The following is a 56,779-nucleotide window of genomic DNA, read 5'->3' as shown; positions in this document are numbered from 1 at the left end:
TCCGTCTATCTTGACCCCGGCACGACCGATCTGAAACCCAGCTGGGGCGTCACGCTGAACTCCTGCGTGTTGCGTCCGGGTTCGCGCGGTTCGGTGAAACTGGCCTCGGGCAATCCGGCGGACGAGCCGCTGGTCAATCCGAACTACTTCGACGATCCGGAGGATCTACGGCTTTCTATCGGCGGTCTGCGCCAGGCACGCCGGATCCTCGCCTCGCGACCGCTGCGGGAACTGATCGACCGTGAGATCTTCCCCGGACCCGGCAAGGACAGCGACGAAGATCTCGCCGAGCACGCGCGCCGGTTCGTCAAGACGGTCTACCATCCGGTCGGAACCGCCCGCATGGGCAAGGAGGACGATCCGGACGCGGTGGTCGATCCGCAGCTGCGCGTGAAGGGCGTGCGCGGCCTGCGCGTCGCAGACGCGTCGGTCATGCCGACGATCATCAGCGGCAACACGAACTCGGCCACGCTCGTCATCGCAGATCGCGCCGCGTCGATGATCCTCGGCCGGTAAGGGTTGGCGGGATGGAGGGGTAGGAACTGTTCGCAGCCAGGCCAGACATTCTTGAAACCTATCCTCCCCGCTGGTTAACCAGCATCGGTCTGCTGCTGACACCGGCTTCTCCATCCGCCCTAGTTCAACACAGGGAAAGGAACGATCCATGTCTGAACTTCGCATCATGCACACGATGCTCCGGGTCAAGGACCTCGACGCATCCATCCGCTTCTACACGGAAGTGCTGGGAATGAACCTCCTCCGGAAGCTGGACTTCCCCGAGGGCAAGTTCACGCTCGCGTTCGTGGGTTACGGACCGGAAGAGGAAACGGCAGTCCTCGAGCTCACCTACAACTACGATCACGGCCCGTATGACCTGGGCTCCGGCTATGGCCATATCGCGCTTGAGACGAAGGACATTTATGCGACGGTCGAGAAGCTGCGCGCAGCTGGCGCCCAAATCGTGCGCGAGCCAGGCCCGATGAAGCACGGCAAGACGCACATCGCCTTCATCAAGGATCCGGACGGCTACATGATCGAGCTCGTGCAGCCGGAGTGGCTGGAGGGAACGGCGTCGTGATCCGCAGCGCGACCTTTCCAGGACGCTATGTTCAGGGCCCGGGCGCGCTCGCGCGCTTGGGGCAGGAAGGCGCGCGCCTCGGCAGCCATGTCATTGTGCTGGCGGATGCCAATCTGCCGGCCGATGTGGTCAATGCGATCGGCCGCGATGGAGTCGAGGTTACCGTGCGGCACGTTCCGCCGAGCTGCACTCCGGCGGCCGTCGAGGCGGCCCGGGCTGCGGCTGTCGAGAGCGGGGCGGATGTGGTCGCCGGCATGGGCGGCGGAAAGGTCATCGACCTAGCGCGGGCGGCCGCCGACGATCTCAATCTGCCCTTCATCTGCTTGCCAACCATCGCGGCGTCCGATGCGCCGTGTTCCGCCCTCTCCGTGATCTACGACGAGGACGGCCACGTTCTTCATGACCGTTTCGTGCGGTTCAATCCGCGCGCCGTCATCGTGGACAGCGCCGTGATCGCCAGGGCTCCCGCCAGGCTGTTTGCCGCCGGCATGGGCGATGCGCTGGCCACGTTCTACGAGGCGGATGCCTGCTTTCGCGCCGGGGCGAAGAACTTCTCAAGCGGGCGGCAGACGCGCTTGGCCATGGCCGTCGCGGCCACCTGCCGTGACACGATCCTGGAGCTGGGAGCCACTGCTCTTGAAGCATGCCGCAAGGGCGAGCCGAACGAGGCGTTCGAGGCGGTGCTGGAAGCTAACATTCTACTGTCGGGCATCGGTTTCGAGTCTGGTGGCGTGGCGGCGGCTCATGCCATTCACCACGGTCTGGCCGAGCTGCCGGAGACCCACCATTTCCTGCATGGCGAGAAGGTGGCTTTCGGTGTGCTCGTCGAGCTCGCCCTAAATGGGGCGAGCGACGAGGAGCTGAAGCAGATGGCCGACTTCAACAGGACGGTCGGCCTGCCGACGTGCCTAGCGGACCTGGGCGTCACGGACATGGAGGCTGCGCTGCCCGCCGTCATCACCCGGGCTACCCGCCCCGGAGAGATCATTTACAACGAACCAGTGCCCATCACCGCTGCGTTCGTGGAAACCGCGATCAGGCGCGCCGATGCAGTCGGACGCAAAGTGCGGGAGGATTTATCGACCCAACGCTGAGCAGAACTCATAACCCGGCCGGCAGGCGTCCATAGCAACCCGGACGGACGTACCAGCAATGGGCGAGAGGTGAGGACTGGGGCTCGAACCCGGGTCGCCGGAAATGGAGTCTTTTCTGCTTCGGCCACGGCCGAAGGCCGGAGCCTTTTGTCCTTTGTCGGGCACGCGCGGACCTCCGACGCCAGTCCGGCGGATTGATCCCTGTGAGGAGGAGACAACATGCGCGCTATTCTATGCACCGCTCCGCAAGACGACATGCGAACGACCTCGCTGACCGAGGTTCCCGTGCCGGAACCCGGCCCCGGCGAGGTTCTCGTCCGCGTGCACGCGGCTTCGCTCAATCCCGTCGACTGGAAACTCTGCACTGGCGCGGTGCCATGGTGGGACGGGCCGCACATCGTGGGGCTGGATGCCGCAGGGGTTGTGGAGCGGATCGGCCCCGGAGTGGAGAATGTTGCGCCCGGTGACCGCGTGATGTGGCACGGCAACCTAAACCGTGACGGCGTGTTCGCGGAATACGCGGTGTCGGTGGCGCACGTTCTGACGCCCATTCCCGACAACGTCTCTTTTGAAGCCGCTGCCGCCGTTCCTTGTGCAGGCATGACGGCCTATCAAGCCATCGTGCGGAAGATGCGTGTCGAGGCGGGACAGACAATCGTAGTCCAGGGCGCCAACGGCGGCGTCGGCGGGTTCGGCGTGCAGATTGCCAGGAACCTGGGCCTCCGGGTGATCGGGCTTGCCCGGCCCGAGGCCGCCGAGCAGGTGAAAAGGCTAGGCGCGGACGTTGTGCTCGACTACCGGGATCCCGAACTGCCGAAGCGCGTCATGGAACTCACGGAAGGTCGTGGCGCCGACGCCATGCTGGAGGTCGCCAACCCGGGCGACGCCCGCAAGTCGCTGGATCTGATCTGCTACAACGGCCAGCTCGCAACGTCGGATCCGCTGCCCGACCTTTCACATACCCCCGCCTACACCTATGCCGCGTCGATCCATGAAGTCGCGCTTGGAGGCGCCTATGCGGCGGGCGATCTGCGCACTCAGAGGGATTTCGCCGTCATGGGGGCGGACCTCCTGCGGTGGATGTCCGAAGGCAGGCTCGATCCGATGATTGCGCTGCGGATCATGCTCGAGGAAGTGCCCGAAACACTTGGTCGGCTTCGCCGGCGGGAGTTCGACGGCAAGGCGGTCGTGACAATTCGAGGACAATAGATGGACAAAGCTATCATCATACTGCCGGCCTATGCCGACCATTCACTTGAACGCCAGGCCATGGCCGAACTTGGCCTACGGGTCGAGGAAATCGATCTGAGGAAGGGGCGGGCCGAAGCGAGGGCGGCTCTGGGGGAGGCGCGGATCGTGTTCGTCCGCGACACGGTGCTGGACGCTGATCTTATCAACGCCATGACCCGCTGCGTGGGTATCGTGCGCTATGGCATCGGCATCGACAACATCGACGTCGCTGCCGCGAATGCGCGCGGCATCACGGTCGCACGGGTACCCGACTACGGGGCCGAGATCGAGGTGGCGGACCATGCGGTCGCGCTGTTCCTGGCCGTGCGGCGGCGGATCGTCAGCCGCGACGCGCAGGTGCGCAAGGGCGCCTGGCAGGTCGGTCAGACGGAGCCCATTTACCGCATCGCGGGCAGCACGGCCGGGTTCATCGGGTTCGGCCGCATCGCGCGGGCGGTCGCAGATCGGTTGCGGGCATTCGGCGTCACACAGGCGGTGGTCTACGATCCCTATCTCGATCCCGCCACCCTGCCGGAGTGGGCTCGGCGCGCGGATGATCTCAATGAGCTCGCCGAGCAGTCCGACATCGTCAGTCTGCATGCGCCCGCGACACCGGAAAACAGGCACCTCATCAATGCCGACTTCCTGTCGCGTATGCGTCCGACGGCGGTTCTTATCAATACCGCCCGCGGCCAGCTGGTGGACGAGCAGGCACTTGCCAATGCGCTGGAGAAGGGAACGATCTTCGGCGCGGGTATCGACGTGTTCAGTGTCGAGCCGCCGGTCGGTTCTCCACTGCTCAGGGCGCCTAATGTGGTGCTCTCCGACCATAACGGCTGGTACTCGGAAACCACGGTCCGCAACATCCAGTCAGGTGCAGTGGAGCAGGCGCGAAAGATCCTGCTGAACGCTTAACCGCGTGCTTCCATTCGATTGCGTCCCGGGTGGCCCCTGCTTGCCTTCCGGGCGCATTGTCGTGCTGCGACGCGACGGATCCAGGCGTACATGCGGATAGAATTGCGGGCGTCGAACCTCTCGCAGGAACTCGGTGGTTGCGCTTGCGCGGCCGAGTCCGTAAGAGCACTATCTGCGGCTGTGCAGACCTGACAGGAGCGTGCCCGTGAATGCGCTGACCCGATTTCTTGGCGACAGTCCCCTGCGAGTGCTCATCAAACTTGTGCTGATCTCGCTGGTGGTTGGCTACATCATGCACGTGTTCGGGTGGACGCCAGCCGACATCTATTACGGCATCCGCAACGCGATCCTCGATCTCTGGCATGCCGGGTTCGACGCGCTCGGCCGGTTCGCCGGCTACATCCTGATCGGTGGGGCCGTGGTGGTGCCTGTCTTCCTTATCGCGCGCCTGCTCGCCTATCGTCGAGACTAGCCGCGATCAGATGAGGGGCGAGGAAGACACTGTCGTGGTGGCGGGGACAGACTCTCCGGCGCAGGATGACCCGGAACGCCCGTTCAGGGTGACGAACCGCGAGGTGCTCGGCATCGCGGTGCCGATGACGCTCGCCTACCTCACGACGCCGCTCATCGGCATTACCGACACGGCGGTGGTCGGGCGGCTCAATGATCCGGCGCTCATCGGTGGTCTCGCGGTTGGGGCCGTCACCTTCGACGTGGTGTTTGGAACGTTCAATTCGCTGCGATCCGGCACAACCGGCCTCGTTGCCCAGGCTTTCGGCAGGGGAAACGGCCGGGAGGAAATGGCCGTGCTGGCGCGGGCGCTCGTGCTTGCGCTGGTGTGCGGCCTTGTTCTCGTGCTGCTCACGCCCGCGATCATCGCCGTGGCGAACGCGCTGATTTCTCCAGAACCTGCAGTCGCGGTCGCGATGGCGGTCTATGTCGGCATCCGCATGGCGGCCGCGCCGATCACGCTCGGCAACTACGCGATACTGGGCTATGTGCTCGGACGCGGCGAGGGGAACCTGGCGCTCGCGCTGCAGATCGTCATCAACGGCATGAACGTGGCGCTGTCCATCCTGCTCGGCCTCGTGCTCGGGTGGGGGCTCGCCGGCGTGGCATGGGCCACGGTGATCGGCGAAGCCTGCGGCGCGGCGTTGGGCGGCTGGGTGATCCTGCGGCGGCTGCGATCCAGCGGACGGATCAGCTGGGGAGCCATTCTGGATCTCACCGCCATGCGGGCGATGGCGGCGCTCAACCGCGACATCATGATCCGCTCGTTCGCGCTGCTCGGGGCGTTCGCACTGTTCACGCGGCAGGGCGCGCAGCTCGGCACGGTGACACTGGCGGCCAACGCCATCCTGATGAACGTGTTCCTGGTGGCGGGCTTCTTCCTCGACGGGTTTGCAACGGCTGCCGAACAGCTTGCGGGACGGGCGATCGGAGCGCGAACGAAAGCGCTTTTCAGGCGGGCGGTCGTACTGTCATCGGTCTGGGGGTTTGCGCTGGCCTTCGTGCTGGCGGGCGTGTTCCTGTTCGGGGGCGAGTGGTTCATCCGCATGCTGACCACGGCAGAGGACGTGAGGGCCGTGGCGATCGAGTTCCTGCCCTGGGCTGCCTTCACAGGCATCTCGGGTGTGCTCGCCTTCCAGATGGACGGCGTGTACATCGGGGCGACGTGGTCGCGAGACATGCGCAACATGATGCTGCTGTCGCTCGCGGTCTATGCGGCGTGCCTGTTCCTTTTCGAGGGCATGATGGGCAACACGGCGTTGTGGCTATCGCTGCACATCTTCCTCATCGTGCGCGGGCTGTCGCTGGTATCACTGCTGCCGTCGCGCACGGACAGGACATTCGCGGGCGCCTAAGTCTGCGCCCGAAAGAGGTCATTTTCCTCGCGGAACCGCCCAGATCAGGGCAGGGGTCGGTTCGCCCAGTCGTCAAGGCGCGTGTCACGCAGTTCCGTGACGGACGAGACGCCGAGGGCGGCAAGCTGGCCGTCCATGTCACGCAGGATTTTTCCGGGAAGCTGCGGGCCGCCATAGATCAGGCCGGTGTAGAGCTGTACGAGGTCGGCGCCGGCGCGGATCTTTTCCAGCGCCGTGGCGGCCGAATCCACGCCGCCCACGCCGATGACGGGAAGCTCCCGGCCCACCAGGCGGCGGATCTTCGCCAGCACGATGGTCGATCGCTCGAAGAGCGGCGCGCCGGAGAGGCCGCCGGTCTCGTTCTTCGCGGCGCTCTTCAGGCCATCGCGCGAGAGCGTGGTGTTGGACACGATGAGGCCGTCAATCTTGTTCTCCAGTGCCTCCCCGGTAATGTCGGAAAGCGACTGCTCGTCGAGGTCCGGTGCAATCTTGAGGAAGATCGGGGTTTCACGGCCCTGGCCTGCCGGCAGGCTGCCGCGCGCCTCGACCACCCGGGAAAGCAGTTCGGCGAGGCTCTGGCGCTCCTGCAGGGCGCGCAGGCCCACGGTATTGGGCGAGGAAATGTTGACCGTGAGGTAGGAGGCGAGGGCCGCGAAGCGGCGGACGCCCAGCTCGTAGTCGGCCATGCGGTCGTCGCTGTCCTTGTTGGCGCCGACGTTGATGCCGACAATGCCGCGCCGGGGGCGGGCGTTCACGCGCGCATGGGCGGCGTCATGGCCCTCGTTGTTGAAGCCCAGCCGGTTGATGACGGCGCGGTCCTCGATCAGGCGGAAGATGCGCGGCTTCGGATTGCCGGGCTGCGGGCGTGGCGTGATGGTCCCGCATTCAACGAAGCCGAATCCGAGCTTCAGCAGCGCATCCGGTACTTCTGCATTCTTGTCGTAGCCCGCGGCCATGCCGAGCGGGTTCGGGAAGTCGAGGCCGGCGACCCTGACCCGAAGGCGCTCAGAGGCGGGCGGGGGCGGGCAGAAGGGAAGCCCCAGCTTCAGCGCGGCGATGGAAAGGCCGTGGGCTGTTTCCGCATCGAAGGAGAACAGAAGCGGGCGGGCGAAGGTGTCGTAAAGGCTCATTCTGGGAGATCCGGAAACTGGTGCTGGCCGTCGGGGCAGAGGGGAAGCGGCTCGACCCACGCCACTGCGTCGCAGGGCAGGGGCGCGTAGAGATGCGGGAAAAGCTGGCCGCCGCGCGAGACTTCATACTTCAATTCGGGGCCGAGGCGGCCTTCATCGACGGCGATCAGCACCAGGCCGCTCTGTCCGGCGAAATGCTTCGCCGCGGTCTCACGCACCTGGGACGCCGTCGAGAAATGGATGAAGCCGTCGGCAAGGTCCACGGGCGCCCCGCGGAACACGCCTTCTTCTGCTGCTGCCTGCCACATGGTGGCGGGGCAGATCTTGTAGATCAATTTCGCCATGATGGCGCTATAGTCCGATTATTGAATGGGCGAAAGTGGCGGCGGTTCAACAATTGGCGCTTGTGCAACGGATCGAGCCGCCGTTCACTGCGTTTCGAGTTCTCGCCGGGCTGAGGAGATGAAGATGCCGGGAAAGAAATGGATGCTGGTGGGACTGATTGTGGCAGCGGGGGCGGGCGGCGCAGCCTACGCCCAGAACAATCCGCGATTCCAGATGGAGCGCGCCGAGGGCGGGTTCATGATCATGGATACGCTGACCGGCAACACGTCATTCTGCCGGGAAAGCGGTGACGGGTTCGTGTGCAGCCCCGCGCCCGGCCAGCGGGCGGAGGACAGGACGATCGAGGAACTGCGCCGGAAGATCACGGAGCTTGAGGCGCGCGTGGCCGCGCTCGAGTCGGAAAGATCCGGGGCGGCCGACCTGCCGTCGGATGAGGAGTTCGACCGGACGCTCAATTTCATGGAGCGGTTCTTCCGCCGTTTCGTGGACATCGTGAAGGGACTGGAGACAGAGGACGAAAAGCCGGCCGAAAAACCGGCAGCCCCTTCCGGAAGCCGGACCTGATGGCTCAAACGATCGGCCCCAGACTGTTTCATATCAATCAGGGTTGCGCTTGTTCGTAGGGTTGCCGATTGTTAATATGTTCCCGCAAAGAGTTGTGCTGCACGCGGGTTGCCGTCCGGCGCCCGCCGTTCAAGTCTGCGAGGGGACAGTCTCATGCCATCCATCCTGGATGAATTCAAAGAGTTTATTGCCCGAGGCAATGTGATTGATCTGGCTGTCGGTGTGATCATCGGTGGCGCATTCGGAGGGATCGTCAGCTCACTCACCGACGACATCATCATGCCGATCGTGGGTGCCATCTTCGGCGGTTTCGATTTTTCCAACTACTTCATCCCGCTGTCATCGAACGTGACTGCCTCCACGCTTGCGGCGGCGCGCGAGCAGGGTGCGGTGCTGGCCTACGGCAGTTTCATCACCGTAATTCTGAACTTCCTGATCCTTGCCTGGATCATCTTCCTGATGGTGAAGGCGGTGAACACGCTCCGTCGCAGCATCATCAAGAAGCAGGAGGAAGCTGCTCCGCCCGCGCCGCCGGCGGACGTCCAGCTGCTTACCGAAATCCGCGACCTGCTGGCGAAGCAGAGGTAGGATTCCGAATCGGCTGCGATCGCAGCAGGGATCGTGAAAAGAACGAGGGCTGCTCCCAGGGGCAGCCCTTCGTGTTTGCACATGGTGCGGAGGATAGAAGCAAGTGGCATGGGCGGCCGTCAGAGCGGGCCGCCGTCATTGGTTGCCGGCGAAGCGAATGCCTACTCCGCGGCGACCATCTCGAAACGGCAGGCCGGGGTGGCGTTGCGGCCCCCGTTCATCAGGTAGATGAGGCAGCTCGTCCGTAGAAGCGAGGCGAAGTTCGAGACCGAGCCGTTGATCTGCAACGCCTCGTCGTGGAGCGTCGAGAGAAACTTGGCCGTCGACATGCCCTGGCGTGCGGCGATCTCGTCCAGAAGATCCCAGAAGGCAGCCTCCAGCTGGATGCTCGTCGAGTGGCCGCCGATCCTCACGGAGCGGTTGATGGGACGATATCTATCGGGATCCTGGCCCGCGTAGATTTCACACATCGCTTCCTCCTGCCGGTCGTTTTTCCTTTCAATATGCCCCTCCCGCCAGGGGGCGTCAAATCATTGCAAAGCGCAAGCTTCCGCCGTTGGTGCCGCCGGGAAAGCGGAATGCGGTAGCCGATTACTACCCGCGGCCGCGAAGTCCGATCTACTCTGACCGACAGAAAGGAGAATCTGCCGTGGCGAAGATGATTCACAGCATGATCCGCGTTCTCGATGAGGCGCGGTCCGTGGAGTTCTACAACAAGGCTTTCGGGCTGAAGGTGGCCGACCGGTTCGAGTTCGACAGCTTCGTTCTGGTCTATCTCAGCAACGAGGAGAGCGACTTCGAGCTCGAGCTCACCATCAACAAGGGGCGGGAGGAGCCCTACGAGCTGGGTCAGGGCTACGGGCACCTCGCGGTATCGGTAGATGACCTGGAGGCTGAGCACAAGCGGCTGACGGAAGCCGGGCTGAACCCGAACCCGCTCTCGGGCCTCACGCACGCAAGCGGCTGGGCTGCGCGCTACTTCTTCATCACCGACCCCGACGGTTACAAGATCGAGGTCATCCAGCGCGGAGGCCGCTTCAAGTAATGAGGCAGGCGGAGCGTTTCAGCCTTTCACGGGAACCCTGAAATGCTCCAACCGCCTGTTTATCGCGGTTCCGGCCGGAAAGCCGGTTCCCCTTTCCCAGGAACCGCTCTATGGCACGGCCGCCCAGCAGGGGGCGGCCCATGCAGAGGGAGGAGACAGCATGGCAACCGTATACAGACATCCCGGCCTTTCCCGCCGGGAGCTTCTGAAAGGGGGCGCAATCGGCGCCGCCCTAATCATCACCGGAACGGCAGTTATCTGCCCGGAAGGCGCGTGGGGTCTCGAAACCCAGGGCCTTCAGCCGGATACCGTCGCAACGCTGATCAAGATGGCTCGCGACATCTATCCGCACGACAGGCTGCCGGACCGCTATTACGCGATCGCGATCAAGGGGCATGACGCCAAGGCTGCGGAGGATGCCGCCTACAAGACCCTGATCGAGGAGGGCGTCGCGGATCTCAACCGCCGCGCCGGGGCCGACGGATATCGTGGCCTGGGCTGGGAGGAGGACCGCGTCGCCGTGCTGCAGCAGATCGAGGACACCGACTTCTTCCAGGCCATCCGGAGCGATCTCGTCGTCAGCCTCTACAACCAGAAGGAAGTGTGGCCGTACTTCGGATACGAGGGCGAGTCCTATTCCAAGGGCGGCTACATCAACCGCGGTTTCGACGACATCGACTGGCTCTGATGCCCGCGCCGCGGCGTCTTTCGGGCGCCGGAGGGGCTGTGGAACTGATTTCCTGGGAGGAAACAAATGGCAACCAATTATGAGCTCGACGACGACGGCGTTGTCGTCATCATCGGATCGGGTGCGGGCGGCGGAACGCTCGGCAACGAACTCGCCCAGAAAGGCATCGACGTCGTCATTCTGGAGGCCGGTAGCCGCATCGAATTCGACGAATTCATCAACGATGAGTGGGACAGCTTCGCGCAGCTTTCGTGGGGCGATCTGCGCACGGCGAGCGGCGGCTGGCGCCTGGCGAAGGATTTCCCCAACCTGCCGGCCTGGATCGTGAAGGCGGTGGGCGGCACGACCACCCATTGGGCGGGCGCATCGCTGCGGTTCCGCGACTTTGAGTTCAAGACACTCACCCACTACGGCAAGATCGACGGGGCGAACCTGCTCGACTGGCCGATCTCGCTGGCCGACCTCGAGCCCTATTACGAGAAGGCCGAGGACAAGATGGGCGTGACCCGCACCAACGGCATCGAGGGGCTGCCGGGCAACAACAACTTCAAGGTGTTCGCCGCTGGCGCCGCGAAGCTCGGCTACAAGGATTACCACACGGGCCGCATGGCGATTAACTCGGCCGAACGCGACGGACGCATGGCCTGCCAGCAGACCGGCTTCTGTTTCCAGGGCTGCAAGTGGGGCGCCAAGTGGTCGACCCTCTACACCGAGATCCCGAAGGGCGAGGCCACCGGCAAGCTTGAGGTGAGGCCCAACTCGCACGTCATCCAGATCGAGCACGACGCAGCGGGCAAGGTGACCGGCGTCGTCTATGCCGACAAGGACGGCAACCTGCAGCGGCAGAAGGCGCGCATCGTCTGCGTGGCTGGCAACTCGATCGAAAGCCCGCGGCTGCTGCTGAACTCGGCCTCGTCGATGTTCCCTGACGGCCTTGCCAATTCGTCCGGCCAGGTCGGCAAGAACTACATGCGGCACACCACCGGCTCGGTCTACGCCATCTTCGAGAAGCCGGTGCACATGTATCGCGGCACGACCATGGCTGGCATCATCCAGGACGAGTCGCGCAACGATCCGTCGCGCGGCTTCGTGGGCGGCTACGAGCTCGAAACCCTGTCGCTCGGCCTGCCGTTCATGGCGGCGTTCCTCAATCCGGGCGCGTGGGGCCGTTCGTTCGCCTCGGCGCTTGACGCCTACGAAAACATGGCGGGCCTCTGGATCGTCGGCGAGGACATGCCGCAGGAGCAGAACGCAGTGAAGCTGCATCCGGAGCTCAAGGACCAGTACGGCATGCCGGTCGCGGACGTGTGGTTCACAGACCATCCGAACGACATCGCCATGCGCAACCATGCCTACAGGCAGGGTCAGGCGTTGTACGAGGCCGTGGGCGCGGTCCGCACCTTCCCGACGCCGCCCTATCCCTCGACCCACAACCTGGGTACCAACCGGATGAGCGAGAAGCCCTCCGACGGCGTGGTGAACAAGTGGGGCCAGACCCACGACATCAACAACCTGTTCGTTTCCGACGGCAGCCAGTTCACAACGGGCGCGGCGGTGAACCCGACGCTCACGATCGTGGCGCTCGCCATCCGGCAAGCCGACTACATCGCGCAGGAAATGGCGGCAGGAAACATCTGACAGGGTTTGGCCGTCCCAGCCTCGGGGCGGCCAGAGGCTCCCGGCGGACAGGTCGCCCGCAGACGCCGCCGGGACCATTGCATCCGTATCCGTGCAGCATCCCCCTTATGTCCCGCACGGATCCGGAAAGGCAGCGCTGCTCGCCCGGCAAATTCCTCCCCCAAGCCAACCCGGGTACGAGTGGCATAAAAAAAGCCGCAGCGCCCCGCGCTGCGGCTTTTTTTCTTGAAAGATTTTTTCCGGATTCCCTTATCAGCCGCCGGATTTGGAGACAACCAGCGGGATCACGTCGGCGGAAGCCGCCGTTACCGGCTCCTCCTCGCCCTTGAAGCGCAGGCCCAGCGCTTCCCAAGTCTCGAGCAGGGCATCGCGCAGATTCTCGATCAATGCGTCGTCGTGGTACGGCGTCGGCGTGATGCGAAGACGTTCGGTGCCGCGCGGAACCGTCGGGTAGTTGATCGGCTGGATATAAATGTCGTGCTTCTCCAGCAGGCGGTCGCTCGCCATCTTGCAGAGCTCCGGATCGCCGACGAGGACCGGCACAATGTGCGTCTCGGACGGCATGACCGGCAGGCCGGCGGCGGACAGCACCTCCTTGGTGCGTTGGGCCTGGCGCTGGTGCGCCTCGCGCTCGGCGCTGGATTTCTTCAGGTGTCGGATCGAAGCCGTCGCCGCCGCGGCGATTGCCGGAGGCAGGGCCGTGGTGAAGATGAAGCCCGGCGCGTAGGAGCGCACCGCGTCGATCACGTCGGCGCTGCCCGTGATGTAGCCGCCGATGACGCCGAAGCCCTTGGCCAGGGTGCCCTCGATCACGTCGATGCGGTGGGCGAGACCCTCACGCTCGGTGATGCCGCCGCCGCGGGCGCCATACATGCCGACCGCGTGCACCTCGTCGATGTAGGTCATCGCGTTGTACTTTTCGGCAAGGTCGGCGATGCCGGCGATGGGAGCGATGTCGCCATCCATCGAGTAGACGGACTCGAAGACGATCAGCTTCGCGCGCTCGGGGCCGGCCGCCTGGAGAAGGCTCTCCAGATGCGCCAGGTCGTTGTGGCGGAAGATCTTCTTCTCGGCACCGGAACGGCGGACACCCTCGATCATCGAGGCGTGGTTGAGCTCATCCGAGAGGATGAGGCAGTTGGGCAGAAGGCGGGCAATCGTGGAGATCGCCGCCTCGTTGGACACGAAGCCCGAGGTAAACACGAGACCCGCTTCCTTGCCATGAAGGTCAGCGAGCTCGGCTTCAAGCTCCACGATGGGATGATGGGTTCCAGAGATATTGCGCGTGCCGCCAGCACCAGCACCCATTCCGCCAGCAGCACGCTGCATGGCCTCGATGACGACCGGATGCTGACCCATGCCAAGATAGTCGTTGGAACACCAGACGGTTATCTCGCGGGCGCCATGGGGGCCTCGCCAGATAGCGCGGGGAAACCTGCCGACGATCCGCTCCAGGTCGGCGAACACACGATACCGCTTCTCCGCATGCAATTGATCGATAGCCTCGGAGAAAAAGCGCCGATAATTCATTGATATCTTCCCGATTGCTGCGCAATCATAGTTGCCAATAACCTTCGCGTCCACCGCCCGAGGCCGGGCAAAATGACACGCTTCCACCGAACTGCTTTGAGGCCGATCAAAGTTTTGGTCTCAATCCGGCAAAGCTTAGAATAGTTTTAAGCAGTCCCGTCAACACCTGCGAGCAGTGCTGCGCCAATTATTCCCGGTTCGTGCCGGCATTGTCCGCGGACAACCACAGGTTCGGAAAACCGGCACAGGGTAAAGGCCCTGACCGCCTCGTCGATCGCTTGCAGGAGCGAGGGCGCGTTGGACAGTCCGCCGCCCACCGGCACGATGGTGGCGCCCGTCACGTTCACCACCATCGCGAGGGGAGCACTCACAATTTCCACGAACCAGCCAACCGTCCGGCGGGAGAGGGGGTCGCCAGCCTCGGCGGCGGCGATGATGTCTTCGGCGGCCAACGTGCGCGCGTGAAAGTGGGCGTCGAGGCGCTCGATGCCGCGGGCGCTGCCCAGCGTCTCCAGGCAGCCTTCAAGACCGCAGCCGCAGCGCAGGCGCGGCATTTCCACGGGCGGATTGCCAGCCATGCGCGCGGCGATCGGTGCATGTCCCCATTCGCCCGCGAAACCGCCCGTGGCGTTGATCAGCCGGCCATCGACGACGAGGCCGCCGCCGATGCCGGTTCCCAGGATGGCGCCGAAGACGATGCGGTGGCCTCGGCCGGCGCCGGCGCGCGCTTCCGCGACGGTGAAACAGTCGGCATCGTTGGCGACGACGACCGGCAGCCCCAGCGCCGACGCAAGGTCCTCTTCGACCCGCCGGCCGTTCAGGCAGGGGATGTTGGCGCACAGGGCCTCGCGGGTTGCGGGATTCATGACGCCGGGAAGGGAGATCGCGATGGCTTCGGGACGCGCGGAGGCCGCCGCGATCATGTCGCGGAGGGTGCTCACGAAGGCGTCGAAGTCGCGCGCGGGGGTGGGGGCGCGGCGGACCGGGCCGAGATCCAGCCCCGGCAGGACCTCGGCTCCCCGGATTGTCGTGCCGCCGATGTCAAAGCCGAAAATCATGGTCTCCGTCGTTCCGTGTGGTTCTGGTCCCCCTGGGTGCGCGGTGGCGCCGGGCTCGTCAAGGGAGATGGTTGTGCGGGTCATGTTTCAGGGGGATGTCCTCGCGGGTCGGAACGGTCTGGCGCTCGATCATCCGATGCACACGCGGCTTTTCGGGGCCCTTGTGCAGCGACCGCAACCGTTCGCTGATGGCCTGGTCGGCCGTCGTCCGCCGCTGGTTGTGACGGATGTAATCGACCCAGGTGGGGAAGTGGTAGCTCTCTGTCCACAATTCCGGGTTTTCAAGGTCGCGCAGCAGCGCCCACTGGCGTGCGCCGTCGCGGATGCGCGAGCGGCGGCGCTCGGACATGACGGCAAGGAACTCATCCACGTCCTTCTGGTCGACCACGTAGTCAACCATGATCATGATCGGACCGCTGCGCGGCTTCAGATCGAGCAGCAGCTCCGGCTCGCGGAAGGTCAGCGGATCGAGATCGAGGGCGACGAGACCGGGCAGGGCATAGCGCAGACCGATGGCCGCACCAAGCAGCAACGTTACGGCGGAGGTCACCAGAGCGGCGGAGACGCCCCATTCCTCCGCGATCATGCCCCAGGTCCAGCTGCCAAAGGTCATGCCGCCGAAGGTAGACATCTGGTAGAGCGCCAGGGCGCGGCCCACGACCCAGCGGGGCGTGGAGAGCTGGACGGTCACGTTGAACAGCGAGAGGGCCAGCACCCAGCAGGCGCCAGCCACGATGAGGAACAGGCACGTCACCACCGTGAAGGTGCTGAAAGCCATGATCACGACGCTTGCGGCAAAGCCGATGCAGGCACCGCGCACGATGGTCTCGCTGGTGAAGCGCGCCCGCAGCCGGGTGTTGAGCACGGCGGCGCCGATGGCGCCGACGCCGAAGCTGCCGAGCAGAAGACCGTAGGTCAGCGCTCCTCCCAGCAACACGTCGCGGGCGATGATGGGCATCATCGCCGATACGGAAATCGCGCCGAAACCGAAAATGAAGCCCCGGCAGAGCACCTTGATCAGGTTCGGCGACATCATCATGTAGCGCAGACCCGCCGACATGGCGCTGCCGAACTGCTCGCGCGGAAGCGTCGATGGCGGACGGCGGTACTTCCAGCGGAAGAGCGCGTAGATCAGCGGTATGTAGCTCACCGCATTGATGAGGAACGAAAAGGCCGCTCCTGCCGTGGCCACGATCGCTCCACCCAGCGCCGGACCGATGCTGCGCATGATGTTGAACGACATGGCGTTGAGAGACACGGCGTGGGGAATGTCCTCACGCGGAACGATGTCGCCCATCGAGGCCTGCCAGGATGGATTGAACAGCGCGGTGCCGGTGCCGACAAGGAAGGTGAAGGCCAGCAGCAACCAGGGAGTCAGCATGCCGAAATAGGCCAGGTAGGCCAGCATCGCGGAGACGACCATGACGAAGACCTGCGCCACGATCATGATGCGCCTGCGATCGAGATTGTCGGCAAGGGCGCCGGCGGCCAGGGAGAAGAGCATGATGGGCAGGGTGTTCGCCGCCTGAACGAAAGCAACCAGATCCTTCGAGTCGGAAATCACGGTCATCAGCCAGCCCGCGCCAACGGTCTGGATGAGGCCGCCCAGATTGGAAATCAGGCTCGCCATCCATAGGGCTCTGAAATTTCCGTTGCGGAGGGGAGCAATGAAAGACGGGGAGGAGCGCAAGCCTGTTCCTTCCTCAGTGGCTTCCGGAAAAAAGAATCTGACAATTATCGTTATACGCGTTTGGCAGGATATTGGCAGACCAATTTCCGGGGAAGGGCAGAGGGGTCGTCAGGGCACGAACACGGACACGGCTCCCGGATGGGTTCTGAAACGCGCCGGCGTGGTCGTAACGATCTCGCCGTCCGCGTTGACCGGGAGCGGGCGGCGGGTTTCGATCACGAACGCGTCGCTGCGGGCCGTGCGGACTTCCTTCCAAGCCCCATGACGGCCCGCCCGGAAGGCTGGAAACATAAGGACCAGCTTCCACAAGCTGCGCATCTCGAGGCTGTAGAGGTCCAGGCGACCGTCGTCGATGGCGGCGGCCTGCGAGATGACATTTCCGCCGCCGTAGTGGACGCCGTTGCCGACCGCGATCTGGTAGGTCTTCACCGTGCGTGAGTGGCCGTTGGCGGCGATGCGCGCGCGAAAACGCCGTGCCGACAACAGTACCTGGATCGCGGTCAACGCGTAGCTCAGGCGGCCGAAGCGTCGTTTCATTCGGGCGTCCAGCCGGCGGGCAAGTTCCGTGCTCAAGCCGATACTTGCTATGTTAAAGAATGTATGGCCGTTGACGGTGCCGACGTCGATCGGGCGCAGCCTGCCGGCAAGGATCACGCCGGCAGCCTCTTCGAGTTCGAGTGGAATCTGCAGGGTGCGCGCCAGATCGTTGGCGGTGCCCATTGGCAGGATGCCCATGGGCAGGCCGCTCTCCATCACGGCCCCGGCGGCGGAGGATATGGAGCCATCTCCGCCACAAATGACCAGCTGGTCGTGGGTGGAACGAAGGCGGTCGATGTCTTGCCGAAGCGCCGGCAGTGCCTCGAAGCTCTCCAGCGTGACCTGCAGGCCCGAGCGACGAAAACGGTCGATGACGGGAGCAAGTGTTTCCTCACCGCGCCCGGCCCCAGGATTGACGAGAAGCAGCGTCCGTTTGCGGCTGTGCATGATGTCCCTGCCAAAGTGATGCTGCAGGGTAGATAGAGGGCAGGTTCAGACTGTCGAGAGAGAGCGGCATCCGGACGGATCAAGAGCGGCGGTGGCACTCATCGGAACGGTCCGTGCAAGGCAAAGAAATGCTGCGAGGCAGGGGGAGGTTGCGGCGGATCCGCAAAATTAGGCGGACAGCATTCTCATGCTGTCCGCCAATAGGCGCAGAAGGCGGGAGGATGGGGGGGGATTTGCCCTCTGCACCTTTACTCAAGCACCCATGGGCGCATTCATTCAGAACCGCGGACGTCGCTGGCCAGATCCCTTGAGGATCAACTGCTTCAACGTGCGCATGCTCTCATGCGGTAAACGTGTAATGTTTATTGCTTTGAGGTCAAGCGGGTTTGAGGGGTTGTGCCTCTAATTCTTCGCTATCATTGCTGATAAGTTGGCTGATGCGGGAGCGCGGACGCCGGAAAAGGCCCGTACAGCCCGGAGAAGGCACGTCCGCAGGCCGAGAAATGGGTATAGGTCATCGCTGTCATCAAATGGTGTGAAGAGAATGTAGAAGTTCTGCACATAGTGGCTGGACAGCCGAAATTCTCATGCTATAAGGCAGCCCAATTCAGCGCTTCGCCGCTTCGGCAGCTCGCTGAATGCCCAGATAGCTCAGTTGGTAGAGCAGCGGACTGAAAATCCGCGTGTCGCTGGTTCGATTCCGGCTCTGGGCACCATTCCTCTTCGCTTTTCTTGGCAAGAACTCCTGGTTTCTCGGGGCTTCCAAGCTCCAGCCGGATGTTGCGGCTCCTTTCGTGGCAGTTTGCTCAATCGTCGCAGCTCGCTGCAAACTCCGCTGCCCTCGGCCGTCTGCTGCCGGTCTGCCCGACGATTCGTGTCGGTTACCCGGCGAATGATTCGATGTCTGCACCTCCCCCGTAACCCAACCGTGGAGCTCTTGCTACGCCCGGGATATGGCTAATATGTTATGTGTATCTGCGCGCGGACAGCGCCGGCGCTGCCAGGGCAGGGGGCGTATGGATTGCTGCGGCGACTTCGCGGATACGGTTCGACCCGGCTAGGAATCCTTCAGCCCGGCCACGAACCTTCAGCGCCGGTGGGTGAACTGGCCGAGTGATACCCGCGTACCCGGCCGGACCCGTTTGCCCGGGGCTGCGTTAATCCAGGGCCAGCTCGAACACGCGGAACGGCGTGGTTATGATGATGCCCGCCGCGTTGCCGACGGTCCGGCCGATGTTCCGGCTGATCGAGCTCAGCTCTTCGGTGATCGTGTCATCGTCGTCCAGCTGTTCGAGGTCGTCGGAGGTAAGAGCGACGCCAAGCAGCTTCACGAGCGCGGGATTGTCGGCAAATTTGGTGTGATTGAGCGGATCGCCGGCCTGCATGCCGGTGACGTCGACGACCGTCACGCCGAGCTTGGCAAATTCTTCCGCATTGAGCACGGCACCCAGGCGCTCGCGGCGGCCGGCGATCAGGCCGGACAGGTCGAGCGCGCGGTCATTGCGCGAGGAGAGGATCACCATGTTCATCTTCGGCTTGCCCATGCGCTGGATCTGGGACTTGAATACGTCCGCGTCGATATCCGGCGAGGCCAGAATGACGTCGGCCAGCTTGCCGCCGAGGTTCGGATCGTTTGTGATGGCGAGCTGGCGCAGGGCTTCCATCGTGGCAAGGCTGCCCATTGAATGGGCCACCAGATCGATATGCGTCGCGCCGGCATCCGCTACCAGCCGCAACAGGTTTTCCAGCGCATCACGGCTGACCATGACGCTGTTCTGGTCGTAAAGATAATCGACCACGCTGGCGGCGGACGGCCAGGTGAACAGGATGACAGCGCCGGGGAACCCGGAGTCGTGGGCGACCTGGGTAATTCGGTAAACCGCGTCGTCAAAGGCCGTGTTGTAGCCGTGCACGAAGACCAGCGCGCGGCCGCCCCGTTCGCGGATCACCTTGGCGAGGTGCTGGCGGTAGTCTTGCTCGCTGCGAAAGATGCCCAGCCTACGTGCCGTGAAATAGCGCGCGGGATCGGCGACGCTCGGGTTTGGCGCGCGCTCGATCTCGCCCACCTTGTGGACAGCCGGTACAGAGACGTCGACGAAGGCGTAGGTGGTGTCCGGGTTGCGGTCGCCGGAGAATATGTAGCCAGGATCCCTGGCGGGTTCCCGGTTGGTGGCCAGATAAATGCGGTGCTCCGCCGCGATCTGTTTCTGGGTGGCTGGCGCGATCGTGCGCGCCATCAGCCGGTGCTTTTCCGGGCTGGAGCATCCGGACAGGGCAAGTGTTACGGCAATGCAGGGAAAAAGGACCGCGGAGAGAATTTTCTGACGCATTTACTGATCCAGCAACACGAAATCAGGCCATGCTGTGTATCACCCGTGGCCACCAGGTCAGGAAGGACCATGTCAAAGCTCTCGCGAGATGAAAAGGGATAATCCGTGGTGATCAATGGTTTTTTCTCTGGAAAGTGTGCCGGAAAGGTATGGAACGCGGAGCCAGATCGAACGTTACCAGCTATGATTGTCATAGGAGACTAAAATGCTGAAGGGTGTCGTTCTCTGGGCGCTGGGCGTGCCGATCTTCGTGATCATTCTGCTTTACATGTTCGTATTCTGACGGGTGCTGCGGCGAGGGCCTGCCGCTGCGGCAGGTCGCTTCCTTACAGATTCCTAACGAAATTGTTCATGCCGGATTCATGCTTCGGGGTCTATGCAAGGGCCCATAGTAATCAGCGAGTCACGACATGAATACAGTTTCAAAGATTTTCGCCGCCGCCCTTGCCTTCACGATTGCCGCGTTGCCGGCCGCCGGGGCCAATGCCCAGGGTTATCCGTCCCGGCACGAGGTGCAGCGCCCGCATGCTCCGCAGCCGCCGCGTGCGCCTCAGCCGCCGAAGCTTGCGCCCCAGCCTCACAAGCCGGGCCCGCAGTTTAAACCCGCTCCGCAGCCGCATGCGCACAAGCCCATGCCGGCGAGGCGCAAGTTTTCGCGGGGCGACCGTTTCCAGGACTGGCGGCGTTATGCCGAGGTGCGTGACTACAAGCGTCACGGCCTGCGTCCGCCGGCTCCCGGCCAGCGGTGGATCAAGGTTGACAACGATTACGTGCTGATCGGCATCGCAACCGGCGTGATTGCCAGCATCATTGCCGGCCGCTGAGCCGTCGTCACAGGATCATGACGGGAAGGGCGCCCATCGGGTGCCCTTTTCGTTTTCAGGGCCGCAAGCGTCTCCGCCCATCCCGGCAGTGCCCACTCCGACGGTGAAAGAATCGGATGCTGCGGCAGTCTTCTTGTTGACAAGCGGGGCACTCGGGGCTCTATCTCCCGCGAGTTTCAAGCCGGACAAGAACAATGACCAACGTCGCACCTACTGGTTTAGCCCGTGACCTTCTCAAGCGCGCAGAGGAAGGACGGCCCGTGCGGGTCGGTATCATTGGGTGCGGCGAGATGGGTACCGACCTCGTCACGCAGATCGCGCGGATGAAGGGCATCGAGGTCGCGGTCGTGGCCGACCGGCGTTTCGTGAATGCGGAAGCCGCGATCAGGATCGCAGGCCGCGACCCGGACAGCGCGGGCCGGGCGACGACCATCGGAGAGATGGAGGACCTCATCCGTTCCGGACGCACGGCCATTGTGGGTGACGCCTACCAGCTCATCGCCAGCGAGCATGTGGATGTGGTCGTGGACGCGACGGGCAAGCCGATGGCCGGCGCGGAATACGGGCTGGCTACCATCAATGCCGGCAAGCATCTGGTTATGATGAATGTCGAGGCGGACGTTACCATCGGGGCCTATCTGAAGAGCCTGGCTGACAAGCAGGGCGTGGTCTACACGGTCGGCGCGGGCGACGAGCCGTCCTCCTGCATGGAGCTGGTCGAGTTCGTGAGCGCGCTCGGGTACGACATCGTCGCGGCCGGCAAGGGCAAGAACAATCCGCTCAACCACGACGCGACGCCTGACGACTACCGCGAGGAAGCGATCCGCCGGAACATGAACCCGCGCATGCTGGTGGAGTTCGTGGACGGGTCCAAGACCATGGTGGAGATGGCGGCGCTGGCGAATGCCACCGGCCTGGTGCCTGACAAGCCGGGCATGCACGGGCCCGCGGCGACACTCGAGGAACTGCCGCGCGTACTCTGCCCGAAGGAGGACGGCGGCATCCTCTCGCGCCGCGGTGTGGTGGATTATTCGATCGGCAGGGGCGTTGCGCCGGGCGTGTTCGTCATCGCCGACATGTCGCATCCGCGGCTCACCGAGCGCATGAGCGACCTGAAGCTCGGCGAGGGCCCCTATTTCACCTTCTACCGGCCGTTCCATCTCACCAGCCTAGAGGTGCCGCTCTCCTGCGCCCGCGCCGTGCTCTACCGCAAGGCTGACATGGTGCCGCTGCCGCGCCCCGTGGCGGAAGTCTGCGCGGTCGCCAAGCGCGACCTGCAGGCGGGCGAGAAACTGGACGCGATCGGCGAATATACCTACCGCTCGTGGACCATGAGCGTCGAGGATGCGCGTGCGTCGGACGCCGTGCCGTGCGGCCTGCTCGAGGGCGGAACGGTTCTCAAGCCGGTGAAGAAGGGCGAGCTGCTCACCTACGCCAATGTGGCGCCGGTACCGGGCACCAAGCTCATGGAGCTGCGGCGGCTGCAGGATGAAATGGTGTTCGGGGGCGCTGTATAGGTATTTGGCCCGGATGCTCGCTGCGTCAGCCTGCGGGAGCGTTTGAAGCAACAAACTGAAAAATCTCCTCTCTCTCTCGTGGTTCGACAGGCTCACCAGAAGGGGAGATAAGGAGGCGGTATTTCCGAAACTGGCTACTTGCCCAGTTCGATCGAACGGCGGCGGGCGGCGTCGACGGCCTCGTCGATCAGGTTTGCTAGCCGGTTGTCGCCCATCAGGACGGCAAGAGCGGCGGCGGTGGTGCCGTTGGGGCTCGTCACCTGCTCGCGCAGGCGACCAGGCTCCTCGCCGCTTTCCTTCGCCAGATTGGCCGCACCGTAGACCGTCTGCATGGCGAGCAGCTTCGCGGTCGGTTCCGAGAGCCCCGCCTTGATGGCGGCCGCGGTCAGGCATTCGATGAAATGGAAGACGTAAGCGGGACCGGAGCCCGAGACTGCAGTCACGGCGTCCATCTGGCTCTCGTCCTCCAGCACCGCGACCTCGCCGCTCGCGGAAAGCAGCGTGTTCACGAAGGCCATCATCTCCGGAGAGACAAGGGCGTTGGGATAGACAGCCATCATGCCCTTGCCGATGGCGGCCGGGGTGTTCGGCATGCAGCGGATGACCGGCGTGCTTTCGCCCAGGATGTCGGTGATGGTGCGGATGGCGATGCCGGCGGCAACGCTCAGGAAGGCCGCCTTCGGGGCGAGCGGGCGATATGCCGGAAGCACGTCGCGGATAACCTGCGGCTTGACCGCGATCACCACGAGATCGGCGGTCTCGCCTGCTATGGCATCGGGAGTGGCAGCGATACGGACGCCTGCCTCGGCGGCTCGGGCGCGCAGCGCCTCTTTGGGCTCGATAACCAGCACGTCGGCGGGCTGCACCGCGCCGGAGGCGAGCCAGCCCTTCAGCATGGCGAAACCCATGTTGCCGCAGCCGACGAGGATGACTGTTCCGGCCATTGGTGATCCTTTCCGCGTTCTGTCTGATCCGGTGCGCAGCGCGCCGCACGTGTCGACTATTGATTATGCCCAATCGCGGTCGAGCGAAAGTCCGTAGCCGGGCCGGTCAGAACTTCGGCTGTTCGAGGCCGGCGGCGCGGCAGGCCGCAGTCAGCGTGTTCGCCATCAGCATGGCGATGGTCATGGGGCCAACGCCGCCCGGAACGGGCGTGATGGCGCCGGCAACCTTGCTGGCCGAGTTGAAGTCAACGTCGCCGACGAGGCGGGTCTTTCCCTCACCCTTCTCGGGGGCGGGAATGCGGTTGATGCCGACATCGATCACGGTCGCGCCGGGCTTGATCCAGTCGCCCTTGATCATCTGCGGACGGCCCACCGCGGCAACCACGATATCCGCCTGGCGGACCACCTCCGGCAGGTTGGCCGTGCGGCTGTGGGCGATGGTGACGGTGGCGTTGGCGGCCAGCAGCAGGTTCGCCATCGGTTTGCCGACGATGTTGGATCGGCCCACCACGACGGCAGAGAGGCCGGAGAGATCCCGACCGCGCACGCGGTCGATCAGCAGCATGCAGCCCGCAGGGGTACAGGGCACGAACGCCGAGTCGATCTCGCCAGTGCCGAGCTTGCCGACGTTGATGAAGTGGAAGCCGTCGACGTCCTTGTCCGGCGAGATGGCCTGGATGACCGCGCCAGAGTCGATGTGATCCGGGAGCGGCAACTGAACAAGGATGCCGTGGATGGCGGGATCGTTGTTGAGCCGATCAACCAGCGCCAGCAGCTCAGCCTGGGTGATCTCCCTCGGCAGGGTGTGTTGCACGGAGTGGAAGCCGCATTCCTTCGCCATCCGGGACTTGGATGCGACATAGACCTGGCTTGCGGGATCCTCACCGACGAGAATGGTTGCCAGACCCGGCACCACGGTACCCGCGATGGACGCCGCATGCGCCGTCACTTTCGCCACGATTTCAGCCGCCACGGCCTTGCCGTCGATGATTTCCGCCACGGTCATCTCCCTCGAGTATGGGTGAGTGAAGGTGGTGGTTGAATATTCACCGGCGGGGGTCAGCGCAAGCCATGTTTCGCTAGACCCGCTCGAATATCGACGCACCCTCGTCGGCGCGGCCCGCGATCCGGCGGAAGGCGGCGAAGAGTTCGCGTCCCATGCCGTGCTGGCGGAAGGAGAGATCGACGGGCTCCACCTCGCGGCGGGCGAACTCCTGCTCATCCACGAGCACCTCGAGGCGGCCGGTCCCGGCATCGACGCGGACAATGTCGCCGTCGCGGATCTTCGCGATCGGGCCACCGTCGAGCGCCTCGGGGGTCACATGGATGGCGGCCGGCACCTTGCCGGAAGCGCCGGACATGCGGCCATCCGTCACCAGGGCCACGCGGTAGCCGCGGTCCTGCAGGACGCCGAGGGCCGGGGTGAGCTTGTGCAGTTCCGGCATGCCGTTCGCCTTGGGGCCCTGGTAGCGGACCACCGCCACCACGTCGCGGTTCATGCGGCCCTCCTTGAAGGCCTGCTGGAGTTCCTCCTGCGTATGGAAAACCATGGCGGGAGCCTCGATGATGCGGTGCTGCGGCTTGACCGCAGAGACCTTGATGATCGCGTTGCCAAGGTTTCCGGTGAGAAGGCGCAGGCCGCCCGTTGGCTGGAATGCCCTCGAGACGGGAACGAGAACCTTCTCGTTGCCGCTCTGCTCGGGGGCGGGGATGCGGATAACATTGCCATCCTCGCTGAGCCTGGCCTCGACGGCGTAGTTGCGCAGGCCGGGACCCCAGACCGTTGAGACATCTTCATGCAGCAGACCGGCGTCCAGCAGCTCGCGGATCAGGAAACCGAGACCGCCTGCGGCGTGGAAGTGGTTCACATCGGCAAGGCCGTTCGGGTAGACGCGGGCGAGCAGCGGCACGAGGTCGGAAATCTCCTCGATGTCCTGCCAGGTCAGGCTGATGCCGGCGGCAGCGGCAATGGCAATCAGATGAATCGTGTGGTTGGTGGAGCCGCCGGTGGCGTTGAGACCGACCACGGCGTTGACGATGGAGCGCTCGTCGATCATGCGGCCGATGGGCGTGAACTCGTTGCCCTGGGTGGTGATGGCGATCGCCCGCTTTGCCGCTTCCCTCGTCAGCGCGGTACGCAGCGGGGTGTTCGGGTTGATGAAGGACGAGCCGGGGATATGGAGACCCATCATTTCCATCATCATCTGGTTGGAATTGGCTGTGCCGTAGAAAGTGCAGGTGCCGGGGCCGTGGTAGGACTTCGACTCGGCTTCGAGCAGCGCATCGCGGCCCACCTTGCCCTCGGCGTAGAGCTGGCGGACCTTCGCCTTCTCGTCGTTTGGCAGGCCGGAGGTCATGGGGCCCGCGGGGATGAAGACGGCGGGCAGATGGCCGAAGGTAAGGGCGGCGATCATCAGACCCGGCACGATCTTGTCGCAGATGCCCAGGAAGACCGCGGCGTCGAACATGTTGTGCGAGAGGCCAACGGCGGCGGAGAGCGCGATCACGTCGCGCGAGAACAGCGACAGCTCCATGCCGGGCTGGCCCTGGGTGACACCATCGCACATGGCGGGAACGCCGGCGGCGACCTGCGCCACCGCGCCCACCTCGCGGGCGGCCTCGCGGATCAGTTCGGGATAGTGCTCATAGGGTTGATGGGCCGAGAGCATGTCGTTGTAGGCGGTGATGATGGCGAGGTTCGGCGCCGTCGAGCCCGCCAGTGCCGCCTTGTCGCCCGGCGCACAGGCGGCAAAGCCGTGGGCGAGATTGCCGCAGGAGAGTACGGCGCGGTGCGGTCCCTTCGAAATCGCCTCCTCGACGCGGGCAAGATAGGCTTCGCGGGTGGGGCGGGAACGCTCGCGGATTCGGTCGGTGATTGCCTGAAGCTCAGCTCTGACGGTCATGGTTCTCAACCTTTCGGGGCCCAGTAAACGCGGACGGGCACCGCTGTCCTTTCGATGACGGCCCGGATGGGGAGCGGCGGTTCTTCGGCCAGCGCCCGCTCGAGGACGGCTTTCTTGTCGTCGCCCTCGATATGCAGGAACACTGAGCGCGCACCGCTGATGACGGGCATGGAAAGAGTCAGCCGCGGCTCCTGCGCCGTCCCCGAGATGACGGGAAGGACGGCAGGGCCGTCCTCCGCCGCGAGTATATCGCCAATGTTGGCCGCATCGGGGAAGAAGGATGCCGTGTGCCCGTCGGTGCCCATACCGAGGACAACGACATCGAGCGGCAGGGGCAGGGCGGAAATGCGGCTGGCAGCCAACCGGGCAGCTTCGCCGACATCCCCCGCATCGGAGTAGAGAGGGACAAAGATGGCTGCGGCCGCCCGGTTTTTGAGCAGATGTTCCCGCGCCAGCTTCGCGTTGGACCGGTCGGAGGAGGGCGGCACGAAGCGCTCGTCGGCGAGCGTGACGGTAACCTTCTCCCAGTCCAGCGGGGCTTCGGACAGGCGCTCCATGAAGAGGCGCGGCGTGGTGCCGCCGGAGACGGCGAGAAGGGCCCCAGCCCGCGCGTCAACGGCAGCGGAAAGCTCGCCCGCCACGGCGGCGGCGAGCGCGTCGGCCAGCGCGGACGGTGTCTCGAACGTGTGCCATTCGATGTTCATCGTCAGATGCTCTCGTGCCAGGTGCGGCCTTCCCGCTCGATCAGGGCGATGGAGGCCGAGGGGCCCCAGGTGCCTGCCGTGTAGAGCTGGACCGGCTGCTTGTTGTCCTCCCAGGCGGCGATGATCGGGTCGATCCAGTGCCAGGCCGCCTCCACCTCGTCGCGGCGCATGAACAGGGTCTGGTTGCCGCGGATCACGTCCATGATGAGACGCTCATAGGCGTCCGGGTTCCGGTCCTTGAAGGATTCGGCGAAGCTCATGTCGAGCGGCACGTGGCGCAGGCGCATGCCACCGGGGCCAGGGTCCTTGATCATAATCCATTGCTTCACGCCCTCGTCCGGCTGGAGACGGATTACCAGCTGGTTGGCGAATACGGGCCCCGCACCCTCGCCGAAGATGGAATGCGGGATGGGCTTGAACTCGATGACGATTTCGGAAACCCGCGCGGCGAGGCGCTTGCCTGTGCGCAGGTAGAAGGGCACACCCGCCCAGCGCCAGTTGCCGATCTCGGCCTTGAGGGCGACGAAGGTCTCGGTGTTGCTGGGAACGCCGCCGAGATCGTCGATGTAGGACTTGACCGGCCCCTCGGCGGACGCGCCGGCGCGGTACTGGCCGCGCACGGTGCAACGTTCGGCGTTGGAGCCGTTGATCGGCTTCAGCGCACGCAGAACCTTCAGCTTCTCATCGCGGACAGCATCCGCGTCGAGGGATGAGGGCGGCTCCATGGCGACGAGGCAAAGGAGCTGCAGCATGTGGTTCTGCACCATGTCGCGCAGGGCGCCGGCCTTGTCGTAGTAGTCGGCGCGCCCCTCGATGCCGACCGATTCGGCTACGGTGATCTGCACGTGGTCGATGTGGGCATTGTTCCAGAGCGGCTCGTACATGGCGTTGGCAAAGCGCAGCGCCATCAGGTTCTGCACCGTCTCCTTGCCCAGGTAATGATCGATGCGGAAGATGTGGCGCTCGTCGAAAACGCTGCCGACGATCTCGTTCACGTGGCGGGCGGTCACGAGGCTGCGGCCGATGGGCTTCTCCACGATGATACGGGCCGTGGGCGTGTTGAGCCTATGCTCTTCGATCTGCCGGACGAAGTCGCCGAAGATGGCGGGCGCCACGGCGAGATAGAAGGCGCGGATGGTCTCGTCATTGCCAAGCTGTTCCTTGAGGGCGGGGAAACCGCCCCCCGTGCGGGCATCCACCGGGACGTAGGTGAGCCGCTTCAGGAACCGGTCCAGCTCCGCAGCGTCGATTTCCGACGGGGGCACGTGTTCGACGATGGCCTTCTTCGCCAGCTCCCGGAACTGGTCGTCATTCATCTCCGTGCGCGCCGCGCCAATGATGCGGGTCGGCTCGCTGAACTGACCTGCGCGCTGGCGCTGGTAGAGCGCCGGCAGCAGCTTGCGCTGGGAAAGGTCTCCGGTCGCTCCGAAGACAACAAGATCAAAGGGTTCAACCGGAATTATCTGGCTCGTCATGCGCGCACTGCCCTTGAGGTTACGGCCGGTTTGTATGCTAATCGATTTAAAAACGCCAGATGTTATTGAAGCATTCAAACATGGCAGGGGGAAGGAGGACCGGGTCGGGAGAAGGGGGTAATGAACTGCTGGGGGCTCGGAAGGAAGTTGGAGATTCTGTCAGTTCCCGCTCTGGCTCTTGCCAAGGACTTGGGGACGAGCCCCAAGTCCTGATCTTCCGTCGCTCGCTTCTTCCGAAGGAAGCTTCCGCGTTCAGATCCGGTCGCGCAGGGCGAACCAGTTGAGGGCAACGAGCTGGAGCACCGACTGGAAGCGATGCCCGCCGGGGAAGGGCGGGATCTTCAGGTCTTCGAAGAGCTTCAGCCGCTCGCGATTGCCGGCGATGGTTTCCGCATAGAGCCTGCCCATGAAGTTCGACAGCATGACGCCGTGGCCGGAGTAGCCGCCGATGGAAATTACATGCGGCATGACCTCGCGCACGAAGGGCAGGCGCGGCATGGTGATGCCGACGTAGCCGCCCCAGGCGTGGGTGATCTCGGTGTTGCGCAGCGTCGGGTAGATTTCCGCGATCTGGCGTCGAATCTGGTGGCTAATGTCGCCGGGATTGGCCTTGGAATAGACCTCGCGGCCGCCGAACAGAAGGCGGTTGTCGCGGGACTTGCGGAAATAGCGGACCACGAAGCGGGAATCGTCGACGCTCTCGCCGCCCGGTAGAACGCTCGTGTCCGGCGGGAGAGGCGGTGTCGCGCCGATGAAGGAGCCGATCGGCATCACATGGCGCGCCGTCTGCTTCTCGAGGCCGCCGATATGGGCATTGGCGGCAAGCAGGCAGTGGTCGGCAGTGATGGTTCCGCGCTGCGTTGTCACCGTGACCTTCCCACCCTCGGAACGAATGCCCGTGGCCGGTGTATGCTCGAAGATCTTCGCGCCGGCGGCAGCCGCCACGCGGGCAGTGCCCACCACCAGCTTCAGCGGATTGATGTGGCCGGTGCCCGTGTCGCGGATGCCTCCGAAGTAGTGGGTGGACCCGAGGCGGGAGACCGTCTCCTCGCGGTCCATGAAGGCGATGTGCTGGTAGCCGACCCGCTCGCGCATGTAGTCCGCGTGCCTGCGGTAGGCAGGCAGGAGACGCTGCTTGTGGGTCACGGAGAGCTGGCCGGGCATGTACTCGATGTCGATCTTGTGCCCGGCCGCGAAGGACAGGAGATGGGCCTTGGCCTCCTCCGCGAGATCGAAGAGCGCCTTGGCGCGCGTGAAGCCGATTTCCGCCTCCAGGTCTTCCACCCAGGAGCGCTGGCCGGTTCCGAGCTGGCCGCCGTTGCGACCCGACGCGCCATCGCCGAGGCGGTGGGCCTCGATCAGGACGACGTCGGAGCCAGCCTGGGCGAGCGCGACCGCCGCCGACAGGCCGGTGAAGCCGCCGCCGATGATCACCACATCGGCGCTACGGCTGCCATCGAGTGCGGGAAATTCGGGTCTTTCCTCAAGGGTCGCCTCGTACCACGAAATGCCGGGCGAAATCGGAGACTGGTAGCCCATAACAGGCTGATTCCTATACGTTTAAACGTTCAGGAGGAGATACTCTCGCTCCCATGGGCTGATTACACGCATGAACGTCTCGAACTCCATGCGCTTGATTGCCGCAAAGGTCGTGACAAAGCTTTCGCCCAGAATTTCATGCAGCTGCTTGTCCTGCTCGAAAAGCGCGACGGCTTCAAGCAGGCCGCGCGGCAGCTCGATCAAATCTTCGTTGACCGTTTTCGTAGCCGGGGCATCCGGCTCGATCCGGTTCAGGATGCCGAGCAGGCCGCAGGCCAGCGACGCGGCCAGCGCGAGATAGGGGTTGGCGTCAGACGAGGGGATGCGGTTCTCGACGCGGCGCGCGGACGGATCCGAGATCGGCACGCGGAAGGCCGCGGTGCGGTTGTCATAGCCCCAGCGGGTGTTGACCGGCGCAGCCGCGCTCTGCGTCAGGCGGCGGTACGAATTCACGTAAGGAGCCAGCATGACCAGGGCATTCGGGATGTGCTTCTGCAGACCGCCGATGAAGTGACGGAAGGTCTCGCTCTCGCTGCCGTCCGGGTTGGAGAAGACGTTCTGGCCTGTCTTCGCGTCCACGATGGACTGATGAATGTGCATGGCCGAGCCGGGCTGGTCCTGAATCGGCTTGGCCATGAAGGTGGCGTAGATGTCATGTTTCAGCGCCGCCTCGCGGATCGTGCGCTTGAACATGAAGACCTGGTCGGCAAGCTCGATCGGGTCGCCGTGACGCAGATTGATTTCGAGCTGCCCGGCGCCTTCCTCGTGGATCAGCGTGTCGATCTCCAGGCCCTGGGCCTCGGAGAAATGGTAGATGTCGTCGATCAGCTCGTCGAACTCGTTGACACCGGCGATCGAGTAGCCCTGGCCGCCGCCGATCGGACGGCCCGAACGGCCGACCGGAGGCGTCAGCGGATAGTCCGGGTCCGGGTTCTTGTGCACCAGATAGAATTCGATCTCCGGCGCCACGATCGGCTTCATGCCGAGCTCGGCATATTTCCTCATCACCCGGCGGAGCACGTTGCGGGGGCTGTATTCGACGGCACGGCCATCCTGGCGGGCCAGGTCACAAATCACCTGCGCCGTGGGGTCGCTCTCCCACGGCACGACCGCCAGCGTGTTGAGGTCCGGCACCAGTTTCAGGTCGCCGTCATCCTCGGGATACACGAAGCCGTGGCCATCCTCCGGATACTCACCGGAGATGGTGGTGAGAAACACCGCCGACGGCAGGGCGAGCGATGTGTTGGAGATGAACTTCTTCGCGGGCATCATCTTGCCACGCGCAATGCCTGCCTGGTCGGGCGTGATGCACTCGATGTCCTCGATCCCGCGCCAGGCCAGCCACTCCGTGGCCTGTTTCCAATCCTTCACGCCGCGAGGACTGAGCAGATAGGGGGCAGGGCCCTTCTGTTGGCTCTTCCCGTTGGAGTTCTTTTTCTTTTTCAACATCAATCACCCAAATGGTTCAATGCTAATTAATATATGAGCGGATCAAGTTGCAATGAAGGCACGTTCTCGCCGAGCAATTCGTTCAATTTAGGTCACGGAACCCGCCCGTCACCCGTCTTGCCGACTTCAGTGCGTCGAAAAGTCTTGCAGCAGGTCAGTTACCGTACACTGGATCTTTTCCGGCGTAAGCGGAAGCGTAATGATGGCATCCGCAGCCATGGCCAACTTGACGGTGCCGTCAAAGGGCTTCTGCCGGGCGATGATAATGATGCGGGGCAGCCCGTCGCCGCGGCTGTCGCGTAGCCTGATCAGGGCATCGACAAGCTGGTCGCTGGCGCTTTCCCCGCCCGTCTCGTCCAGAACCGCGACGGACACGTCGGCGCCATCTAGGTCGCCAGCCGGTCCGGAAGGATCCATGAACTGAGGGCGGCACTTCACCAGCTTCAGGCTGTTGCTCAGGATGATCCTGTTCGCCGGCGATGATGAAACAATCAGCGCAGCGCCAGTCGTGCGCTGTCTGGCAGCCTCTGTCCTCCTCGTCGAGGACCTCGCCATTCCCCCCGCCATCGCGTCCCCACGCGCAATCAGTGGTTGTAAGCCTACAGCCGCCCCAATACAGACAAGACAGGGGCGAGTCAATCACCAACGGGCATGACGATCAAATTCTCGAAAGCCTGGGGGAAATCTTCTGCAACTACCTAGATTCCTGCTTGTTAATAACAGTGTTCGACAATAGTTTCGTGCGGTTTTCTGGCGCTGCAGGGTGCGCCTTGTGGAGGGAGTGGGTCCGTCATGCGTAAGCTTGTGCTTCTTTCAGTTCTTTCCGTTTCTACAGCTCTCTCCGTCAACGGGACGTCGGCTCAGGAACGCGTCGTCAACGTCTACAACTGGTCGGACTATATCGACGAAAGCATCCTGGAAGATTTCACCAAGGAGACGGGCATCAAGGTCGTCTACGACGTCTATGACTCGAACGAGGTTCTTGAAACCAAGCTCCTCGCTGGCGGGTCTGGCTATGACGTCGTCAGTCCCACCGGCGAGTTCCTGGCGCGCCAGATCCAGGCGGGCGTTTTCCAGAAGCTCGACAAGTCGAAGCTTCCCAACCTCAAGAACATGTGGGACGTGATCGAGAAGAACACGGCGATGTACGATCCGGACAACGCCTACTCGATCAACTACATGTGGGGCACGACCGGGCTTGGCTACAACGTGGCCAAGGTGAAGGAGGCGCTCGGCATCGACAGGATTGAGTCCTGGGATGTTCTCTTCGATCCGGAAAAGGCCGCCAAACTCGCCGACTGCGGCATCTACGTGCTCGACACGCCGACCGACGTGCTGCGCGCGGCGCTCAACTACCTGGGGCTTGATCCGAACACGACCGATCAGGACGAGCTGCAGAAGGCCGGCGACGTGCTGCTGGCGGTTCGCCCGTACATCCGCAAGTTCCATTCGTCGGAATACATCAACGCGCTGGCCAACGGCGACATCTGCCTGGCGATCGGCTACTCGGGCGACGTCTTCCAGGCCCGCGACCGCGCGGCCGAGGCGAACAACGGCGTCGAAGTCGCCTACGCCATTCCCCAGGAAGGCGCTCAGATGTGGTTCGACCAGATGGCAATCCCGGCAGACGCCAAGAATGTCGAGGAGGCGCACGAGTTCCTCAACTTCATCATGCGCCCGGACGTGATCGCCAAGGCCTCGAACTTCACGGTCTACGCGAACGGCAACCTCGCCTCGCAGGAGTTCATCGACGAGGAAATCATCAACGATCCCGCCGTCTATCCGGACCAGGCGATCATGTCCAAGCTGTTCACGGTGCTGCCGTTTGATCCGAAGACCCAGCGGTTCGTGACCCGTCTCTGGACCAAGATCGTAACCGGACAGTAATACGCACAGCGTGTCCCGGCCGGCTGCATCGCAGCAGCCGGCCGATTCCTATCGTTGGGACGGGAGGCAGAATTCATGGCGTCTCTTGGCAGCATCCGGCGTGACTTTGCGCCCTGGACCAACCCCGAGGCGAAGCCGCTGATCCGTTTTGAAAACGTGACCAAGCACTTTGGCTCACATACGGCGGTCGATAACCTTTCCCTTTCCATCTACGAGCGGGAGTTCTTCGTCCTGCTAGGACCTTCGGGTTGCGGCAAGACCACGCTGTTGCGGATGCTGGGGGGATTCGAGCAGCCGACGTCGGGGCGCGTGCTGCTGGACGGGCAGGATCTTTCCGGCGTGCCGCCCTACCGGCGGCCGGTGAACATGATGTTCCAGTCCTACGCGCTCTTCCCGCACATGACGGTGGAGAAGAACATTGCCTTCGGCCTCAAGCAGGAAGGCATGCCTAAGGACAAGATCGCCGAGCGCGTCGCGAGCATGCTGAAGCTCGTGAAGCTGGAGAAGTATGCCGCACGCAAGCCGCACCAGCTTTCGGGCGGCCAGCGGCAGCGCGTAGCGCTGGCCCGCGCACTTGCCAAGCGGCCGCGGGTGCTGCTGCTGGACGAGCCGCTGGGAGCGCTCGACAAGAAGCTGCGCGAGGAAACGCAGTTCGAGCTGATGGACCTGCAGCAGGAGCTGGGGCTCACCTTCGTCATCGTCACGCATGACCAGGACGAGGCCATGACCATGGCCGACCGCATCGCGGTGATGGACGCGGGCAAGGTGCTGCAGGTGGCGACGCCGGCGGAGATCTATGAGGCACCCAATTCGCGCTTCGTGGCAGAGTTCATCGGCAGCATCAATATCTTCGACGGGGAAATCGTCGAGAAGAAGGGCGGAACGGCGCGGTTCCGGGACAAGAGCGGTTCGGAGTTCCTCGTCAGCCTGGGGGCCAATCCGCAGGTCAACGGTTCCGGATCGCTCGCGGTCCGGCCCGAGAAGATGACGATCACCCGCCAGCGGCCCGCCGATGCCGTCAATGCCATCGAGGGCGAGGTGTGGGACATCGCCTATCTCGGTGACCTTACGCTCTACAATCTGAAACTGGATGACGGGCGCATCATCAAGATCAGCATGATGAACAGCCGCCGGACGGTTGAGGACGTCCTGACCTGGTACGACCGCGCGTGGGTATCCTTCGCCCCCGACGCGGGCGTCATTCTGACCCGTTAGGAGGACAGGGAGATGCCCCGGCGGTTTTCCTTCTCGCTTCGCTGGCTGGTCATCGGAGCCCCGTATCTGTGGCTGCTGGTGCTGTTCCTGGCGCCATTCCTGATCGTCTTCAAGATTTCGTTGTCGCAGACGGCGAATGCGATGCCGCCCTATTTCCCGACGGTCGACCTGGCGGAGGGATGGAGCGGCCTCGTCGAGGCGTTCCGGGAGTTTTCTTTCGACAATTACTTCTGGGTCTTCGACGACCCCCTCTACATCAAGTCGTACCTGTCGAGCCTGAAGTTCGCCGCCATCTCGACCTTGCTGACGCTGCTTATCGGCTACCCGATCGCATACGGCATGGCGCGGGCGCCGGAGAACATGCGCTCTTACCTGGTGATGCTGGTCATCCTGCCGTTCTGGACGAGTTTCCTCATCCGCATCTATGCGTGGATCGCGATCCTGAAGCCGGAGGGCCTCCTGAACCAGTTCCTGATGTGGCTTGGGGTGATCAACCAGCCGCTTATCATCCTCAACACGGACTGGGCGATCTACATCGGCATCGTCTATTCGTATCTGCCATTCATGGTGCTGCCGCTCTATGCGGCGCTGGAGAAGATGGATCATTCGCTGATCGAGGCGGCGCAGGACCTCGGCTGCACACCGACCAAGGCCTTCTGGACCGTGACCTTCCCGCTCTCACTTCCGGGTGTGGTGGCCGGGTCGATGCTGGTATTCATCCCGGCGGTCGGCGAGTTCGTGGTCCCGGACCTGCTCGGCGGTTCCGACACGCTGATGATCGGCAAGACCCTGTGGACCGAGTTTTTCGCCAACCGCGACTGGCCCGTGGCCTCCGCCGTGGCCATTCTGCTGTTGCTGATCCTTGTCCTGCCGATCGTCTACTTCCAGCGGGTGCAGGCGCGCACACGCGAAAGCGAGGTGTGAGATGTCGAGAAGCATGAGCCGATTCAACCTCGTCTCGCTGACGCTGGGCTTCGCCTTCCTCTACCTGCCCATCCTCCTGCTCGTGATCTACTCGTTCAACGAGTCCAAACTGGTGACAGTCTGGGGCGGCTTTTCGACCAAGTGGTACGGGGAGATGCTGAAGAACAGCGGACTGATGGACGCCGCATGGGTGACGGCACGGGTGGCGGTGTTCTCCGCGACGATTGCGACCGTTCTCGGCACGATGGCGGCGGTGGCGCTTACGCGCTACGGCCAGTTCCGCGGGCGGCTGCTGTTCTCCGGCATGGCGGTGGCGCCGCTGGTCATGCCCGAGGTGATCACGGGCCTGTCGCTATTGCTGCTGTTCGTTGCCATCGGGCTCGACCGCGGGTTCCTCACGGTGACACTGGCGCACACGACCTTCTCGATGTGCTACGTGGCGGTGGTGGTGCAGTCGCGGCTCGCCACTTTCGACCGCTCGCTTGAGGAGGCGGCAATGGACCTGGGAGCAACGCCCGTGCGGGCCTTCTTCCAGGTGACGCTGCCGGTTATCGCTCCGGCGGTGATCGCTGGCTGGATGCTGGCTTTCACGCTGTCGCTCGACGACCTGGTGATCGCAAGCTTCACGTCCGGCCCGGGCGCCACGACGCTGCCGATGAAGATCTACAGCCAGGTGCGGCTCGGCGTGACGCCGGAGATCAACGCCATCAGCACAGTGCTGATCGGCATCGTGACCCTCGGGGTGCTGGCAGCCTCCATCTTCAACAAGCACCGCAACTGGAAAATGGCGCAGACCGTCGCGTGATGGCGCGAGCCCGGGGACTTTTCCGGGCCGGGCGCTGCCGCGCTGGAGCAATGCAGCCATTCACGGAAACTCTAATTGCTCCAAGTAACTCTAATTGCTCCAAGTAATTGCCTTGTCGCCGTTCCGGACGGAAAGCCGGTTCCCAGTTTTCCTGGAGCTGCTCTATTGCAGGTGGAGGGGGCGCGTGATGAACGGCGCTTCCCAGGAGCCGCCGATGAAGAAATTGGCCCTTTCCCGCCCGTCTGTCGCCGTCGCGGAGAGGGCGAGCGCACGCCCCGCCAGCGGAACCAGACCCTGCATGGTCACCCGGTAATCGCCAGCGCTTATCTCCGCCGCCGTTATCTCGGCCACGCCGTTCTTTACGGTGGCTTTCAGGCTGGCGCCGTCGAGCGAGACGCTGCCTTCGGTGTCCGCGGTGAGGGCACTGAAGCCGGACGGCCCGGAGTCCGACAGAAGGTCTTTCAGGTTGACCCCCTGAAGAGCGCCAGCGCCGAAGGTGGCCGATGCCTCCCCCTGGGCGGTTGCGGCGAGATTTCGGAGGCTCGTGCCGGTTCCCTTGAGGTAGACGGAGAAATCGGCCTTGCCCTGAGGGACCAGATGCCGACGCCCGAAGATCTCGGCAAGTTCGCCAAGCGCGACGCCGCTTCCGTTCAGACGGAGGACGAGGACCGGCCGTTCCCCGCTCGTGTCCGCGCGAAGGCCGATCTGAAATGTTCCGCCGAAGCCGGAGGCATCGGTGATGTCGAAGGTGGAGAGCTGCTCGGAAGCCTTGGCGGACAGGGCCACCTTGGACAGGGAAATGGGCCCGTAGGTCGCGGAGGCGGCGGAAAAGCGCAGGTCGAAATCGACATTGCGCAACGGCAATGGTCCGGTGCTGTCGGATCTGACCCGGTTCAACGGATTGAGCGTCTGCACCAGCGATTGCAGGTTCAGCGTGTCAAAGGCCAGAGTCCCGATAAGAGTCGGCCGGTTTTGTTCGAGCCCCAGTTCGAGGGTTCCCCGGCCGGAACTCGCATATACGCCCAGGGTGGAAGCCCCAAGCTTGATGCGGCGGCCGTTGCCGGCAATGCGGCCGGACAGCGTGAAAGGGCCAATCCTCCCGCCTGAGAAGCGTAGCCCGAGAAGCCATTCGACCATGCGGTTGACGGATGGGGCCGAGACGCTGATTTCGCCATCGATCAACCCATCGCCGGCAAGACTGGCGGTGCCGCGGAACGATGCGTTGGCGGGGGCCGCATCCACCGAAAGCGCAAGCGGGGCTGTCCCGCCGGCGACGAGAAGAAGCGGTTGCGCCGAGTTCGCGCGGACCGAAACGGATTCGCCCTGCCAGATGCCCTGGGCCGTCAGATTGGCCGGCCGGTTCAGCGCAGGCCAGTCGAGTTCGCCGGAGAGGCTGGTGACGAAATCCACCCAGGAATCACCCGTCTGGTACAGGATCCGCCCGTCGACCAGCTCGATCTCCCCGAGCGTGTCGGAGGGCAGGGCGCTCAGATCCGGATCCTTGGGAGATTCAGCGAGTGCGGCACGGGCCGCCTGTACGGAGCGGGCAAGCCTGCCCCAACGCTGGGGAGATGACGACGGAGGTAGGGGGGCATTATGAATGCGCAGGACCGGGCGGACCAGGCGCAGGCGGGTGAAGACGACATTGCCCTGAAGCGCCGCCAGCGCAGAAAGGTCGATCTCTATGTCTTCCGCTTCAAGGATCGGCTCGCGCTCGCCGTTCCAGTCCTGGAAACGCACATCCCGCAGAACGGCGCGAAAGGTAGGCCAGACATGGATGTCGGGCGCCTCGTCGATGGTGACGCGGTAGCCGCTCCAGGCCGTCAGCTGCTGGGCGATGCGGTCCCGGACCAGTTGTGTCGAGGCAAGGAATGGAAGCCCGACAAAAACGGCCAATACGATCAAGACCGCGGCAAGGGCGGCAGCCCAGATGGTTTTCCTTGCAAGCTCCTGCGACATTCAACTCCGATCTGAGACGGACGATGACGTTCATGCCATTGATCTCTCCGGCAATCCCGGGATCCGTTGCCACGATGCACGCAGATCACAAAGATTACACGGCGTTATTTCGGTGTTTATACATGGGAGAGGCGAAATAGAGAAGGTGTTTGTGCGGGACGGTTGTTTGAATAACGATAAAAACTAATACTTATATGGTCGTCAATGATACTTGTAGCGTCTTGATTTTGCCAATCAAGTAGGGTCGTTATCATAAGCAATGGAGGTAGACGCAAGCAATTCGCAGGACATTGCGGCGTGGGGAAATCGTCAAAATGTGTAGCCGTGCAAGTATATCCGGCAACGGCGAAGGGGCGCCGCCCACCCCGCTCACGTCAGGCGGAGGTAATGGCCGCATTCTCTCCCGCCGATCCCTGCCGCTACATTCCCTGTCTTGCCGTTCCAGCCGGAAAAGGTGTGGCGCCCACTTCTCTCGGAACCGCATATGGCGGAGAACCGGTTCCCACTTTTTCTGGAACCGGCGATTTCTCCGCGGTTCCGGACGGAAAACCGGTTCCCACTTTTCCCGGAACCGCTAGACGTAGACCACGAGAAGGTCCTTCGCGTCGATCTGTTCGCCTGCCTTGACCAGCACCTCCGCGATCTCGCCGTCGCGCTCGGCGTGCAGCACGGTTTCCATCTTCATGGCCTCGATGGAGAGCAGCACGTCACCAGCCTTCACGGTTTGCCCGGCGGCCACCGCCACGGTCGAGACGACGCCCGGCATCGGGGCGCCAACGTGCGCGGGGTTGCCGGGCTCGGCCTTGCGGCGGACGCGAGCCGCTCCACCGCCGTTGAGACGGCTCGGTACCTTCACGTGGCGGGGCTGGCCATTCAGCTCGAAGAAGACCGTGACCATGCCCTGGTCGTCCGTCTCGCCAATCGTCAGGCAACGGATGACCAGCGTCTTTCCCTGCTCGAGATCGACATAGATCTCCTCCTCCGGCGCCATGCCGTAGAAGTAGGCGGGGGTGGGCAGCACGCTCACCGGGCCATATTCCGCCTGGGCCGCGGCGAAGTCACTGAAGACCTTCGGATACATCAGATAGGAGGCGAACTCGGCGTCGCTGAGCTTGCGCTCGAGCTTCGCCTCAACGGCCTTGCGCTCGGCCTCCAGGTCAGCCGCCGGCAGGAGCGAGCCGGGGCGCACGGTGATGGGTTCAGCGCCCTTCAGCGCCTTTTTCTGTAGTGCTTCCGGCCAGCCGCCGGGGGGCTGGCCCAGGTCGCCGCGCAGCATGGAGACGACCGAGTCGGGGAAGGCGATATCGCGGTCCGGGTTGAGCACGTCCTCGACGGTCAGGTCCTGCGATACCATCATCAAGGCCATATCGCCCACCACCTTGGAGGAGGGGGTGACCTTGATGATGTCGCCAAACATCAGGTTGGCGTCGTGATAGGCGCGGGCGACTTCGTGCCAGCGGGTCTCGAGCCCGAGCGCGCGGGCCTGTTCCTTGAGGTTGGTGAACTGGCCGCCGGGCATTTCGTGCAGGTAGACCTCCGAGGCCGGACCCTTGAGGTCGCTCTCGAAGGCGGCGTACTGGTTGCGCACCGCCTCCCAGTAGAAGGAGATGCGGCGGATCCACTCGGTATCGAGTCCGGTGTCGCGCTCGTCGCCCTTGAGCGCTTCCACGATGGAGCCAAGGCAGGGCTGCGAGGTGCCCCCCGAAAGCGCATCCATGGCCGCGTCGATGGCGTCAACGCCCGCCTCGACGGCGGCAAGCACGGTGGCCGCCGAAATGCCCGACGTGTCATGCGTGTGGAAGTGGATCGGCAGATCCGTCGCCTCGCGCAGCGCCTTGAAGAGCACCTTCGCGGCGGCGGGCTTCAGCAGGCCCGCCATGTCCTTGACGGCGATGATGTGGGCGCCGGCGGCGTCCAGCTCTTTCGCCAGATCGACGTAGTACTTGAGGTCGTACTTGGCGCGGTTGGGGTCGAGGATGTCGCCGGTATAGCAGATTGCGGCCTCGCAGAGCTTGCCTTCCTCGATCACCGCATCCATGGCGACGCGCATGTTCTCGACCCAGTTCAGGCAGTCGAAGACGCGGAAGAGGTCGATACCGCCGGCGGCCGCCTGACGAATGAAGTAGCGGACGACGTTGTCCGGATAGTTGGTGTAGCCGACGCCATTTGCGCCGCGCAGCAGCATCTGGAGCAGGATGTTCGGCGCGGCCTCCCGAATGAGTGACAGGCGCTCCCACGGGTCTTCCGTCAGGAAGCGCATGGCGACGTCAAAGGTCGCGCCGCCCCAGCATTCGAGCGAGAAAAGCTGCGGCAGGGCCTTTGCATAGACGCCGGCGACCGCCGCAATGTCATAGGTGCGCATGCGCGTGGCGAGCAGCGACTGGTGGCCGTCGCGCATGGTGGTGTCGGTGACGAGCAAGCGCTTCTCGTTTCGCATCCATTCGGCAAACTTCTGCGGGCCAAGGCGATCCAGAAGCTGCTTTGTGCCTTCCCGCACGGGAGCGTCGATATAGGGCACGCGCGGGCGAGCGGCGTCGTTCTTGGGCTTCGGGCGGCCACGCGTCTCCGGATGGCCGTTGACCGTTACATCGGCGAGGTAGGTCAGCAGCTTGGTTGCACGGTCCTGGCGCTTCACCTGGGCGAAAAGTTCCGGCGTCTCGTCAATGAAACGGGTGGTGTAGGAGGCGTTGCGGAACTTCGGGTGACTGATGATCGCCTCGAGAAACGTGAGGTTGGTTGCCACGCCGCGAATGCGGAACTCGCGCAGCGCCCGGTCCATGCGGGCAATGGCCTCGTCGGTTGTGCGTCCCGAGGTGGTGACCTTGACCAGCAGCGGATCGTAGTAGCGCGTAATGATGGCGCCCGTATAAGCCGTGCCGCCGTCCAGCCGGACGCCGAAGCCAGCCGCCGAGCGGTAGCCGGTAATGCGGCCGTAGTCGGGAATGAAGTTCTGCTCCGGGTCTTCCGTGGTGATACGGCACTGGAGGGCATGGCCTTGCAGGCGGATCTCCTCCTGCGGCGGCACACCGGATTCCGGCGCACCGATGGCCGCACCTTCGGCAATGCGGATCTGCGCCTTGACGATGTCGATGCCGGTCACTTCCTCCGTGACCGTGTGCTCGACCTGGATGCGCGGGTTGACCTCGATGAAGTAGAACTGCCCCGTGTCTGCATCCATCAGGAATTCGACCGTGCCGGCGCCGGAATAGCTGGTGGCGCGGGCGATCTTGAGGGCGTGGCCGCAGAGCTCCTGCCGCTGCCCGTCGTTCAGATAGGGGGCCGGGGCGCGCTCGATGACCTTCTGGTTGCGGCGCTGGATGGAGCAGTCGCGCTCGAAGAGGTGTACGACATTGCCATGGGTGTCGCCCAAGACCTGGACCTCGACGTGACGGGCACGCTCGACAAGCTTTTCGAGATAGACCTCATCCTTGCCGAAGGCGGCCTTGGCCTCCCGCCGCGCTTCCATCACCTCGCGGGCGAGGTCGGCTTCCGAGCGGATGACGCGCATGCCGCGCCCGCCGCCGCCCCACGAGGCCTTCAGCATCAGCGGGTAGCCGATTTCGCCGGCAAGGCGGGCGACCTCGGTCATGTCATCCGGCAGCGGGTCGGTCGCCGGGACTACCGGCACGCCCACCTCGACGGCAAGATTGCGGGCGGCGACCTTGTTGCCGAGCCGGCGCATGGTTTCAGGGCTGGGGCCAATGAAAATTATGCCGTTGGCGGCGCAGGCTTCGGCAAACTCGGGGCTTTCGGAGAGAAGCCCGTAACCGGGGTGGATGGCATCGGCACCGGAGAGTTTCGCCACGCGAATGATCTCGTCGATCGAGAGATAGCTCTCGATCGGTCCGAGATCGCGCTCCAGATGCGGGCCGCGGCCGATCAGGTAGCTCTCGTCGGCCTTGAAGCGGTGAAGCGCATATTTGTCTTCCTCAGCCCAGACCGCGACGGTCCGGATCCCCAACTCGTTGGCCGCGCGAAACACGCGGATGGCAATCTCGGATCGATTGGCGACAAGCAGCTTGCGGATGGTCAACTTGCGTGTGGACATGGACGGAGATCCGGCTCTGGCGTGATCGGTGCGCAAGATGTCAGGGCTGGAAGTATGACTGAAATGATCGAAAGGGCCAGTCCCTTGCGGTCGCATCCCCGGAGAATTCCACGCCCGGGCAGTGCTCATGCAATGGGGATAACGAATGTAAGGAGAATTGATCACTCTTTCATAGAGAAAATATTAAACATATGAAGTGCATGATGCTTCGTCTGGCGAGAGAGGTTTCCCCGCCAGACCCCTGCAAGCTTCTGCATTAACAGTACCTCCCCACCTTTGAACGCCTTCCCCCCACCCAAGGCGTTCTTTTTTTGTCCGCTCGACTGCGACCCGCTGCGGCGCGGGCGCCGCCGGCCTCAGTCAGCCAGAACCCGGGTCGGCGGGAAGGTGATCTCGACCAGCGTGCCTTCGCCCGGGGTGGAGTTGATCGAGAAAAAGGCGCGGTTGGCTTCGACGAGCGCGCGCGTCAAAGGCAGGCCAAGGCCGGTGCCGTCGCCACGGCGGCGTTCAAGGGCATTGATCTGCCGGAACGGCTTCAGCGCCTCTTCGAGTTCCGCAGGCGTCATGCCGATGCCCGTGTCGCGGATGCGCAGGACCACCGAGCCGTCGGGCTGGTAGGCGGTGGAGACGATGATCTGGCCGCCCGCTGGCGTGTAGCGCACCGCGTTCGACAGCAGGTTCAGCGCAATCTGGCGGATGCTGCGGAGGTCCGCGATGACGTTGGGGATGCGCGTGCCGAAGCTCGAGCGGATGATGACGCGCTCGCTGTTGGCCTGCGGCTGCATCATGGCGACGGCCTGCTCCAGGGCCTCGTTGAGCGAGATCGGCTCGAACTGCATGTCCTGCTGGCCAGCCTCGATCTTGGAAATGTCGAGCAGGTCGTTCACCAGCTCGAGCACATGGCTGGCGGAGCGGCGGATGTCGCGGAGATAGTCGCGGTACCGGTCGTTCTCGACCGGACCGAACTTCTCGTCGATCATCAGCTCGGCGAAGCCAATGATGGCGTTGAGCGGCGTGCGGATCTCGTGGCTCACGCGGGCAAGGAAATCGCTCTTCTGGGAGGAAGCCCGCTCGGCCTGCGAACGGGCCTGGGTGAGTTCCTCCTCGATACGCTTCCAGTAGGAAATGTCGCGCAGGACCGCGCAGTAGCCCTTGTCGTCCGGCAGGCGGGCAAGGGTGATGAAGAGCGGGATAAAACGGCCGTGGGTCTCGCGGCCGATCACGTGGCGGCCGTCGTTGAGCATGCTGCTCGCGCCCCCCTCATTCATCGCCGCGATGTAGTCGCGAACGGTGCGCTTGCTCTCGATGGCAAAGAGCACGTCGAAGGATTTGCCGATGACGTTCTCGGCATCATAGCCGAAGAGCGCCTCGGCAGGTGCGTTCATGGAACGGATCTCGCCATCACTGCCGATGAGGATGACGCCATCGGCCGCCGTGTCGACGATGGCCTGCATCTCCCGGATGGTGAGACCGAAGGGCGACTGCTCCCAGCCGTAGCTCTCGGCGAGCAGACTGCGGGCCATGGGGCGGAGCGACAGCATGAGAGCCTTGCCGCCGTTCCACGGGATGGACTGCAGCCGTGTCTGGACCGGCACCATCCTGCCGGTGGCCGTCCGCAGGGACAGGGTGGAATCGTGCTGGCCCTTCAGATCGGTGCCCGCGTCGAACAGGGCGCCAATGCCACCTGCCGCCTCGAGCTGTTGAAGGTCAGCATAGCCCGTCAGGTGGAAGAACTCGCGATTGGCATAGTGTAGCACGTCGCCGGAATGGATGAGTACGGGCGCGGGCAGGTGCGCGAGAAGGTTGCGGACATCGTCGGCGGGCGAGGGTGCAGCCTGTGATTCCACGCGGTCGGCAGCGGACGGAGCATTTTCGCCACGGGCCGCTGCGTCTGGCGCGGTGTCGCCGCGTGCCGCGTCGGCAGGCTTTTCCGAGGGAACAAGGCTCAGCAGGGAACGTGCCTGACGGGGCCGCTCCGAGGGCGCTCTTTCCTGAGAAGGCTGTTCTGCGCCAGGGGAGGCCGGAAGCTCGGTAGCGGGCGGGATCGCTTCAGCCTGCTTCGCGGCGGGAGCTTCATCCTGGCTGGAGATGGGTTCGGATACGGATGAGGTAAGCGCCTCGCTGGTGGGCTGCTCTTCGGTCTGCGCGCGTAAGATCTCCGCATCCTGTTCGGGATGTTCCTGCGGTACAGAACCCGCATCCGTCCCGACGGATGCCGGAGCGCCGGCGTCAGCGGTAGGCGCCGGCTCCCGGGTGGGGCCGGTCGCCGGAACGGGTTCGGCCTCTTCCTCGACCGAGGGTTGGGGGGCCTCTTCTTCCTCCCGGCTTGCGAGTTCGGCATTCGCGCGGCGCAGGCGTTCACCGATTTCCCGGAAAGCAAGCCGTTCGGCGGGGGTCAGCCCGTAGGACTTGCCACCTTCGGAGGGCGCGGCGGACTTGTCCGCAGCGCGGCGCGAATGCTCCTTCGGGATGGCGATAGCGGGCCGCTCGCCTTCGAACGGGTCGGACAGAAGCTCGTCAAGAATGGGCAGCTTCCTGTAGTGTTCGGTCTGCTCGCCGTCCTCGCCGGGCGCCTGCTCCAGGGAGGTGGTTTCTACAGGGGTGGGCGCGGTCTTCAAGACGAGGCCGATACCTTCCGGATCATCGGCCGCGTCGCTGAGGCGGACGACGCCAAAGCCGCGGAAGCCCTCGAAGACCCTGCCGCGTCCGTAAACGGGCAAGCCCGCCAGATCAACGGGAACCTTGAGCGGCTGGCCCGCCAGCGGCCACATGACCGAGCAGCCGGACCAGGTGTCGCGCCGCTCCATGTGGCGCTGAATGGTTCCGTCCACATCAAGGCCGAAGGCGTTGGACACCTCGCGGAAGGTGCGTCCGATGATGTCGGCCGCAGGTTCCCCGACCGCTTCGACAAACTCCGGGGAAATGCTGGTGAAGCGTCCGTCGGCGTCGGTGCGCCAGGAGAAGCGGACGATGCGTTCCTTCGAGTCCGCCAGGCTGGCGGGTACGGGGACAGACGGATTGGCGGCCGGAATGCGGCTGCGGGCCGGATGCAGTTCAGGTACGGCTGCCGCCTGAGCTGCGGTCGGAGCCGCCATCCGGACAGGTTCGGGCGTCACCGCCTGCTCCTCACCGTCATCGACAACCAGGAGCAGAAATAGAGGGTCTTCGTCCCGCAGGCGGGCCATCCCAATGGGAAGTGAGCGAATGGCCGAGACGCGGCGCTTCAAGAGTCGCGCGGGACTTGCACGAAGGTCGTCGAGCAGCGGGCCGATGACGGCATTGTCCAGCTTCAGCGTGTTGAAGCCGGGCGTGGCCGCCCGGACGGAACCGCTTTCGTCCACGAGAGCGGCGAACTGGCCGGGACCAACAATGCCCGCGACGGCGCGCCGGGCGCGCTCGGCGTCGGAAGCCTCTTCAGCCGCAGGCTGGGCCAGGAGAATAGCGTGCTCGCCACCCGGCAGGGTGATGGCGCTCGCCTGAAAGAAGAACAGTCCACTATGCAGGCGTACGGCCACCGGTCTGTTCTCACCGATGGCAGGGAACCCTGGCAGGGCGGAGATCTGCCGGCGCGCGACGGCGGTAAGGCCGGGGTCCTGGTCCAACGCGTCCTCTATGCCGGAGAAGCCGAGCAGCTGTGCGCCGGAGCCATTTGCCCATATGATCCGGACAAGGTCTTCCGACAGAACGACAAGCGCATCCCCCGCGGCAAAACGCTCCCGCACGCCGTCCAGCACGGTAATGTCGAGGAATGGATAAACTCGCGCCATATCGGTTCACCAATCGGTCAGGACCAAATTTGCCTGCCTTAACGAGTTGTTAATAGAGCGCCAAAGCCCAAACGTCCAGAAAACTCATGGGTTTGCGTCTCATGATCAATCGCATTGGTTAACGCCGGCCTTGTGATTGTGCGATGCGGAAATCATATTGCAGCGCACAATGGCCGGCACTATATTGAGGCCACTGCGGGCGAAGGGGCATACCGAGAGAAAGGTTCATGCCATGAACAAGACCGGACGCAAGCCAGGCAATTCCGATAAGGAGAATGCGACAGGTGCGGACGGCGCATTCGGCGCCGGCGAGATGCGCCAAGCATTCGACAAGACAGTGGAAAACGCCCAGGTGCTCGGGGCCGACGTTGCCATGACCTCGTTCAACGTCCTGCGCGAGAGCGCGGAGGCCGGGCTGGACCAGTTCAAGGCGCTGGTGGCAGCAAGGTCGATGGATGAAGTGGTCGAGCTGCAGGGCTCGTTCCTGCGCAATCAGATGGATGTCGCGGTGCGCCGGGCAAGGGACTTCCAGGCCCTGTCCGAGCGGGCGATCAACGAGCTCGTGCGGCCGCTCCAGGACATGTTCACCGCTGGCCTGAAGCACGGCTGAACACGTTCCCATTTCCCTGAAGTTGCTCCAGACAGGCTCTCCAATCACGGCAGGTGACTCCGTCCGATGCGGGCGAATCCCTGCCGTCTTCTTGTCCGCGAATGATTCCCGTCTGGAATGGTGGGCTATGCTCGAGCGGGCGGTTCGCCCGCAAATTTTCCAGAGCGGCGGAAACCGCGCAGTTCCGGATATTTTCCCATAATTTATCGCGACAATTGCGCGTTCGTGATTTCAGGGTCTTGCAAATCGAAACGATTGCTCGTAAGGACGCGGGCAAGAAGCCGGGCGGTTGTAGCTCAGTTGGTTAGAGCGCAGGATTGTGGCTCCTGAGGTCGGTGGTTCGAATCCACCCAACCGTACCATCAATTTCCCGCAGAGCTTTTCTCTCCTTACAATCACCGGTGGGTATCTGGCCGCAATCTGCTCACCGGTTCGCAGATGGCGGACATGTGTACAGGCGCGATCACGCGATCGTATAGAAGAGAGCGAACCGACGCCGATCGATGGCGGCAGATGCAGGCACCAAGAATTCAGGATGTCTGGGAGTTCGGATAAGACGTTGCGCCCCGCTGCCTTATCCCGGCGATTGCCAGGCACGCGCACCATCCGGTGACAGTTCGGATCAGCACGGCGACTTTCCAATCATAGAGTATGAAGCGTTGCATGAAATGCAACAGCACATCGAGGTTCGCTGGCCTCTGTACCAGGGCTGAATTGTCTTGGCCCCCTCAAAACAACCTCCCCTGTCCTCCGTCATCCTTCGACGGGGAAGGTTTGCGCCCAGGGGTGGGTTTGGGTGCGGCGGGGCGGGTGCCGGCGATGGCGGTTGCCGGGCCGTCGGCAAACTGGATGTTGAGGACCTGGCCGGAGGAAATGTCGGCCGCGCGCTTTATTGGCGCTTCGGAGGCATCGCGGACCAGCGCAAAGCCGCGATCGAGGATCGCCTGGTAGGAGACCGACTTCATCAGCCGCTCGTGCTGGTCGAGCACGGTGTGGAAAGAACGCAGCCGCTGTTCGGCGGCGCGGTCCATCCGGCGGGAGAGGTTTCCAAGACGCTCGTCCGCCGAGCGGATGCGGTCGAGCAGTCCGCGCGCGGTGACGCGGGCCGCATCGCGGTCGAGGCGGATGCGGCGCTGGTGCAGCTGGTTCTGAAATACGACCGGCAGGCGGGTGCCGCACTGGGAAAGGCTGCGCCGCGCCTCGGTAAGGCGCAGGGCAAGGGTGGCTGGCGACAGGCGCACGCCATTCAAACGCAGGCGCTTCTTCTGCACCAGCATGTCCAGGGCTCGGACATGGCGGGCCGCGCATTCGTCGAAATGGCGACGGGGCAGGGCGAAGAGCTGGTCGGGCGAGGGCATGGCGCGCGCGGTGGAGCGCAGCGTCTGCCGCCGGCGGTCGAGGTCACGCGAGATGGCGCTCTTGAACCGCGCCGAAAGGCGGGCAAGGATCGCTTCCAGATCCGCCTTCACCGGGGTCGCCATTTCGGCGGCGCCGGTGGGGGTCGGCGCGCGGCGGTCGGCGGCGAGGTCGATCAGGGTCCAGTCCGTCTCGTGGCCGACGGCCGAGATGACGGGGATTTCGGAGGCAGCGACGGCCCGCACCACGGCTTCATCGTTGAAGCCCCAGAGGTCCTCCAGGCTGCCGCCGCCACGGGCGACGATGATGACATCGGGGCGCGGCAGGGACGGGTCATCGCCCAACGCGTTGAAGCCTGCCACGGCGTTCGCCACTTCCTGGGCCGTTGTCTCGCCCTGTACCCGCACGGGCCAGACCAGGACATGCAGGGGAAAGCGGTCGGTAATGCGGTGGATGATGTCACGGATCACCGCGCCGGTGGGCGAGGTGACGACGCCGATGACGCGCGGCAGGAAGGGCAGGGGTTTCTTGCGGCTTTCGGCGAAGAGACCTTCGGCGGCCAGTCTGCGCTTGCGCTCCTCCAATAGCGCCATCAGGGCGCCGGCGCCGGCGGGTTCGAGCTGCTCGATGACGATCTGGTATTTGGACGAACCGGGGAAGGTGGTCAAGCGGCCGGTGGCCACGACCTCGAGGCCCTCCTGAGGCTGGAACTTGAGCCTTGCGAACGTTCCCTTCCAGATTACCGCCTCCAGACGGGCGCGCTCGTCCTTGAGCGCAAAGTAGCAGTGGCCCGAAGAGTGAGGGCCGCGGTAGCCGGAGATCTCGCCGCGGACGCGTACGTAGCCGAAAGCATCCTCCACCGTGCGCTTCAGGGCCAGCGAAAGCTCGCTGACCGAGAACTCCACGGCATTGGAACGCGAATCGGTGGGCTGCAACTCGTCCATGGTTCGATTGACCCTAATGACACCCCGGCGGTCAAGCAATGCCGCGATTGTGCTGCAGGGCGGGGCGCCGGGTGCCGGCGGATCGGGCGGCAGCCGATTGCGTGCTGCTTCCTCACCGCGGAGGCTGTCAGCACGTCAGCTCGTGACGAGGTTTTCCGGAACCGCGCGGCGGGCGCGGCGGATGCGCAGCGCTCCGCTCAGGTCGTCGGCGTGCTCGATCAGTGTGGCCGAGATGTTGTCGAGGCTCTCGGCGATATGGCGGGTGATCGCATTGATGATCTCCGTATCAGCCGAGGGACGGCGGACAATGCCGATGCGGCACTCAGGCAGCGGGGGAAAGCCGTCCGCCTCGCCCAGCACGCGCATGCCGGGACGCAGCGAGCATTCCGGCATGATGGTGATAGCTCCTCCGGAAAGGACTGCGGCGGCGAGGGCCGTCGCCGAGTGGCTTGTGAACATGATGCGGTATGCCCGCCCGACCTTCTCAAGTGCGGTGCAGGCATGGCGTCGCCAGGTGCAGGAGGGGCGGCCAAAGGCCATCGGCAGGACCGCGCGGCGGTGCGCCTCGTGGTTGGCCGAGCCCACCCAAAGCAGGGGTTCGCGCCGGACCACCTGGGCCGGCGGGTGGTCGGTGACCAGCGCCACATCAAGCGTGCCCTGCTGAACCTGGCTGATGAGGCTCGAAGTCGGCTCGCAGACGATTGTCATCTCGACCCGCGGGTTGGACTGAGAGAAGCGCGTCATGATCTCCGGCAGGAAGCGATCGGCGTAGTCGTCCGGCATGCCGAAGCGGATGTGACCCTCGAGGCTTTCCTCGTCGAAGGCAGCCAGAGTCTCCTGGTTGAGCCGCAGCAGCTCCCGGGCGTAGACGAGCAGCTTCTCGCCGTCAGGCGTCAGGCGGTTCAGGCGACCGTCCTTTTCGAACAGGGGGCGGCCCAGACGTTCCTCAAGACGGCGCATCTGCATGGATACCGCCGACTGGGTGCGAAAGACTTCCTCGGCGGCGCGGGTGAAGCTGCCGGTCTCGGTGATTGCCACGAAAGTGCGGAGCTGGTCCAGATCGAGGGGCGCGGACATGGTAGCCGCCTTCATCCATTTTGATGGATAATATTAAAAACATTCGTTCGTATTATCAATCCGTATGTGCGAGAAGTTCCCCTGCCGCGACCGGAGCGCCCGCTTCGGCTCGTCGAGGCCCGCGACAGGAGGCGAAACCATGCACACGCAGGAATTGGACCAGCTGGTTTCCGGCTGGAGACTTCAGGATCTGGGCGCCAGGCTGGCGGCCGTGGCCCGGCGCGTGAAGAAGCTGGTAACGGGCCGCCTGGCACTGGCCCGCCTGGACGAGATGGAAGACTGGCAGCTTCACGACCTCGGCATTTCGCGCCGGGACCTGGATCGCGCGCACGAAATTTCCATCCTGGAAGATCCGACGACCCTTCTGTCCGAACAGGCGCGCAAGAGGCGCATGGAGATCCCCCGGCGGCGGGCGTGATCGGTGGGGGGTATGCGGCTCCAGACGAAAGGCCGGTGGCCACTATCCCTGAAACAGCGCTCTGCCCGGTTGTTGCGGAGGCCAGAAGAAGACCGGCAACCGCTGTCCGGTCAATGACGCTATTCCTCGTCCGCCTCGTCAACGGGGCGGCCGGGGATCACATATGAGCCGGACAGCCAGCGGTTGAGGTCGATGTCCTTGCAGCGCCCGGAGCAGAACGGGAAGAACTGCCGGTCCGAGGGCTTGCCGCACTCCGGACAGGAGCGGCGGGGGCGCAGCGGAACGACCTTCTCGGTGTTGTTGTCAGTCATTTCAGATGCGTTCCGGCGAGAGCCAGTTCTGGTAGATCCTGAAGCCATCAGCGCTCAGGAGCCCCAGCGTTTCATAAAGGGGAAGGCCCACCACATTCGTGTAGGAGCCGACCAGGCGGACGACGAAACAGCCGGCGATGCCCTGAATGGCATAGCCGCCCGCCTTGCCGCGCCATTCGCCGGTTTCAAGGTAGAGGTTCAACTCTTCCTCGGACAGGCGCTTGAAACGTACGCGTGTCTCGACAATCTTCTGCCGCACCTTTCCGGATGGCGTGATCAGGCAGGCGCCCGTGTAAACGCGATGGGCGCGGCCTGACAGAAGGCGCAGGCAGTTTGCTGCGTCGTCGCGGGTTTCCGCCTTTGGGAGGATGCGCCTTCCCACGGAAACCACGGTGTCCGCCCCCAGAATGAAGCAACCTTCCGCCTCGCCGGTCTTCTGCAGGCGCTCGAGAGCCTTCCTGGCCTTTTCGGCGGAAAGCCGCTTGGCCAGCGAACGGGGATGCTCCGCCCGCATAGGCGTTTCGTCGATGTCAGTGGGAACAAGTCGGTCCGGCGTGATGCCGGCCTGCTGCAGAAGCTCTACTCGCCGCGGCGAACCCGAGGCCAGAACAAGACGGTACGTTGCACTCATGCCGATCCGGGGGCCGCGCTGGTGTTACTTGAAGCGGTAAGTAATGCGGCCCTTGGTCAGGTCGTACGGCGTCATCTCGACCAGAACCTTGTCGCCGGTCAGCACGCGGATGCGATTCTTGCGCATGCGGCCAGCGGTGTGAGCGATGATCTCGTGATCGTTCTCGAGCTTGACCCGGAACGTGGCATTGGGCAGCAGTTCGGTGACCACACCCGGAAATTCAAGGACTTCTTCCTTTGGCATCCTGTACCTTCAGTTGTGTTGAACCATGATAAACCCGGCGACCGCCCACGGGCGCGCACCCGGTGCAAAAGTTGGCGCGGAACCTACTCCATCCGCATCCGTTTGTGAACCGGATTGTTTCTGCGCCCGGCCGGCGGTCAGACGTGCGCCGCTACGGGCACGATACTCGTAATAATACTCGCAACAGTATATTTAGTCACAAGAAAAGCGGTTGGCGATATTTGCTTTCAAATATTCGCGAAGGTCACGATAAGCATCGAGTTTCTGTTCCCGGCTTCCCTCAACGACGGAGGGGTCGAACGTCGGCCAGTATTCCACTTCCACCGCCTGGGTTCTCGTCAGCTCCAGCGCGCGATGGTGCGCTTCCGGGGAAAGGGTGATGATCACCTCGAAATAGGTGTCCTCTAGTTCCTCAAAATCCTGGGGCAGGCGGTCGCCGAGGCTGAGGTTCTCCTCGTTGAGCACGGCCTCCACGAACGGGTCAGGCTCGCCCGGCTTGACGCCGGCGGAGGTGATGAAGGTGGTCGGCGGAAGCGCCCGACGCGCCAGAGCCTCCGCCATCGGCGAGCGGATGGAATTGCGGCCGCAGAGGAACAGCAGCGAACGGGGCGGCTTGCGTTTCTCGGTGGTGTCCGCCGACACGACCGGTGGAATGGCAGGAATGTCCGATCCGGCCATCAGGTGCCCCGCCAGTGCAGGACGCAGACCAGCGTGAACAGCCGGCGCGCCGTGTCGAAGTCCACCTCGATCTTGCCCTTCAGGCGGTCCATCAGCAGCTGCGAGCCCTCGTTGTGGAGGCCGCGGCGGCCCATGTCGATCGCCTCGATCTGGCTGGGCGAGGCGGAGCGGATCGCCTGATAATAGCTCTCGCAGATCATGAAGTAATCGCGCACGATCCGCTTGAACGGCGTCAGCGACAGGATGTGCGTGATGACTTCCTCGTCGTTCTCGCGGGTAATGCGCAGCACCAGACGCTTGTCGACAAGCGAGATGCGCAGCTTATACGGCCCGCCGTCAGGGTCATTGACCGGGCTGAAGCTGTTTTCTTCCACCAGGTCGAAGATGGCGACGGCCCGCTCGTGCTCGATGTCCGGCGGGGCCCGGCCGATCGTTTCGTCCAGCTCGACGTCTATCAGGCGCGCCTTGCCGGGGTCCCGCTGTCCCATGACCTGCCTTACACGTTCAACCTTATGGAGACGGATCGGGCATGCGCATCCAGTCCCTCGGAACGGCCGAGGGCGATGGCGGCAGGGCCGATGATGCGAAGCTGGTCCACGCCAGCCCGGAGCAGCGACATGCGCTTCATGAAATCAAGCACGCCGAGTCCGGACGAGAAGCGCGCCGAGCGCGCCGTGGGCAGGACGTGATTGGTGCCGGCGACATAGTCGCCCAGGGCCTCCGGCGTGTAGCGGCCGAGGAAGACGGCGCCCGCGTTGCGGATGCGCGCGAGGATGTTCTCCGCTGCGTCAGTCGCAAGCTCGAGATGCTCAGGAGCGATGCGGTCGATGAGCGCCGGGACCTCCTCCATGTCGCTGATGAGGATGATCGCGCCGTAGTCGCGCCAGCTCGCGGACGCGATATCCGCCTTGGGAAGGGTGGTGAGCTGGGTGCGCACGGCCTCCTCCACCTGGGCGGCGAAGGACGCGTCGGTGGTGATGAGAATGGCCTGGGCGGCGGTGTCGTGCTCGGCCTGGGCCAGCAGGTCGGCAGCCACCCAGGCGGGATCGTTGTCCGGATCCGCCACAACCAGCACCTCCGAGGGACCGGCGATCATGTCGATGCCAACCTTGCCGAAGACCTGGCGCTTGGCGGCGGCCACATAGGCGTTACCGGGGCCGACGATCTTGTCCACGGCGGGAATGGTCTCGGTGCCGTAGGCAAGCGCGGCGATGGCCTGCGCGCCGCCGACGCGGAAGATGTCGGTCACGCCAGCAAGATCAGCGGCCACGAGAACCAGCGGATTGAGCTCGCCGTCCGGCGTCGGAACCGCCATGACGATGCGTTCCACGCCGGCCACGCGCGCGGGCACTGCATTCATCAGGACCGAGCTTGGATAGCTCGCGAGACCGCCCGGCACGTAGATGCCGACGGTGTGAACCGCCGTCCAGCGCCAGCCGAGCTCGACGCCGATGTCATCGCGGTAACGCAGGTCTTCCGGCAGCTGGCGGGTATGGTGCGCCTCGATGCGGTCGCGGGCGATCTTGAGGGCCTCGACCGTGGGCTTGTCCACCGCCTCGTAGGCCGCCTCGATCTCCTCGCGGGTGATGCGCAGCCCGGTTGCAGCAGGATCGAAGCGGTCGAACTTGCGGGTATAGTCGATGACGGCGGCATCGCCCTCGTCGCGAACGCGCGCGATCACCTCGGCGACAACGGCGCCCACCTCCTCCGAAACCTCGCGCTTGGTGGTCAGGAAGCGGGCGAAGAGCTCTTCAAAGTTGCTGTCGGCCGTCGAGAGCCTGGTCGTCATCTAAAGTCCTTCCTCAATCGTCGTGGCGGGGCAGGGAGGCGGTTTCCCACGCCGCACCTGTGTCGGCAAGCCGGGCCTCGATGCATTCCACATCGAGCAGCAGAGCGGCATCGCCGGAAAAAACAAGTTCTATCGTGCCAGAAGGCGGCTCCTTCTTGACGAAATGAAGGGTCAGAAGGGACAGGACCTCCGACGGCTTGGTTCTGTCAATGCCGCGGGAGCGGACCGAAAGAATGCGGCCAAAATCCAGCACGCTCTGGTGGCGCCGGTAGCGGGGGCGGCGAAAGATCTTCCGCTCCACCTTCTCCCACGCGAAACGGTTCATGGGGATGGCGAATCGCTTCTGCCGGGCAAGATATTCCAGGTCCCCAACCTTTATCAGCGCATCCTGAACGTGGGCTGCGAGTATCTTCAGATCGTCCTGGTCAAAGGCAACCAGCTTCAGGAAATCCATCGCCGACGCTCACTCTCAACCGGTACACCGCTTAACAGATACGGGTTCCACGGACCGACGCGAAGGTCAAGCGGAGATGCGCTCGATTTCGGCTCCGCAGTTCGAGAGTTTTTCCTCAAGCCGCTCGAAACCGCGGTCGAGGTGATAGACGCGGTTGACGGTGGTCTCACCTTCCGCGGCAAGGCCCGCGATGACGAGAGAGACGGATGCGCGAAGGTCGGTGGCCATGACGGGAGCGCCCTTCAGCCGCTCCACGCCCTCCACGATCGCGGTCTGGCCGTTGAGGGTGATGTTGGCACCAAGGCGGGCGAGCTCCTGCACGTGCATGAAGCGGTTCTCGAAAATCGTCTCGGTGATGCGCGACTGGCCCTTCGCCCTGGTCATCAGCGCCATGAACTGGGCCTGCAGGTCGGTCGGGAAGCCGGGGAAGGGCTCGGTCGTCACGTCCACGGGCGCGATGCCGGAGCCGTTGCGCATCACGCGGATGCCCGAATTGGTGGGCGTGATTTCAGCACCCGTCTGCTTCAGGACTTCCAGGGCGCTTTCCAGGAGATCAGCGCGGGCTCCTTCCAGCAGAACGTCGCCGCCGGTCATGGCAACCGCCATGGCATAGGTGCCGGTTTCGATGCGGTCCGGAATGATGCGGTGGCGCGCGCCGGAGAGGGAGGTCACGCCGTCAATGACGATGGTGGAGGTTCCGGCGCCGTGAATCTTCGCACCCATGGCGTTCAGGCAGTCGGCCAGGTTGACGATCTCCGGCTCGCGGGCGGCGTTCTCCAGGATCGTCTGGCCCTGGGCCAGCGAAGCCGCCATCAGCATCACATGCGTGGCGCCCACGGATACTTTCGGGAAGCGATAGCGGGTGCCGACCAGCCCCTTGCGGGTGCGGGCGACCACATAGCCGCTGTCGATGTCGATGTCCGCGCCCAGGGCGCTCAGGCCCTCGATGAAAAGGTCCACCGGACGGGTGCCGATGGCGCAACCGCCGGGAAGCGAAACGCGCGCCTCGCCCGTGCGGGCGAGCAGCGGACCGATGACCCAGAAGCTGGCGCGCATCTTCGACACCAGCTCGTAGGGGGCTGTCGTGTCGACGATGCTGCGGGCAGTGAAGTGAATGGTGCGGGAATAGCCCTTGCCCTGATTCTCCCGCCGGCCATTCACCGAATAATCAACGCCGTGGTTGCCGAGGATGCGGATCAGCTGTTCGACATCGGCGAGATGCGGAACGTTTTCCAGGGTCAGCGTATCGTCAGTCAGCAGCGAGGCGATCATGAGCGGGAGAGCCGCATTCTTGGCTCCCGAGATCGGTATGGTTCCGTTGAGAACGTTACCGCCGCGGATGCGAATTCGATCCATCTGATTCTCTTTCCTCTGGCGCGGGTTGTGCGCAGTCGAACGTTCCTAGATCAACGCCGTATTGGGTTCAACCCATAGCTTTGACAGTATGCAAATGCTTTACGTGCAAAGAAACCAGCCGCGGCGACGACATGGACGGATCGGCGCCTACGTCAAGACGCGCGATCAGTCCTTTTCCGATTCCTGTCCGGCAGCGGGAATTCCATCCTCGCGATCGTCGGGCTGACCCTCACGGCGTGCGCGAGCCTGCGCCTTGCGGCGGGCAAGGTTGGCGCGCAATGCCTCGGCAAGTCGCTGTTGACGCTCGGAATCCTGCTTGTTCAAGGGTTTGGAGCTCATGGTCGCAGCCTTCAAATTCGGAAAAAGGAAAATTCTCCTGAAATTTGTTACAAGAGAGGTTGCACTTGGCGCACCGATATGGCAGAAGCCGCGCCGAAATCAACGTTCTCCTGCTTTGGGGGCGCTGACAGTCCGGCCCGACCGGCCTGCTGCCGTAGCTCAGTGGTAGAGCACACCCTTGGTAAGGGTGAGGTCGTGAGTTCAATCCTCACCGGCAGCACCAGGTTTCCCATCAAGCTGAGCCGTAGACGGCCTATTCCAAAGTTTGGGCTGGCGAGCACGTTTCTGCATTCTCCAAAAACAGATGCGACACACACACGTCAAGAAAATGCGACATAGATGTCGCGTAATAAAACAGATATTTTGATTCAAACAACCGTTCGTTTTATTTTGTTCAAGTGACCAAACAACGAGCCACAGCGATGCTTGATGAACCATTGTCTCGCATTGAAGAAAAATGGGGTGATGCAGCCAAGGGGGGGGGTCCAGGCTGTGCCCGACATCTTGCTTAAGCAGCAGGGTGCAATGGGGCTTTCTGCTACTGATTTGGTGGTTCTTCTAAACATACTGATGTATTGGTGGTACGTAGAGCAGAAGCCGTATCCGCGGCCTACAACTATAGCAAAACGAATGGATGTAAATGTTCGGACGGTCCAACGCTCATTGCAGCGTATGGAGGAGCTCGGATTGATTGTGCGTTCAAAGACTCCCGAGGGGTCACCCATCATTGATCCTATGAACCGCGCCGGGTTTGCCGGAGGCTCCAACTCCTGAGTAGGATGGAGCATCATGAGCAAGACGACGAACAAGTTTTCCCCTGAAGTGCGCGAGCGCGCGGTGC

Annotated in this window: 51 protein-coding genes and 3 tRNA genes (1 of these 54 cut by a window edge); 24 read left to right on the top strand and 30 right to left on the bottom strand. The window is 63.8% G+C overall.

Annotation, left to right across the window (positions count from 1 at the left end; translation table 11 throughout):
• The 7 genes from ABD906_RS13390 to ABD906_RS13360 all read left to right on the top strand — a co-directional run.
• Positions 1 to 516: the 3' end of a GMC family oxidoreductase gene (locus ABD906_RS13390; RefSeq protein WP_345099918.1), read on the top strand. It extends 1,077 nt beyond the left edge of the window; only the last 516 of its 1,593 coding nucleotides appear in the window; its start codon lies beyond the left edge, outside the window; the stop codon is at positions 514 to 516.
• Between the two features lie 148 nt (positions 517 to 664).
• Positions 665 to 1,078, top strand: a complete 414-nt coding sequence (gloA, locus tag ABD906_RS13385) for a lactoylglutathione lyase (protein WP_345099917.1) — start codon at positions 665 to 667, stop codon at positions 1,076 to 1,078.
• Positions 1,075 to 2,172 carry a glycerol dehydrogenase gene (locus ABD906_RS13380; RefSeq protein ID WP_345099916.1) on the top strand — a complete coding sequence of 366 codons (1,098 nt, stop codon included), beginning with the start codon at positions 1,075 to 1,077 and terminating at the stop codon, positions 2,170 to 2,172. Before gloA ends, ABD906_RS13380 begins: the two co-directional genes overlap by 4 nt.
• Before the next feature lie 219 nt (positions 2,173 to 2,391).
• Entirely contained in the window at positions 2,392 to 3,381 is a 990-nt protein-coding gene (locus ABD906_RS13375; protein WP_345099915.1) for a zinc-binding dehydrogenase, read from the top strand.
• A complete protein-coding gene (locus ABD906_RS13370) occupies positions 3,382 to 4,317 on the top strand; it encodes a C-terminal binding protein (RefSeq protein WP_345099914.1) in 936 nt (311 codons plus the stop codon). It abuts the gene before it with no gap.
• Between the two features lie 205 nt (positions 4,318 to 4,522).
• Positions 4,523 to 4,789 (top strand): DUF6460 domain-containing protein, encoded by a 267-nt coding sequence (locus ABD906_RS13365; protein WP_345099913.1) that lies wholly within the window; start codon positions 4,523 to 4,525, stop codon positions 4,787 to 4,789.
• 10 nt (positions 4,790 to 4,799) lie between these two features.
• Positions 4,800 to 6,182: an MATE family efflux transporter gene (locus ABD906_RS13360; protein WP_425549990.1), complete on the top strand. Its 1,383-nt coding sequence runs from the start codon at positions 4,800 to 4,802 to the stop codon at positions 6,180 to 6,182.
• Between the two features lie 44 nt (positions 6,183 to 6,226).
• On the opposite strand, the gene ABD906_RS13355 is transcribed toward ABD906_RS13360, so the two are convergent.
• On the bottom strand, positions 6,227 to 7,312 hold the full coding sequence (locus ABD906_RS13355; protein WP_345099912.1) for a quinone-dependent dihydroorotate dehydrogenase: 1,086 nt from the start codon (positions 7,310 to 7,312) through the stop codon (positions 6,227 to 6,229).
• Positions 7,309 to 7,656 carry a DUF952 domain-containing protein gene (locus tag ABD906_RS13350; protein WP_345099911.1) on the bottom strand — a complete coding sequence of 116 codons (348 nt, stop codon included), beginning with the start codon at positions 7,654 to 7,656 and terminating at the stop codon, positions 7,309 to 7,311. Before ABD906_RS13350 ends, ABD906_RS13355 begins: the two co-directional genes overlap by 4 nt.
• A 124-nt stretch (positions 7,657 to 7,780) precedes the next feature.
• Here ABD906_RS13350 and ABD906_RS13345 point away from each other — a divergent pair, with 124 nt between their 5' ends.
• Together ABD906_RS13345 and mscL are read left to right on the top strand one after the other, a co-directional pair.
• Entirely contained in the window at positions 7,781 to 8,221 is a 441-nt protein-coding gene (locus ABD906_RS13345) for a hypothetical protein (RefSeq protein ID WP_345099910.1), read from the top strand.
• Between the two features lie 162 nt (positions 8,222 to 8,383).
• Complete coding sequence (mscL, locus tag ABD906_RS13340) at positions 8,384 to 8,809, top strand: large conductance mechanosensitive channel protein MscL (RefSeq protein ID WP_345099958.1); 426 nt, start codon at positions 8,384 to 8,386, stop codon at positions 8,807 to 8,809.
• A 161-nt stretch (positions 8,810 to 8,970) separates the two neighbouring features.
• Here mscL and ABD906_RS13335 read toward each other — a convergent pair whose 3' ends face one another.
• Complete coding sequence (locus tag ABD906_RS13335; RefSeq protein ID WP_345099909.1) at positions 8,971 to 9,279, bottom strand: ribbon-helix-helix domain-containing protein; 309 nt, start codon at positions 9,277 to 9,279, stop codon at positions 8,971 to 8,973.
• A 179-nt stretch (positions 9,280 to 9,458) separates the two neighbouring features.
• Here ABD906_RS13335 and ABD906_RS13330 point away from each other — a divergent pair, with 179 nt between their 5' ends.
• From ABD906_RS13330 to ABD906_RS13320, 3 genes are all read left to right on the top strand, one after another.
• Complete coding sequence (locus ABD906_RS13330; RefSeq protein WP_345099908.1) at positions 9,459 to 9,854, top strand: VOC family protein; 396 nt, start codon at positions 9,459 to 9,461, stop codon at positions 9,852 to 9,854.
• A 160-nt stretch (positions 9,855 to 10,014) separates the two neighbouring features.
• On the top strand, positions 10,015 to 10,542 hold the full coding sequence (locus ABD906_RS13325; protein WP_345099907.1) for a gluconate 2-dehydrogenase subunit 3 family protein: 528 nt from the start codon (positions 10,015 to 10,017) through the stop codon (positions 10,540 to 10,542).
• Between the two features lie 66 nt (positions 10,543 to 10,608).
• Positions 10,609 to 12,180 (top strand): GMC family oxidoreductase, encoded by a 1,572-nt coding sequence (locus ABD906_RS13320; RefSeq protein WP_345099906.1) that lies wholly within the window; start codon positions 10,609 to 10,611, stop codon positions 12,178 to 12,180.
• 252 nt (positions 12,181 to 12,432) lie between these two features.
• Here the strand turns inward: ABD906_RS13320 and hemA are convergent, their stop codons facing one another.
• From hemA to ABD906_RS13300, 4 genes are all read right to left on the bottom strand, one after another.
• Positions 12,433 to 13,710 carry a 5-aminolevulinate synthase gene (gene hemA, locus ABD906_RS13315; RefSeq protein ID WP_345099905.1) on the bottom strand — a complete coding sequence of 426 codons (1,278 nt, stop codon included), beginning with the start codon at positions 13,708 to 13,710 and terminating at the stop codon, positions 12,433 to 12,435.
• Positions 13,711 to 13,856: 146 nt separating this feature from the next.
• Positions 13,857 to 14,768 carry an ROK family protein gene (locus ABD906_RS13310; protein ID WP_345099904.1) on the bottom strand — a complete coding sequence of 304 codons (912 nt, stop codon included), beginning with the start codon at positions 14,766 to 14,768 and terminating at the stop codon, positions 13,857 to 13,859.
• A gap of 58 nt (positions 14,769 to 14,826) precedes the next feature.
• The gene (locus ABD906_RS13305; RefSeq protein ID WP_345099902.1) at positions 14,827 to 16,458 is read right to left on the bottom strand and encodes an MFS transporter; all 1,632 of its coding nucleotides are present in this window, start codon (positions 16,456 to 16,458) and stop codon (positions 14,827 to 14,829) included.
• A 108-nt stretch (positions 16,459 to 16,566) separates the two neighbouring features.
• Complete coding sequence (locus ABD906_RS13300; protein WP_345099901.1) at positions 16,567 to 17,442, bottom strand: lipid kinase; 876 nt, start codon at positions 17,440 to 17,442, stop codon at positions 16,567 to 16,569.
• Positions 17,443 to 18,082: 640 nt separating this feature from the next.
• Between ABD906_RS13300 and ABD906_RS13295 the strand changes: the two genes are divergently transcribed.
• Positions 18,083 to 18,158 (top strand) — tRNA-Phe (locus ABD906_RS13295).
• Positions 18,159 to 18,599: 441 nt separating this feature from the next.
• Here the strand turns inward: ABD906_RS13295 and ABD906_RS13290 are convergent.
• Complete coding sequence (locus tag ABD906_RS13290; RefSeq protein WP_345099900.1) at positions 18,600 to 19,772, bottom strand: alpha/beta hydrolase; 1,173 nt, start codon at positions 19,770 to 19,772, stop codon at positions 18,600 to 18,602.
• A gap of 410 nt (positions 19,773 to 20,182) precedes the next feature.
• Between ABD906_RS13290 and ABD906_RS13285 the strand changes: the two genes are divergently transcribed.
• Entirely contained in the window at positions 20,183 to 20,596 is a 414-nt protein-coding gene (locus ABD906_RS13285; RefSeq protein ID WP_345099899.1) for an RcnB family protein, read from the top strand.
• A 194-nt stretch (positions 20,597 to 20,790) separates the two neighbouring features.
• Positions 20,791 to 22,113: an NAD(P)H-dependent oxidoreductase gene (locus ABD906_RS13280; protein WP_345099898.1), complete on the top strand. Its 1,323-nt coding sequence runs from the start codon at positions 20,791 to 20,793 to the stop codon at positions 22,111 to 22,113.
• A 134-nt stretch (positions 22,114 to 22,247) separates the two neighbouring features.
• Here the strand turns inward: ABD906_RS13280 and proC are convergent, their stop codons facing one another.
• The 8 genes from proC to ABD906_RS13240 all read right to left on the bottom strand — a co-directional run bounded on the left by proC (position 22,248) and on the right by ABD906_RS13240 (position 31,682).
• Positions 22,248 to 23,057, bottom strand: coding sequence for a pyrroline-5-carboxylate reductase (proC, locus tag ABD906_RS13275; protein ID WP_345099897.1), 810 nt, complete (start codon positions 23,055 to 23,057; stop codon positions 22,248 to 22,250).
• 106 nt (positions 23,058 to 23,163) lie between these two features.
• Positions 23,164 to 24,057 carry a bifunctional methylenetetrahydrofolate dehydrogenase/methenyltetrahydrofolate cyclohydrolase FolD gene (gene folD, locus ABD906_RS13270; RefSeq protein ID WP_345099896.1) on the bottom strand — a complete coding sequence of 298 codons (894 nt, stop codon included), beginning with the start codon at positions 24,055 to 24,057 and terminating at the stop codon, positions 23,164 to 23,166.
• 79 nt (positions 24,058 to 24,136) lie between these two features.
• The gene (edd, locus tag ABD906_RS13265) at positions 24,137 to 25,960 is read right to left on the bottom strand and encodes a phosphogluconate dehydratase (RefSeq protein WP_345099895.1); all 1,824 of its coding nucleotides are present in this window, start codon (positions 25,958 to 25,960) and stop codon (positions 24,137 to 24,139) included.
• Positions 25,961 to 25,965: 5 nt separating this feature from the next.
• Positions 25,966 to 26,664 carry a 6-phosphogluconolactonase gene (pgl, locus tag ABD906_RS13260; RefSeq protein ID WP_345099894.1) on the bottom strand — a complete coding sequence of 233 codons (699 nt, stop codon included), beginning with the start codon at positions 26,662 to 26,664 and terminating at the stop codon, positions 25,966 to 25,968.
• Between the two features lie 2 nt (positions 26,665 to 26,666).
• On the bottom strand, positions 26,667 to 28,139 hold the full coding sequence (zwf, locus tag ABD906_RS13255; protein ID WP_345099893.1) for a glucose-6-phosphate dehydrogenase: 1,473 nt from the start codon (positions 28,137 to 28,139) through the stop codon (positions 26,667 to 26,669).
• 252 nt (positions 28,140 to 28,391) lie between these two features.
• The gene (locus ABD906_RS13250) at positions 28,392 to 29,678 is read right to left on the bottom strand and encodes an NAD(P)/FAD-dependent oxidoreductase (protein WP_345099892.1); all 1,287 of its coding nucleotides are present in this window, start codon (positions 29,676 to 29,678) and stop codon (positions 28,392 to 28,394) included.
• A 21-nt stretch (positions 29,679 to 29,699) separates the two neighbouring features.
• A complete protein-coding gene (locus tag ABD906_RS13245; protein WP_345099891.1) occupies positions 29,700 to 31,127 on the bottom strand; it encodes a glutamine synthetase family protein in 1,428 nt (475 codons plus the stop codon).
• A 126-nt stretch (positions 31,128 to 31,253) separates the two neighbouring features.
• Complete coding sequence (locus tag ABD906_RS13240) at positions 31,254 to 31,682, bottom strand: hypothetical protein (RefSeq protein WP_345099890.1); 429 nt, start codon at positions 31,680 to 31,682, stop codon at positions 31,254 to 31,256.
• Positions 31,683 to 31,919: 237 nt separating this feature from the next.
• On the opposite strand from ABD906_RS13240, the gene ABD906_RS13235 reads away from it, so the two are divergent.
• The 4 genes from ABD906_RS13235 (at position 31,920) to ABD906_RS13220 (ending at position 35,958) form a co-directional block, all read left to right on the top strand.
• The gene (locus tag ABD906_RS13235) at positions 31,920 to 33,014 is read left to right on the top strand and encodes a polyamine ABC transporter substrate-binding protein (protein WP_378188719.1); all 1,095 of its coding nucleotides are present in this window, start codon (positions 31,920 to 31,922) and stop codon (positions 33,012 to 33,014) included.
• A gap of 75 nt (positions 33,015 to 33,089) precedes the next feature.
• The gene (locus ABD906_RS13230; protein ID WP_345099889.1) at positions 33,090 to 34,229 is read left to right on the top strand and encodes an ABC transporter ATP-binding protein; all 1,140 of its coding nucleotides are present in this window, start codon (positions 33,090 to 33,092) and stop codon (positions 34,227 to 34,229) included.
• A 12-nt stretch (positions 34,230 to 34,241) separates the two neighbouring features.
• Complete coding sequence (locus ABD906_RS13225; RefSeq protein WP_345099888.1) at positions 34,242 to 35,153, top strand: ABC transporter permease subunit; 912 nt, start codon at positions 34,242 to 34,244, stop codon at positions 35,151 to 35,153.
• 1 nt (position 35,154) lies between these two features.
• Complete coding sequence (locus tag ABD906_RS13220; RefSeq protein WP_345099887.1) at positions 35,155 to 35,958, top strand: ABC transporter permease; 804 nt, start codon at positions 35,155 to 35,157, stop codon at positions 35,956 to 35,958.
• Positions 35,959 to 36,120: 162 nt separating this feature from the next.
• On the opposite strand, the gene ABD906_RS13215 is transcribed toward ABD906_RS13220, so the two are convergent.
• From ABD906_RS13215 to ABD906_RS13205, 3 genes are all read right to left on the bottom strand, one after another.
• A complete protein-coding gene (locus ABD906_RS13215) occupies positions 36,121 to 37,917 on the bottom strand; it encodes an AsmA family protein (protein ID WP_345099886.1) in 1,797 nt (598 codons plus the stop codon).
• 574 nt (positions 37,918 to 38,491) lie between these two features.
• A complete protein-coding gene (pyc, locus tag ABD906_RS13210; protein WP_345099957.1) occupies positions 38,492 to 41,950 on the bottom strand; it encodes a pyruvate carboxylase in 3,459 nt (1,152 codons plus the stop codon).
• 371 nt (positions 41,951 to 42,321) lie between these two features.
• Positions 42,322 to 45,732, bottom strand: coding sequence for an ATP-binding protein (locus tag ABD906_RS13205; RefSeq protein WP_345099885.1), 3,411 nt, complete (start codon positions 45,730 to 45,732; stop codon positions 42,322 to 42,324).
• A gap of 232 nt (positions 45,733 to 45,964) precedes the next feature.
• Here ABD906_RS13205 and ABD906_RS13200 point away from each other — a divergent pair, with 232 nt between their 5' ends.
• Both ABD906_RS13200 and ABD906_RS13195 read left to right on the top strand, forming a co-directional pair.
• The gene (locus tag ABD906_RS13200) at positions 45,965 to 46,342 is read left to right on the top strand and encodes a phasin family protein (RefSeq protein WP_345099884.1); all 378 of its coding nucleotides are present in this window, start codon (positions 45,965 to 45,967) and stop codon (positions 46,340 to 46,342) included.
• Between the two features lie 285 nt (positions 46,343 to 46,627).
• A tRNA-His gene (locus ABD906_RS13195) sits at positions 46,628 to 46,704 on the top strand.
• A gap of 366 nt (positions 46,705 to 47,070) precedes the next feature.
• Here ABD906_RS13195 and xseA read toward each other — a convergent pair.
• Together xseA and ABD906_RS13185 are read right to left on the bottom strand one after the other, a co-directional pair.
• A complete protein-coding gene (xseA, locus tag ABD906_RS13190) occupies positions 47,071 to 48,642 on the bottom strand; it encodes an exodeoxyribonuclease VII large subunit (protein WP_345099883.1) in 1,572 nt (523 codons plus the stop codon).
• 135 nt (positions 48,643 to 48,777) lie between these two features.
• Positions 48,778 to 49,719: a LysR substrate-binding domain-containing protein gene (locus tag ABD906_RS13185; protein WP_345099882.1), complete on the bottom strand. Its 942-nt coding sequence runs from the start codon at positions 49,717 to 49,719 to the stop codon at positions 48,778 to 48,780.
• Between the two features lie 139 nt (positions 49,720 to 49,858).
• Here ABD906_RS13185 and ABD906_RS13180 point away from each other — a divergent pair, with 139 nt between their 5' ends.
• A complete protein-coding gene (locus ABD906_RS13180) occupies positions 49,859 to 50,137 on the top strand; it encodes a hypothetical protein (RefSeq protein WP_345099881.1) in 279 nt (92 codons plus the stop codon).
• 119 nt (positions 50,138 to 50,256) lie between these two features.
• Here the strand turns inward: ABD906_RS13180 and yacG are convergent, their stop codons facing one another.
• From yacG to ABD906_RS13135, 9 genes are all read right to left on the bottom strand, one after another.
• A complete protein-coding gene (yacG, locus tag ABD906_RS13175) occupies positions 50,257 to 50,448 on the bottom strand; it encodes a DNA gyrase inhibitor YacG (RefSeq protein WP_345099880.1) in 192 nt (63 codons plus the stop codon).
• Position 50,449: 1 nt separating this feature from the next.
• Positions 50,450 to 51,079 (bottom strand): Maf-like protein, encoded by a 630-nt coding sequence (locus ABD906_RS13170; RefSeq protein ID WP_345099879.1) that lies wholly within the window; start codon positions 51,077 to 51,079, stop codon positions 50,450 to 50,452.
• 24 nt (positions 51,080 to 51,103) lie between these two features.
• Positions 51,104 to 51,322 carry a translation initiation factor IF-1 gene (gene infA / locus ABD906_RS13165; RefSeq protein ID WP_345099878.1) on the bottom strand — a complete coding sequence of 73 codons (219 nt, stop codon included), beginning with the start codon at positions 51,320 to 51,322 and terminating at the stop codon, positions 51,104 to 51,106.
• A 192-nt stretch (positions 51,323 to 51,514) separates the two neighbouring features.
• Entirely contained in the window at positions 51,515 to 52,000 is a 486-nt protein-coding gene (locus tag ABD906_RS13160; protein WP_345099877.1) for an arsenate-mycothiol transferase ArsC, read from the bottom strand.
• Positions 52,000 to 52,488, bottom strand: coding sequence for a UPF0262 family protein (locus tag ABD906_RS13155; protein ID WP_345099876.1), 489 nt, complete (start codon positions 52,486 to 52,488; stop codon positions 52,000 to 52,002). Before ABD906_RS13155 ends, ABD906_RS13160 begins: the two co-directional genes overlap by 1 nt.
• 8 nt (positions 52,489 to 52,496) lie before the next feature.
• Positions 52,497 to 53,789, bottom strand: coding sequence for a histidinol dehydrogenase (gene hisD / locus ABD906_RS13150; RefSeq protein ID WP_345099875.1), 1,293 nt, complete (start codon positions 53,787 to 53,789; stop codon positions 52,497 to 52,499).
• A 13-nt stretch (positions 53,790 to 53,802) separates the two neighbouring features.
• A complete protein-coding gene (locus ABD906_RS13145; RefSeq protein WP_345099874.1) occupies positions 53,803 to 54,243 on the bottom strand; it encodes a DUF2948 family protein in 441 nt (146 codons plus the stop codon).
• Positions 54,244 to 54,309: 66 nt separating this feature from the next.
• Positions 54,310 to 55,599 carry a UDP-N-acetylglucosamine 1-carboxyvinyltransferase gene (gene murA, locus ABD906_RS13140; protein WP_345099873.1) on the bottom strand — a complete coding sequence of 430 codons (1,290 nt, stop codon included), beginning with the start codon at positions 55,597 to 55,599 and terminating at the stop codon, positions 54,310 to 54,312.
• A 165-nt stretch (positions 55,600 to 55,764) separates the two neighbouring features.
• Positions 55,765 to 55,938 carry a hypothetical protein gene (locus ABD906_RS13135; protein WP_345099872.1) on the bottom strand — a complete coding sequence of 58 codons (174 nt, stop codon included), beginning with the start codon at positions 55,936 to 55,938 and terminating at the stop codon, positions 55,765 to 55,767.
• 148 nt (positions 55,939 to 56,086) lie between these two features.
• Between ABD906_RS13135 and ABD906_RS13130 the strand changes: the two genes are divergently transcribed.
• Positions 56,087 to 56,161: transfer RNA gene (locus ABD906_RS13130), tRNA-Thr, on the top strand.
• A gap of 206 nt (positions 56,162 to 56,367) precedes the next feature.
• Complete coding sequence (locus tag ABD906_RS16130; RefSeq protein WP_378188707.1) at positions 56,368 to 56,712, top strand: helix-turn-helix domain-containing protein; 345 nt, start codon at positions 56,368 to 56,370, stop codon at positions 56,710 to 56,712.
• Positions 56,713 to 56,779 lie beyond the last annotated feature (67 nt).

It is taken from the genome of Chelativorans composti (genome assembly GCF_039541695.1).
In the GTDB taxonomy this organism is placed as follows: Bacteria; Pseudomonadota; Alphaproteobacteria; order Rhizobiales; family Rhizobiaceae; genus Chelativorans; species Chelativorans composti.
Note: the sequence above shows the minus strand (reverse complement) of the source record. Positions and strands in the feature narration are given on the sequence as shown.

Coding starts and splice junctions, on each gene's coding strand:
- gloA (WP_345099917.1), top strand. CDS start 665: ATGTCTGAACTTCGCATCATGCACACGATGCTCCGGGTCAAGGACCTC.
- ABD906_RS13375 (WP_345099915.1), top strand. CDS start 2,392: ATGCGCGCTATTCTATGCACCGCTCCGCAAGACGACATGCGAACGACC.
- ABD906_RS13370 (WP_345099914.1), top strand. CDS start 3,382: ATGGACAAAGCTATCATCATACTGCCGGCCTATGCCGACCATTCACTT.
- ABD906_RS13360 (WP_425549990.1), top strand. CDS start 4,800: ATGAGGGGCGAGGAAGACACTGTCGTGGTGGCGGGGACAGACTCTCCG.
- ABD906_RS13355 (WP_345099912.1), bottom strand. CDS start 7,312: ATGAGCCTTTACGACACCTTCGCCCGCCCGCTTCTGTTCTCCTTCGAT.
- ABD906_RS13350 (WP_345099911.1), bottom strand. CDS start 7,656: ATGGCGAAATTGATCTACAAGATCTGCCCCGCCACCATGTGGCAGGCA.
- ABD906_RS13345 (WP_345099910.1), top strand. CDS start 7,781: ATGCCGGGAAAGAAATGGATGCTGGTGGGACTGATTGTGGCAGCGGGG.
- ABD906_RS13335 (WP_345099909.1), bottom strand. CDS start 9,279: ATGTGTGAAATCTACGCGGGCCAGGATCCCGATAGATATCGTCCCATC.
- ABD906_RS13325 (WP_345099907.1), top strand. CDS start 10,015: ATGGCAACCGTATACAGACATCCCGGCCTTTCCCGCCGGGAGCTTCTG.
- ABD906_RS13320 (WP_345099906.1), top strand. CDS start 10,609: ATGGCAACCAATTATGAGCTCGACGACGACGGCGTTGTCGTCATCATC.
- hemA (WP_345099905.1), bottom strand. CDS start 13,710: ATGAATTATCGGCGCTTTTTCTCCGAGGCTATCGATCAATTGCATGCG.
- ABD906_RS13310 (WP_345099904.1), bottom strand. CDS start 14,768: ATGATTTTCGGCTTTGACATCGGCGGCACGACAATCCGGGGAGCCGAG.
- ABD906_RS13300 (WP_345099901.1), bottom strand. CDS start 17,442: ATGCACAGCCGCAAACGGACGCTGCTTCTCGTCAATCCTGGGGCCGGG.
- ABD906_RS13290 (WP_345099900.1), bottom strand. CDS start 19,772: ATGCGTCAGAAAATTCTCTCCGCGGTCCTTTTTCCCTGCATTGCCGTA.
- ABD906_RS13285 (WP_345099899.1), top strand. CDS start 20,183: ATGAATACAGTTTCAAAGATTTTCGCCGCCGCCCTTGCCTTCACGATT.
- ABD906_RS13280 (WP_345099898.1), top strand. CDS start 20,791: ATGACCAACGTCGCACCTACTGGTTTAGCCCGTGACCTTCTCAAGCGC.
- proC (WP_345099897.1), bottom strand. CDS start 23,057: ATGGCCGGAACAGTCATCCTCGTCGGCTGCGGCAACATGGGTTTCGCC.
- edd (WP_345099895.1), bottom strand. CDS start 25,960: ATGACCGTCAGAGCTGAGCTTCAGGCAATCACCGACCGAATCCGCGAG.
- pgl (WP_345099894.1), bottom strand. CDS start 26,664: ATGAACATCGAATGGCACACGTTCGAGACACCGTCCGCGCTGGCCGAC.
- zwf (WP_345099893.1), bottom strand. CDS start 28,139: ATGACGAGCCAGATAATTCCGGTTGAACCCTTTGATCTTGTTGTCTTC.
- ABD906_RS13250 (WP_345099892.1), bottom strand. CDS start 29,678: ATGGGCTACCAGTCTCCGATTTCGCCCGGCATTTCGTGGTACGAGGCG.
- ABD906_RS13245 (WP_345099891.1), bottom strand. CDS start 31,127: ATGTTGAAAAAGAAAAAGAACTCCAACGGGAAGAGCCAACAGAAGGGC.
- ABD906_RS13240 (WP_345099890.1), bottom strand. CDS start 31,682: ATGGCGAGGTCCTCGACGAGGAGGACAGAGGCTGCCAGACAGCGCACG.
- ABD906_RS13235 (WP_378188719.1), top strand. CDS start 31,920: ATGCGTAAGCTTGTGCTTCTTTCAGTTCTTTCCGTTTCTACAGCTCTC.
- ABD906_RS13230 (WP_345099889.1), top strand. CDS start 33,090: ATGGCGTCTCTTGGCAGCATCCGGCGTGACTTTGCGCCCTGGACCAAC.
- ABD906_RS13225 (WP_345099888.1), top strand. CDS start 34,242: ATGCCCCGGCGGTTTTCCTTCTCGCTTCGCTGGCTGGTCATCGGAGCC.
- ABD906_RS13220 (WP_345099887.1), top strand. CDS start 35,155: ATGTCGAGAAGCATGAGCCGATTCAACCTCGTCTCGCTGACGCTGGGC.
- ABD906_RS13215 (WP_345099886.1), bottom strand. CDS start 37,917: ATGTCGCAGGAGCTTGCAAGGAAAACCATCTGGGCTGCCGCCCTTGCC.
- ABD906_RS13205 (WP_345099885.1), bottom strand. CDS start 45,732: ATGGCGCGAGTTTATCCATTCCTCGACATTACCGTGCTGGACGGCGTG.
- ABD906_RS13200 (WP_345099884.1), top strand. CDS start 45,965: ATGAACAAGACCGGACGCAAGCCAGGCAATTCCGATAAGGAGAATGCG.
- xseA (WP_345099883.1), bottom strand. CDS start 48,642: ATGGACGAGTTGCAGCCCACCGATTCGCGTTCCAATGCCGTGGAGTTC.
- ABD906_RS13185 (WP_345099882.1), bottom strand. CDS start 49,719: ATGTCCGCGCCCCTCGATCTGGACCAGCTCCGCACTTTCGTGGCAATC.
- ABD906_RS13180 (WP_345099881.1), top strand. CDS start 49,859: ATGCACACGCAGGAATTGGACCAGCTGGTTTCCGGCTGGAGACTTCAG.
- yacG (WP_345099880.1), bottom strand. CDS start 50,448: ATGACTGACAACAACACCGAGAAGGTCGTTCCGCTGCGCCCCCGCCGC.
- ABD906_RS13170 (WP_345099879.1), bottom strand. CDS start 51,079: ATGAGTGCAACGTACCGTCTTGTTCTGGCCTCGGGTTCGCCGCGGCGA.
- infA (WP_345099878.1), bottom strand. CDS start 51,322: ATGCCAAAGGAAGAAGTCCTTGAATTTCCGGGTGTGGTCACCGAACTG.
- ABD906_RS13160 (WP_345099877.1), bottom strand. CDS start 52,000: ATGGCCGGATCGGACATTCCTGCCATTCCACCGGTCGTGTCGGCGGAC.
- ABD906_RS13155 (WP_345099876.1), bottom strand. CDS start 52,488: ATGGGACAGCGGGACCCCGGCAAGGCGCGCCTGATAGACGTCGAGCTG.
- hisD (WP_345099875.1), bottom strand. CDS start 53,789: ATGACGACCAGGCTCTCGACGGCCGACAGCAACTTTGAAGAGCTCTTC.
- ABD906_RS13145 (WP_345099874.1), bottom strand. CDS start 54,243: ATGGATTTCCTGAAGCTGGTTGCCTTTGACCAGGACGATCTGAAGATA.
- murA (WP_345099873.1), bottom strand. CDS start 55,599: ATGGATCGAATTCGCATCCGCGGCGGTAACGTTCTCAACGGAACCATA.
- ABD906_RS13135 (WP_345099872.1), bottom strand. CDS start 55,938: ATGAGCTCCAAACCCTTGAACAAGCAGGATTCCGAGCGTCAACAGCGA.
- ABD906_RS16130 (WP_378188707.1), top strand. CDS start 56,368: ATGAACCATTGTCTCGCATTGAAGAAAAATGGGGTGATGCAGCCAAGG.